Origin of the sequence: Frankia sp. Hr75.2 (assembly GCF_949319125.1) — a bacterium.
Taxonomy (GTDB): Bacteria; Actinomycetota; Actinomycetes; order Frankiales; family Frankiaceae; genus Parafrankia; species Parafrankia soli.
Map to the genome: position 1 here is coordinate 1 of NZ_CASGGV010000144.1, position 57,671 is coordinate 57,671.

34 protein-coding genes, 3 pseudogenes and 2 riboswitches (1 of these 39 running past the window's edge) are annotated in these 57,671 nt (G+C 72.8%); of the genes and pseudogenes, 23 read left to right on the forward strand and 14 right to left on the reverse strand.

Annotated elements, in window-relative coordinates:
- Positions 1-71: 71 nt before the first annotated feature.
- The 4 genes from AC559T_RS12405 to AC559T_RS12420 all read right to left on the reverse strand — a co-directional run bounded on the left by AC559T_RS12405 (position 72) and on the right by AC559T_RS12420 (position 9,162).
- Complete coding sequence (locus tag AC559T_RS12405; protein ID WP_498868794.1) at positions 72-3,086, reverse strand: protein kinase domain-containing protein; 3,015 nt, start codon at positions 3,084-3,086, stop codon at positions 72-74.
- A gap of 106 nt (positions 3,087-3,192) precedes the next feature.
- Entirely contained in the window at positions 3,193-4,023 is an 831-nt protein-coding gene (locus AC559T_RS12410; RefSeq protein ID WP_498868795.1) for a hypothetical protein, read from the reverse strand.
- A 140-nt stretch (positions 4,024-4,163) separates the two neighbouring features.
- Positions 4,164-4,808 (reverse strand): response regulator, encoded by a 645-nt coding sequence (locus tag AC559T_RS12415; RefSeq protein ID WP_071060049.1) that lies wholly within the window; start codon positions 4,806-4,808, stop codon positions 4,164-4,166.
- A gap of 139 nt (positions 4,809-4,947) precedes the next feature.
- Positions 4,948-9,162, reverse strand: coding sequence for a HAMP domain-containing protein (locus AC559T_RS12420; RefSeq protein WP_498868796.1), 4,215 nt, complete (start codon positions 9,160-9,162; stop codon positions 4,948-4,950).
- A gap of 557 nt (positions 9,163-9,719) precedes the next feature.
- On the opposite strand from AC559T_RS12420, the gene AC559T_RS12425 reads away from it, so the two are divergent.
- Both AC559T_RS12425 and AC559T_RS12430 read left to right on the forward strand, forming a co-directional pair.
- Entirely contained in the window at positions 9,720-12,116 is a 2,397-nt protein-coding gene (locus tag AC559T_RS12425; protein WP_498868797.1) for a SpoIIE family protein phosphatase, read from the forward strand.
- 265 nt (positions 12,117-12,381) lie between these two features.
- Positions 12,382-12,825, forward strand: coding sequence for an ATP-binding protein (locus AC559T_RS12430; RefSeq protein WP_498868798.1), 444 nt, complete (start codon positions 12,382-12,384; stop codon positions 12,823-12,825).
- On the opposite strand, the gene AC559T_RS12435 is transcribed toward AC559T_RS12430, so the two are convergent.
- Positions 12,822-14,249, reverse strand: a complete 1,428-nt coding sequence (locus tag AC559T_RS12435) for a type III PLP-dependent enzyme domain-containing protein (RefSeq protein ID WP_498868799.1) — start codon at positions 14,247-14,249, stop codon at positions 12,822-12,824. The genes AC559T_RS12430 and AC559T_RS12435 overlap by 4 nt on opposite strands.
- A gap of 366 nt (positions 14,250-14,615) precedes the next feature.
- Between AC559T_RS12435 and AC559T_RS12440 the strand changes: the two genes are divergently transcribed.
- Genes AC559T_RS12440 through AC559T_RS12465 form a run of 6 tightly spaced genes read left to right on the forward strand, consistent with a single transcriptional unit; the run spans position 14,616 to position 24,006 of the window.
- Positions 14,616-16,034, forward strand: a complete 1,419-nt coding sequence (locus AC559T_RS12440; RefSeq protein WP_498868800.1) for a diaminobutyrate--2-oxoglutarate transaminase family protein — start codon at positions 14,616-14,618, stop codon at positions 16,032-16,034.
- On the forward strand, positions 16,031-17,512 hold the full coding sequence (locus AC559T_RS12445; protein ID WP_498868801.1) for a pyridoxal phosphate-dependent decarboxylase family protein: 1,482 nt from the start codon (positions 16,031-16,033) through the stop codon (positions 17,510-17,512). The genes AC559T_RS12440 and AC559T_RS12445 overlap by 4 nt, the downstream gene beginning before the upstream one ends.
- Positions 17,509-19,314 carry an IucA/IucC family protein gene (locus AC559T_RS12450; protein WP_498868802.1) on the forward strand — a complete coding sequence of 602 codons (1,806 nt, stop codon included), beginning with the start codon at positions 17,509-17,511 and terminating at the stop codon, positions 19,312-19,314. Before AC559T_RS12445 ends, AC559T_RS12450 begins: the two co-directional genes overlap by 4 nt.
- The gene (locus AC559T_RS12455; protein ID WP_498868833.1) at positions 19,314-20,729 is read left to right on the forward strand and encodes a lysine N(6)-hydroxylase/L-ornithine N(5)-oxygenase family protein; all 1,416 of its coding nucleotides are present in this window, start codon (positions 19,314-19,316) and stop codon (positions 20,727-20,729) included. The genes AC559T_RS12450 and AC559T_RS12455 overlap by 1 nt, the downstream gene beginning before the upstream one ends.
- Positions 20,726-22,576, forward strand: coding sequence for an IucA/IucC family protein (locus AC559T_RS12460; RefSeq protein ID WP_498868803.1), 1,851 nt, complete (start codon positions 20,726-20,728; stop codon positions 22,574-22,576). Before AC559T_RS12455 ends, AC559T_RS12460 begins: the two co-directional genes overlap by 4 nt.
- Positions 22,573-24,006 carry a glutamine synthetase family protein gene (locus AC559T_RS12465; protein WP_498868804.1) on the forward strand — a complete coding sequence of 478 codons (1,434 nt, stop codon included), beginning with the start codon at positions 22,573-22,575 and terminating at the stop codon, positions 24,004-24,006. Before AC559T_RS12460 ends, AC559T_RS12465 begins: the two co-directional genes overlap by 4 nt.
- Here AC559T_RS12465 and AC559T_RS12470 read toward each other — a convergent pair.
- Positions 23,966-26,356 carry an MMPL family transporter gene (locus tag AC559T_RS12470; RefSeq protein ID WP_498868805.1) on the reverse strand — a complete coding sequence of 797 codons (2,391 nt, stop codon included), beginning with the start codon at positions 26,354-26,356 and terminating at the stop codon, positions 23,966-23,968. The genes AC559T_RS12465 and AC559T_RS12470 overlap by 41 nt on opposite strands.
- 117 nt (positions 26,357-26,473) lie before the next feature.
- Between AC559T_RS12470 and AC559T_RS12475 the strand changes: the two genes are divergently transcribed.
- Positions 26,474-27,238 carry a TetR/AcrR family transcriptional regulator gene (locus AC559T_RS12475; RefSeq protein ID WP_498868806.1) on the forward strand — a complete coding sequence of 255 codons (765 nt, stop codon included), beginning with the start codon at positions 26,474-26,476 and terminating at the stop codon, positions 27,236-27,238.
- Positions 27,239-27,334: 96 nt separating this feature from the next.
- Here the strand turns inward: AC559T_RS12475 and AC559T_RS12480 are convergent, their stop codons facing one another.
- Positions 27,335-28,405, reverse strand: a complete 1,071-nt coding sequence (locus AC559T_RS12480) for a glycosyltransferase family protein (RefSeq protein WP_041253654.1) — start codon at positions 28,403-28,405, stop codon at positions 27,335-27,337.
- Positions 28,406-28,862: 457 nt separating this feature from the next.
- Here AC559T_RS12480 and AC559T_RS12485 point away from each other — a divergent pair, with 457 nt between their 5' ends.
- The 4 genes from AC559T_RS12485 to AC559T_RS12500 all read left to right on the forward strand — a co-directional run bounded on the left by AC559T_RS12485 (position 28,863) and on the right by AC559T_RS12500 (position 36,598).
- Positions 28,863-29,999 (forward strand): cysteine--tRNA ligase, encoded by a 1,137-nt coding sequence (locus tag AC559T_RS12485; protein ID WP_235014169.1) that lies wholly within the window; start codon positions 28,863-28,865, stop codon positions 29,997-29,999.
- Positions 30,000-30,402: 403 nt separating this feature from the next.
- The gene (locus AC559T_RS12490; RefSeq protein WP_498868807.1) at positions 30,403-32,103 is read left to right on the forward strand and encodes a GGDEF domain-containing protein; all 1,701 of its coding nucleotides are present in this window, start codon (positions 30,403-30,405) and stop codon (positions 32,101-32,103) included.
- 445 nt (positions 32,104-32,548) lie between these two features.
- The gene (locus tag AC559T_RS12495) at positions 32,549-35,164 is read left to right on the forward strand and encodes an MMPL family transporter (RefSeq protein ID WP_498868808.1); all 2,616 of its coding nucleotides are present in this window, start codon (positions 32,549-32,551) and stop codon (positions 35,162-35,164) included.
- 165 nt (positions 35,165-35,329) lie between these two features.
- A complete protein-coding gene (locus AC559T_RS12500) occupies positions 35,330-36,598 on the forward strand; it encodes a class I SAM-dependent methyltransferase (RefSeq protein ID WP_498868809.1) in 1,269 nt (422 codons plus the stop codon).
- Between the two features lie 22 nt (positions 36,599-36,620).
- Here the strand turns inward: AC559T_RS12500 and AC559T_RS12505 are convergent, their stop codons facing one another.
- The 3 genes from AC559T_RS12505 to gcvP all read right to left on the reverse strand — a co-directional run bounded on the left by AC559T_RS12505 (position 36,621) and on the right by gcvP (position 41,413).
- Positions 36,621-37,073: a MaoC family dehydratase gene (locus tag AC559T_RS12505; RefSeq protein ID WP_498868810.1), complete on the reverse strand. Its 453-nt coding sequence runs from the start codon at positions 37,071-37,073 to the stop codon at positions 36,621-36,623.
- Between the two features lie 58 nt (positions 37,074-37,131).
- A complete protein-coding gene (locus AC559T_RS12510; RefSeq protein WP_235013541.1) occupies positions 37,132-37,875 on the reverse strand; it encodes an FkbM family methyltransferase in 744 nt (247 codons plus the stop codon).
- 295 nt (positions 37,876-38,170) lie between these two features.
- Positions 38,171-41,413, reverse strand: a complete 3,243-nt coding sequence (gene gcvP / locus AC559T_RS12515) for an aminomethyl-transferring glycine dehydrogenase (protein WP_498868811.1) — start codon at positions 41,411-41,413, stop codon at positions 38,171-38,173.
- An 86-nt stretch (positions 41,414-41,499) separates the two neighbouring features.
- A riboswitch (glycine riboswitch) is annotated at positions 41,500-41,613 on the reverse strand.
- A 3-nt stretch (positions 41,614-41,616) separates the two neighbouring features.
- A riboswitch (glycine riboswitch) is annotated at positions 41,617-41,711 on the reverse strand.
- Between the two features lie 433 nt (positions 41,712-42,144).
- On the opposite strand from gcvP, the gene AC559T_RS12520 reads away from it, so the two are divergent.
- Positions 42,145-42,552, forward strand: a complete 408-nt coding sequence (locus AC559T_RS12520) for a ChaB family protein (protein WP_071060030.1) — start codon at positions 42,145-42,147, stop codon at positions 42,550-42,552.
- 109 nt (positions 42,553-42,661) lie between these two features.
- On the opposite strand, the gene AC559T_RS12525 is transcribed toward AC559T_RS12520, so the two are convergent.
- Positions 42,662-42,937 (reverse strand): hypothetical protein, encoded by a 276-nt coding sequence (locus AC559T_RS12525; protein ID WP_112104568.1) that lies wholly within the window; start codon positions 42,935-42,937, stop codon positions 42,662-42,664.
- A 299-nt stretch (positions 42,938-43,236) separates the two neighbouring features.
- Between AC559T_RS12525 and AC559T_RS12530 the strand changes: the two genes are divergently transcribed.
- The 6 genes and pseudogenes from AC559T_RS12530 to AC559T_RS12555 all read left to right on the forward strand — a co-directional run bounded on the left by AC559T_RS12530 (position 43,237) and on the right by AC559T_RS12555 (position 52,676).
- A complete protein-coding gene (locus AC559T_RS12530) occupies positions 43,237-44,091 on the forward strand; it encodes a class I SAM-dependent methyltransferase (RefSeq protein WP_112104569.1) in 855 nt (284 codons plus the stop codon).
- The gene (locus AC559T_RS12535; RefSeq protein ID WP_498868812.1) at positions 44,088-45,158 is read left to right on the forward strand and encodes an iron-containing redox enzyme family protein; all 1,071 of its coding nucleotides are present in this window, start codon (positions 44,088-44,090) and stop codon (positions 45,156-45,158) included. Before AC559T_RS12530 ends, AC559T_RS12535 begins: the two co-directional genes overlap by 4 nt.
- 737 nt (positions 45,159-45,895) lie before the next feature.
- A complete protein-coding gene (locus AC559T_RS12540; protein ID WP_112105319.1) occupies positions 45,896-46,198 on the forward strand; it encodes a hypothetical protein in 303 nt (100 codons plus the stop codon).
- Between the two features lie 467 nt (positions 46,199-46,665).
- A pseudogene (locus AC559T_RS12545) lies at positions 46,666-47,114 on the forward strand (transposase); the annotation flags it as partial.
- A gap of 109 nt (positions 47,115-47,223) precedes the next feature.
- Positions 47,224-52,278 (forward strand): diguanylate cyclase, encoded by a 5,055-nt coding sequence (locus AC559T_RS12550; protein WP_498868813.1) that lies wholly within the window; start codon positions 47,224-47,226, stop codon positions 52,276-52,278.
- Between the two features lie 239 nt (positions 52,279-52,517).
- Positions 52,518-52,676: a hypothetical protein gene (locus AC559T_RS12555; RefSeq protein ID WP_165938789.1), complete on the forward strand. Its 159-nt coding sequence runs from the start codon at positions 52,518-52,520 to the stop codon at positions 52,674-52,676.
- 132 nt (positions 52,677-52,808) lie between these two features.
- On the opposite strand, the gene AC559T_RS12560 is transcribed toward AC559T_RS12555, so the two are convergent.
- Together AC559T_RS12560 and AC559T_RS12565 are read right to left on the reverse strand one after the other, a co-directional pair.
- Complete coding sequence (locus tag AC559T_RS12560) at positions 52,809-52,934, reverse strand: hypothetical protein (RefSeq protein ID WP_498868834.1); 126 nt, start codon at positions 52,932-52,934, stop codon at positions 52,809-52,811.
- 42 nt (positions 52,935-52,976) lie between these two features.
- Positions 52,977-53,713, reverse strand: a pseudogene (locus AC559T_RS12565) (RNA-guided endonuclease InsQ/TnpB family protein); the annotation flags it as partial.
- 18 nt (positions 53,714-53,731) lie between these two features.
- Between AC559T_RS12565 and tnpA the strand changes: the two are divergent.
- From tnpA to AC559T_RS12580, 3 genes and pseudogenes are all read left to right on the forward strand, one after another.
- A pseudogene (gene tnpA / locus AC559T_RS12570) lies at positions 53,732-54,011 on the forward strand (IS200/IS605 family transposase); the annotation flags it as partial.
- Positions 54,012-54,141: 130 nt separating this feature from the next.
- Complete coding sequence (locus AC559T_RS12575) at positions 54,142-55,725, forward strand: serine/threonine-protein kinase (RefSeq protein WP_498868814.1); 1,584 nt, start codon at positions 54,142-54,144, stop codon at positions 55,723-55,725.
- 129 nt (positions 55,726-55,854) lie between these two features.
- Positions 55,855-56,532: an enoyl-CoA hydratase-related protein gene (locus AC559T_RS12580; protein ID WP_071060024.1), complete on the forward strand. Its 678-nt coding sequence runs from the start codon at positions 55,855-55,857 to the stop codon at positions 56,530-56,532.
- 27 nt (positions 56,533-56,559) lie between these two features.
- Here the strand turns inward: AC559T_RS12580 and AC559T_RS12585 are convergent, their stop codons facing one another.
- Positions 56,560-57,671: the 3' portion of an amidohydrolase family protein gene (locus AC559T_RS12585; RefSeq protein ID WP_498868815.1), read on the reverse strand. 97 nt of this gene lie beyond the right edge of the window; 1,112 of the gene's 1,209 nt are visible here — the last part of the coding sequence; the start codon falls outside the window, past its right edge; the stop codon is at positions 56,560-56,562.

Sequence of the window (57,671 nt, forward strand, 5' to 3'; positions counted from 1 at the left end):
GGTGGGGGTCGGGCCCTGCCTGGGCCGGCCCAGGCAGGGCCGGAGGGTCGGGGCGGTGTCCCGGTCGGTGGTCAGTTCCGGAGGCAGGGCGGCGAGTAGTGGCGGTCGGGGATGTACCTGCGCCAGTCCCGCCTCGTGATCTCGGCCTGGGCCCGGCCGCAGACCTGGTCCCGCGCGGTCCGCGGGTCGAGATCCCACACGCGCGCGCCGTTCCCGTCGGCGACGGCGAGTGTCCGGACGGGGCCGTCGGCGAAGGCGAGCGCGGTCGGCGCGATGCTGACCGGTTGGGGCGTGGCCGATTCGAGCGCCGCCGGTTCGGGTGAGGCGGGCGCCGACCCGGCGATCGCGAGCGCCGCGAGGTCGGAGGGTCCGGCGGAGTCGGAGGGTCCGGCGGAGTCGGAGGGTCCGGCGGAGTCGGAGGGTCCGGCGGAGTCGGAGGGTGCCGCGGGCGTGGGCAGGATGAGCCGGGGGCGCGGCCGGGCCGGGTTCGACATGTCCCAGACGCCGACGTCGCCGCCGCCCGCCGCGGCGGCCACCGCGAGTGCCCGCCCGTCCGGTGAGAAGGCCACCATTCCCGCGCCGCTCGCGGGGGCGAAGGAGGTGAGCCGGTGCAGCCCCCGCGGGTCCCCCGGCCGGTAGATCTCCACCACGGACCGCGACTTCTCCGGCGGCGCCAGGGACGAGGCGACCGCCATCGGAACGCCGGCGGTCGCCCCGGGCTCCGTCGCGGCGTCCGGCAGGCCGGTGGTGGCTACCGCGAGCGTCCGGCCGTCCGGGGAGTAGGACGCGCCGGCGACCACGCCCTCGCCGTGCAGCAGGCCCTGCCGGCGCGGCTGACGCGGATCATGCAGCGACCACAGCGAGAGGCGGGCGGCCCCGCCGACCAGGATCTGATCCCCGCCCGGGGAGAACGCCAACGCGGTGATCGGCCCGGGTGTCCGCAGGACGGCGAGCTCGGCGGGGGCGCGTGGGTCGGCCACGTCCCACAGCCGGAGCATGCCGTCCGAGGAGCCGGTGGCGATCGCGTCGCCGGCCCGGCTCACCGCGATCTCGCCGACGGTGCCGGTGTGCCCGGCGAGCACGCCGAGCCGCTCGACCGCGCCGTCCGGCGTCACCCGCCACAGCTGGACCTTGCTCTCGCCCGCGCCTGCCGGGCCGGCCGCGGTGACGATGATCTGGCCGGCGGCGGCCGTCCGCCCGGGGGGCGACACGTAGCCCACAGCGCTGACCGCGGGCCCGTCAACGGGGAACGCGGTGATGCGACGGTTGGCGGACGGGTCGGTGAGGTTCCAGAGGCCGGCACCGGTGTCGCCCGCGGTGACGATGCTGCTGCCATCCGGGGCCACGGCGAGGTCGCGGACGTCGCCGGGCAGGTGGCCGCTCCGACGGACGGCCGCGGCGATGAGCGCCTCGCCGGCCGCCGCGGTCGGAGCGATCTCGTAGGCCGCCGCGGCGAGCTGGCCGGCGAGGTCCGGCTGACGCTCCAGCAGGGCGCGCGCCTGACCGGCGGTGGCCTTGGACGCCTGCACCGCGGCCTGGGCCCGAACAGCCCCCGTGATCTCGACCGCCATGGTCAGGACGGCGAGACTGGCGATCCCCGCCATGAACAGCCGAAACAACCAGTGCCCGTCAGGCCGTCGACGTCCGTCGGCCGGCGCAGTGGACTCCGACAGCTCCGATGGCTGGGCCGGCTCCGAAGACTGAGCCGGCGGCCTTCCGATCCCGGGCTCGGCGGCAGCGCTGGCCGCCGCCCCGGTGCCAGCCCCGGGACCGCTCTCAGGCTCGGGCCTCGCTTCGGACTTCGCCGTGGGCTCAGGTTCGAGCGAGGCCTCGGGCCCGAGTTCAAGCTTCGTCTCAGACTCCGCCGTGGGCTCGGACTCCGCCGTGGGCTCGGACTCCGCCGTGGGCTCGGACTCCGCCGTGGGCTCGGACTCGGCCGTGGCCTCGGGTTCGACCTCCGTCTCAGACTCCGCCGGGGCCGCAGACGCGGGCGCGGGCTCGGCATCGGAGTCGGGCGTCGGATCCGGAGCGACAACCGCGTCCGGCGCGCTCGCCGGCACCGGGGCGGGCTCGGCGGCCTCGGCGACTGCCACAGCGGCCGCCGGGACGACGCCAGCGGTGTCGGCAGGTGCCTCGACCGCAGACATCTCGTCAGGCGGGGCGGCGGGCGTCTCGGTGGGCGGGGCGGCGGCGCTTACGGCCGCCGCGACGGCGATCTCGAGCGGATCCAGGCCCGTGGGTGCCGGGAGGCCCCCGACGAGTCGTCCGAGCACCTCGAGCAGCTCCGCGGCGCCGGGTCGGCGGGAGGGATCCTTACGCATCGTGGCGCTGACTACGTCGCGTAGTACCGGGTCCAAACCGGTGAGGTCAGGTTCCGCATAGACCGCACGTTGCAACAGAACCTGCGGTGATCCGTTACCGAACGGCAGCCGTCCGGTCGCGGCGAAGAGGACTGCTCCACCCCACGTGAAGACGTCTGACGCCATCGTGAGCGGCTGCCCCAGGACATGCTCCGGGGTAATAAATGCGGGGGTACCCATCCCGGGCCCTGATCCGCCGCGACCCGGTAGGGCAACGGTGTTCAGAACTCGCGACAACCCGAAGTCGACGAGGCGGATTCCACCCTCGAAAAGCACCACATTCGCCGGTTTAAGGTCACCGAAGACGAGACCGGCACCATGGAGCCCCGTCAGCGCCGAACCGAGCGCCACGGCGAGCCGGCGAACGTCGGGCACCGCCAGCGGACCGCCCTGCGCGACCGTCGCTGCCAGGGTCGGAGCGTCCACGAACTCGGTGACGACATACGGCGGATGGGCGGATGTGTCGGCGTCGATGATGTCCGCCAGGCACGGAGGTGCCAGTGCGCGGACAGTCTCGAGATCGGCGCGCAGCCTGCGGCGGAAATCATGGTCGCGAGCGAACGCCGCGCTGATCACTTTGATGGCCACCTGGCCGCCCTCGGGATCCCGCCCGAGATAGACCGGCCCGGTTCCGGCCTCGAGGAGCTGACGTTCTACAGCATACGGACCGATCGAAACCGGTTGATTGCCGCGCGAACGTTCGAGGTGTCGCCGGGCAATGACCACAGATTCGACACCTCCGAAATATTTGTGAAACCCCGTAACGGGATGTCGCAGGCGCGTCGGGCGCAACCGCATGTTATCGGCGCGGTCGGGCGCCTACGCGGCCTGGTTACGCTTCGCGGTTCCCGAGGACGGCCGCGGCGGCGAGCAACGGGCCCGGGTGGCGGTGCACCGCCTCGGTCGTCAACGGGCCACCAGCGAGCGCACGGAGAACCTCCTCGCGGTGCGGGACCTGCGCACCTGGCGCCCTTACCAGCCCGGCGAGCGCGACGAGCCCGCCCAGGTGACGCTCCAGACCATCCCGATCCGGGCCGGGAACCCCACCCAGCCACGCCCGATGCTGGTCCGCGCTCATGATTTCCCACACCACCCGGTCCGTCACCCCCACAGGCCCCTTCGGACCACCCTGCGGACCACTCGGACCATTCGGCCAGTCATGAATGGCCACGATGTGCGGCACCCGAATCAGCCCCGTACCGGCGTCACCGGCGGCACCGGCACCGGCCGGGCCACGGGCACCACCGACGGCGACGACACCCGCACTGCCGGGCGGCGGGCCGGAAAGCTCCGGGCGATGGTCCGCGACGACGATCCGCACCGACAGGCCGCGGCCGGCCCGGGCATCGCGGACCCGGCCCGCGAAGCAGACCGCGAGCGCCGCGGCGGCTGTCGGCGCGTAGCGCGCGTGCACGGCGACGGCCGTCAGGTCGGCCGCCCGCACCAGGGCGGTGGCCGTGCGGGCGGCCTGGGCGGGGTCGGCCATGACGAAGTCGACCAGCGTGACGACCGAGCCCTCCGCCGGGTCGCCGGGCCGCACCCGGCAGACCGGGGAGTCGGGTAAGCGGCGGACCCGGTCGATGGTGATCAGACCGTCGGCGTAGGGCAGCCGCAGCCGGGGCAGATCCTCGGCGGCGATCGCGTGCGGGTCGCCGCCCGCCATCGACCCGCCCCCTCGCGACCACTCCCGGTACGAGGGACCTTACCGTCGGCGCACACGGCAGGGGGACGAAACGGCAACCCGCCAGTCGGCGGGCAACTACCGGCCCCGCCGCTGCCGGCGCAGGCCGGCGCCGGCAGCGGCTACTCGACCTGGCCGCCCGTCGAGCGCGCGAAGGGCCGCAGCCGCGAGACCAGGCCGCGCACTTCGGCGCTCGCGGCGGCGAGCGTCTCCTCGTTCGACGTCGCGGCGCCGTCGAGGAGCACGTCGAGCGCGATCAGGCGCTCGGCGACCTCGGTGATGAGGTCGAAGTCGCGCACCCGCTGGTGGGCGAGTTCGGCCAGCCGCTCGTTCTTCTCGAACAGCTCGACGAAGACGCTCACCTTGGCCCGCAGCAGCCAGGGATCGAACGGCTTGGCGATGTAGTCCACCGCGCCGACCGCGTAACCCCGGAAGGCGTGGTGCGGCTCGCGGTCGATCGCCGTCAGGAAGATGATCGGAGTGTCCCGCGTCCGCCCGCGCTGCTTGATCCGGTGCGCGGTCTCGAAGCCGTCCATTCCAGGCATCTGGACGTCGAGGAGGATGACCGCGAAGTCGTCGATGAGCAGGCGCTTGAGCGCCTCCTCGCCCGAGGACGCGGTCACCAGATCCTGGTCCAGGGAGGCGAGGATCGCCTCCAGCGCCATCAGGTTGTCGGGTCGGTCGTCCACCAGGAGGATCTTGCTCCGGGGCCGCTCAGTGTTCGACGCGCCCTCGGTGTCGACAGGACCGCCGGTCCGCTCGGTCACCCGCCTGCCTCCTCCTTCGCCGGTCGGCCTGGGTGTTCGTGGTGATGGCACCACTGCTCAACCATCGCCGATCGGCATGTCCGGTCCAGCACCGGCCCGTCGACACATACCCGAATGCGCACCATACGCGATCTGATCATCACAGATACGACCGCATCACTCCGAGGAGGTGATCAAGGTCTACCGGCTTGGTGATGTAGTCGCTCGCACCGGCGGAAATGCTCTTCTCCCGGTCACCGGGCATCGCCTTCGCGGTCAGCACGAGGATCGGCAGCGCCGCGAAGGCCGGCATCGCACGGATCTCCGACGTGGTCTCGTTGCCGTCCATGCCCGGGAGCATGACGTCCATCAGCACCAGGTGCACCGGCGCGTTGTCCTGCTGCAGCATCCGGATGGCGTCGTGGCCGTTGTCGGCGTAGAGCACCCGCATGCCGTGCATCTCCAGCGCGCTGGTCAGGGCGAACACGTTGCGGACGTCGTCGTCGACCACCAGGATGCTGGCGCCCACGAGCGGGTCGCCGCCGTCCAGGTTCGTCGTCGGCGGCCGCGCGGGCGCCTGTGGGTCGGTGAGGAACGGGGTGCCCTCGGCGGGCGTCCGGTCGCCGGCTGCGTCGGTGCCGCCGCGGCCCGACCACGAGGTGCGCGACAATCGGCGGGCCGCCTTGGGCTCGACGGGCCGGCCGGGCGCTCCGTAGGCCCGTTCGCCGTCACGCTGCCTGCCGGTGCCCGCCCCGTTGGACGTGCCGGCAGGAGCCGGGCCGGCGCTCTCCCGGTGCGCCGCGTCACCGGGCGACTCCGGCGCCGCCGGCCTGCGCTCCGCCGGGACGAGCGCGGCCCGCTCGACGCCGGCCAGCACCGGCCCACGACCGTCGTCCCCGCCGTCGGCCCGTGACCGCGGCTGGACGGCACCGTCCACGATCATGAGGACGCCGTCGGGCTCGCCGGGGTGGGGGCCCGCGGGTGCCTCCGGAGGCATCACCGACGGGACGAACAGGGTGAACGTGCTGCCCTGCCCGATCTGGCTGGAGACGGCGATCGACCCGCCCAGCAGGCGGGCGATCTCCTTGCTGATCGACAGCCCCAGGCCGGTACCGCCGTAGCGGCGCGAGGTCGTGCCGTCCGCCTGCTGGAAGGCCTCGAAGATCATCCTGAGTTTCTCGGCCGCGACCCCGATGCCGGTGTCGGTGACGGCGAAGGACAGCACCATCGGCGCCGAGCGCAGGCTGGGCGCGACGAACGGGGTGTCGGGCGAGGCGACGGCGACGTCCAGCCGGACGGTGCCGGCGTCGGTGAACTTGACCGCGTTCGACAGCAGGTTCTTGAGCACCTGCTGGATGCGCTGCTCGTCGGTGACGAACTCGTCCGGCACGTCCTCGGTGACGCTGATCTCGAAGGTGAGGCCCTTCTCCTCGGCGGTGGGCCCGAACACGCCCGCCACCGCGTCGCACAGCGCGGCGGTGCGCACCGGGCCGGCGTCGACGTTCATCTTGCCGGCCTCGACCTTGGAGAGGTCGAGGATGTCGTTGATCAGCCCGAGCAGCTCCGAGCCGGCGGAGTGGATCGTCTCGGCGAAGTCGATCTGCTTCTGGCTCAGGTTGTGGTCGGGGTTGTCGGCCAGCAGCTTGGCGAGGATGAGCAGGCTGTTCAGCGGGGTGCGCAGCTCGTGGCTCATGTTCGCCAGGAACTCCGACTTGTACTGCGAGGACAGCGCGAGCTGCTCGGCCTTCTCCTCGAGCCCGATCCGGGCCAGCTCGATCTCCTGGTTCTTCTCCTCCAGCAGCGCCGCCTTCTCCTCCAGCTCGTTGTTCGTGCGCTGGAGCTCGACGGACTGCGAGCGCAGCTCCTGGGTCAGCCGCTGCGACTGGGCGAGCAGCTCCTCGGTGCGGGCGTTCGCCATGATCGTGTTCAGGACGACGCCGATGGTGTCGACGAGCTGGTCGACGAGCGTGAGGTGCAGGTCGGAGAACGGGGTGAAAGAGGCCAGTTCGATCACACCGAGAACCTGGTTCTCGAAGATGACCGGAACGACGACCAGGTCGCACGGCGGCGCCTCGCCCAGGCCGCTGCGGATGTTGAGGTAGCCGGCGGGCACGTCCTCGACCCGGATGCGCTTCTTCTCCAGCGCCGCCTGGCCGATGAGGCCCTCGCCGAACAGGAACGTGCCGTCCGAGCGGCGCCGCGGCACCGAGCCGTAGCCGGCGACGTAGCGCAGCTTGTCGCCCTCGATGAAGTCGAGCAGGTAGACCGTGCCCTGCTGGGCGTTCACGGCCGGCGTCATCTCACTGATGATCATCTGGCAGACGGTGTAGAGGTCGCGCTGGCCCTGCATCTTGCTGCCGATGAGGGCCAGGTTCGACTTGAGCCAGTCCTGCTGGGCGTTGACCTCGGTGGTCTCCCGCAGCCGGGCGATCATCTGGTTGATGTTGTCCTTGAGCTCGGCGACCTCGCCCTCGGCCTCCACCGTGATGGAGCGGGTCAGGTCACCGCGGGTCACCGCGGTGGACACGTCACCGATCGCGCGGAGCTGGATCGTCAGCGTCGACGCGAGCTGGTTGACGTTGTCGGTCAGGTCCTTCCAGGTGCCCGCGACACCGGCGACCGTGGCCTGGCCGCCCAGCTTGCCCTCGACGCCCACCTCGCGGCCGACCCGGGTGATCTCGGCCGCGAAGGACGAGAGCTGGTCGACCATCGTGTTGACGGTGTCCTTCAGCTCGGCGATCTCGCCCTGCGCGGTGACGGTGATCTTCTGCGAGAGGTCACCGCGGGCCACCGCCCTGGTCACCGCGGAGATGTTGCGGACCTGGCCGGTGAGGTTGCCGGCCATCGAGTTCACCGACTCGGTGAGATCCCGCCAGACCCCGGAGACCCCCCGAACGTGCGCCTGACCACCCAGGTTGCCCTCGGTGCCGACCTCCTTGGCCACCCGGGTCACCTCGTCGGCGAACGACGAGAGCTGGTCGACCATGGTGTTCAGGGTTTCCTTGAGCTCGAGGATCTCACCCTGCGCGGTGACGGTGATCTTCTGCGAGAGGTCACCGCGGGCCACCGCCGTCGCGACCAGGGCGATGTTGCGGACCTGGCTGGTCAGGTTGCCGGCCATCGAGTTCACCGACTCGGTGAGATCCCGCCAGACCCCGGAGACCCCCCGAACGTGCGCCTGACCACCCAGGTTGCCCTCGGTACCGACCTCCCAGGCCACCCGGGTCACCTCGTCGGCGAACGACGAGAGCTGGTCGACCATCGTGTTCAGGGTGTGCGCGAGACCCGCCACCTCGCCGCGGGCGTCGACGGTGATCTGGCGGGTCAGGTCACCGCGGGCCACCGCGGCGGCGACCTCGGCGATGCTGCGCACCTGGGTGGTGAGGTTGCCGGCCATGACGTTCACCGAGTCGGTGAGATCACGCCACACCCCGGAGACACCCTTGACCTGGGCCTGGCCGCCGAGCTTGCCCTCGGTGCCGACCTCCTTCGCCATTCGGGTGACCTCGTCGGCGAACGCGGAGAGCTGGTCCACCATCGTGTTGACGGTCGACTTCAGCTCGTGGATCTCACCGCGCGCGTCGACCGTGATCTTCTGCGACAGGTCACCCTGCGCCACCGCCGCGGTCACCTGGGCGATGTTGCGGACCTGGCTGGTCAGGTTGCCGGCCATCGAGTTCACTGACTCGGTCAGGTCCCGCCAGACCCCGGAGACCCCCATGACCTTGGCCTGGCCACCGAGGTTGCCCTCGGTACCGACCTCCTTCGCCACCCGGGTCACCTCGTCGGCGAACGACGAGAGCTGGTCCACCATCGTGTTGACGGTTGTGCCGATCCGGAGGAACTCGCCACGCACCGGCTGCCCGGCGATCTCCAGCGCCATCTGCTGGGAGAGGTCACCCTCCGCCACCGCGGCGATGACCCTGGCGACCTCGTGGGTGGGCCGGGCCAGGTCGTCGATGAGCGAGTTCACCGAGAGCGTGAGCTCGTCCCAGCCGCCACTGCCACCAAGGTCGTCCATTCGCAGGGTGAGACGACCGTCACGTCGAATTACCTTGCTCACCCTGGAAACCTCGCGGGCGTGCCGCTCCTGCATCCCGGCGAGCTCGTTGAACCGGCGGGCGACGTCCCCGCCGACGCCGTCACCGATCGGCAGCCGGACGCCGAACTCGCCGTCGACGAGCCGGTCGAGCCCGGTGAGCAGGCTGGAGAGCAGGGCGTCCGTGCCACCGCCGGGCCCCGTGGCGGCGCCCGTGCCCGTGCTGTTCACCGCGGCGTTCACCGGCAGGGTGGCCGTGGCACCCGCGGGCGGGCCACCGGAATCCCCGGCACTCGCGGGGAACTGCTGGCGGTCGGGGCTCGCGTCGGCGCTCATCAGTCTCCTACCTTGCCTGTGACGGTGGAATTATCGGGGCTGCGAACCGCTTCAAAACGACTCCGGCACCGACGTCGGTGGGTTCGGTGACCACCCCGTGGGGTGCGCGACCAGGCCCGGGCCGCTGCCGGCGGAGGGCGGGCAGCTGTCGGGTCGGCGGCTGTCGGGTCGGTGTCCATGCGGCTCGCATCCGTTCGGCTGGCTCCTGGGGATCGGACGGGACTGGCCTGTGCGGGTTCGGTCGCTGGTGGTCGGGCTGCTGGTCGTCGGGTCGCTGGTGGTCCGGCTTGTGGGGCGCCGGCCCACGGGGGGCCGTCGGCAGTGTGGTCCAGATCCGGCGGCGGACGGGCGTGGGGCGGTCAGTGGTGCGGAATGCATCCGTGGAGGGGAGGTGTGATGGTGTCGTGCGGTCGATCCGGACTGTGGTTCTGCCGTGGACTTTTGTCCCCAGCTGAGCAACTTCACGCTGCACAACTTCATGACAAGAGCGCTCGGACCGAACGCACCAGCCGCCAGTATCCGCCTTACCGAGGACAACGCAGGAGAGACTGAGCCACATGAACGCCGACCCCGCGGCACAGGCCGGAGACCGGCGCACTCCACCGCGTTCGGTCGCCCTCCCGCCGACCGCCGACTCACCCCGGTCGGCGCGGCGGTTCGTGCAGGAGACGCTGCGCGGCAGGCTGGACGAGGACACGCTGGATTCGGCGCTGCTGCTGGTCACCGAGCTGGTCACCAACGTGGTCGTGCACGCCGGCACGGTCGCGACGGTCGACGTCGCCGAGGAGCACGGCAGCGTGCGGGTGGCCGTGGGCGACCGCCATCCCGTGCGCATCGGCGTCGGCCGGCGCGAGACGGCCGTGCGCCGGCCGCAGCCCACCGACCCCGACGAGGACATCGAGAGCCTGGAGAGCCTGGAAGGACTTGAAGGGTTCGAGACGATCGGCGGCGGCACGGCCGGCATCGACGGCCTGCGTGAGGACGGACGCGGGCTGGCCCTCGTAGACGCGCTCGCCAGCTCCTGGGGAACGGAGCACGTGGCCGGGGGGAAGACGGTCTGGTTCCGGCTGGAATCCCGGCGGCGGGAGGACCCGCGGCGGTCGGCCTCGCTGGACGACGTCCATTCCGCGCCGAGCATCACCCACGATCCGGTACCCCCACAGCCCACACCTTCGGGCCCTCCTCCGGGCCCGCTCGGCGCGTCGCCTGTCGACGATCTCCTGATGACCACCGCCGGCGCGGGCGCCGGTACCACCACGGTGACGGCCCGGGCGCCAACGGCGATGTCGACCCGGATGCCCCGGCTGCTGGCCCGCGACACCGCGCGGGCGCTGACCGCCGAGGGCGAGGTCTCCGAACTGCTCGCCCAGCTGCTGGACGCCGTCCCGGCCGTCGGTGGCCGGGTACAGCGCCCCTCGCAGGACGGTGTGCGCACCGAGACGGTGGCCACGCTCGGGCGTACCGGGCCGAGCGCCGACGCCCGGGTGTTCGCCCTGGACCCGACGCAGGACAGCCTCGGCGAGCTCCTGCTGTGGCCGTACCGCGCCGCGGACGACCGCCCGGCCGGCGTGCCCGGCGATCCCGGCGAGCCCGGCGCGGGCCATGAGCCTGGCAACGGCGCCCACCACGCCGCCGTCCACCACGCCGAATTCGACCGCGACCCGTTCGACATCGAGCGGATCCAGCTCGTCTCGCGGTGGATGGCGCTGGCGCTCGGCGGCGGCGACATGCGGCGCGCGGAGGAGCGCCGCATCGGGATGCTGTCCTTCCTCGCCGAGGCGTCCGACCTGCTCGCGGGCAGCCTGGATCTCACCCACTCGCTGACGCTGCTCGCCCGGCTGCCGGTCCCCCGCCTCGCGCAGTGGTGCGCGGTGTACCTCAACCGGGACGACGCCGGCCCGAAGCTCCAGGCGGTCGGGCATGCCGAGGAGTCGGAGACCGCGGCGCTGAACGAGGCCGCCGTCGACCCGGACGGCGCGCTCATGGCCGCCGTACGCGCCGCCCGTGGGGACCAGGTGCAGACCGTCACGGCGTTCGGCGGGCCGGCACTCGTCGTCGTCCTGCAGGCGCGCCGGAGGGTGCTCGGCGTGCTCGCGCTCGGCCGCTCGGCCGGGCACACCTTCCTCGCGGACGAGATCGACCTGCTCGCGGACCTGGCCCGGCGCGCCTCGTTCGCCGTGGACAACGCCCGGCTCTACAGCCGCCAGGTGGAGCTCGCCGGCACCCTGCAGGCCGGCCTGCGCCCGCCGGCGCTGCCCCGCATCCCCGGGATGGATCTCGGCTCCGCCTACGGCGCCGCGCAGTCCGCCGGCCTGGACGTCGGCGGGGACTTCTTCGACCTGATCTCCGGCCCGACCGGCTGGACGGTGGCCATCGGCGACGTCTGCGGCAAGGGCGCGGAGGCCGCCACCGTCACCGGTGTGGCCCGTGCCGTGCTCCGCCTGCTCACCGGGCGGGGCGCGGACCTCGAGGAGCTGCTGGTCGAGCTGAACCGGGCACTGCGGGACACCGCCACCTCGCACCCGAACGGGCAGGGCCGGTTCTGCACGCTGGCCGCCGCGTCGCTGCTGCCGTCCGAGACCGACGGCGCCCGGCTGCGCCTGCACCTCGCCGGCCACCCGCAGCCGGTCGTCCTGCACAAGGACGGCACGGCCTCGCTCGTCGGCCGGACAGGCACGCTGCTGGGCGTGCTCGACGACGACGAGACGTCCTTCCCCGGCCTGGACCTGCACCTGCACGCCGGGGAGTCCCTGGTGCTGTACACCGACGGGGTGGTGGAGGCGCGCCGCGGGCGTGAGCTGTTCGGCGACCAACGGCTGGTCGACGCGGTCGCCGGCTGTGCGGGCCTGTCCGCGCAGGGGGTGGCCGACCGGGTGCTCACAGCCGCCGAGCGCTTCGCCGGCGGCAACCTGCGCGACGACGTCGCGATCCTGGTCACCCGGGTCGCGGACTGACCCCGGTCCCGGCCGGCCCTCGCCGGCCGCTCGCGGGCCGGCCGCTCGCCGGCCCGTCGCGGACCGGTCGCTCACCGCCCGGCGACGCCCCGGAGTGAAGGCGGTTCGCCGGTGTGGTGAACTGGTTGGAGCACCGATGACACAACACCCGCCAATGGCCCCAACGCCATTGCCGGACGTTCGTCACACAACACCGCGTAGGAGATTGCTCAGGCGATCCGATGGGTAGGCGGTCCGGGATGTCCCCGTTCAGACATGGTGATCGATGAGTCCTACGTCGGTTCCGGTGAACGTGGTGCGGCAGGCGAGCTCGTGTCGCCCACCGGCCACGCACATCCTCGCCGAGCTGCCCTACCTGCCGTCCGCCGTCCCGCAGGCGCGGCGGGTCCTCCGTGAGTGCCTGGTTCTGACCGGCCTGCCCGACGACACGCGGTGCACCGCCGAGCTGCTGGTCAGCGAGCTCGTCACCAACGCGGTCAAGTACGGGCGGCCACCGGTGTGGCTGCTGGTCGAGCTGCGGCCGGGCCTCGTCCACGCCTCGGTCTCGGACACGTCGACCACCCTGCCGCAGCGCCGCGAGGCCGACCCGGACGCCGAGGGCGGCCGCGGCCTGCTCGTCCTGGACGCCCTGGCCGGCAGCTGGGGCGCGGTGTCGGTGGAGTCCGGCAAGTACCTCTGGTTCGACCTCCCGGTCATCCGGATGCCCTAGGTACCGCGCCGACCGGGAACCCCGGAGTTGAGTCCCGTACCCGGCTGGTCCACGACGACGCGGTGGGCGCGCGGGTGGCCGAGGAACTCGTGCATCGCGAACTCGTAGCCGTAGGCGCCGGCCATCGGGAAGACGACGACATCCCCGGCGCGCAGCCGGTCGACGGTCACGTCGCGGGCGAGGGTGTCCTCGGGGGTGCACAGCTCCCCCACCACGGTCACCGGGCCCGCAGCCACCTCCGGCCGGGGCCAGCCGGGCAGCCAGTCGTCCCGCGGGACGACGGCGAAGTTGTGGACGATCTCCCAGGACGTCGGCAGCTGGAAGTGGTGGATGCCGCCGCGCAGGACCGCGAAGGCGCCGCCGTGGACCAGCTTGACGTCGGTCACCTCGGCCGCGTACCAGCCGCAGTCGGCCACCAGGGCCCGGCCGGGCTCGAAGACCACCCGGACCCCGGTCGGGGGACGCAACTGGTCCAGGCCGGCGCCGAAGACGTCCAGGTCGAAGGGCCGCTCGCCGAGCCGGTCGGGCTCGAAGGGCACCCCGAGGCCGCCACCGACATCCACCACCCGCAGGTCGACATCGCCCAGGCGGGCCTGACGGACGGCGAAGTCCAGGCACCACCGCACATAGTCCAGGTGGGCGGTGGCATCGAGGTTCCCCGACACCGCGTGGACGTGGAAGCCGACCAGGTCGATCCACTGCAGCGAGCGGGCCAGCTCGACCGCCGCGGGCACGTCCCGCTCCTGGATTCCGAAAGCGGTCGGGCGCCCGCCCATCCGCAGCGAGCCGGAGAGGCCGACGCGGGCCGGGTTCACCCGCAGCGCGACGGCGGCCCGCCGCCCCGTCTCCGCCGCCACGGCGTCGATCCGCCGCAGCTCCAGCGGGCTCTCGGCGTTGACGACGTCGACCGCCGGCACCGCGCCCCCCGCCGGCACCGCGCCAAGGAGCGCACGCAGCAGGCTCACCGACTTGCCCGGCCCGGACGCCACCAGCCGCGCCCCGCCGGACGGGTGTTGCCCGGCCGCCCGCACCGCGCCCCGCTGCCGGGCACGCTCCACGGCCGCGGCGGCCAGGGCGAGCTCGTGCGCCGACGAGACCTCGAACCCATCGATGCCGGCACCGGCACGAGCGCCGCTCCCGGCACCCGCGGCGGTCCCGGCGTCGGTGTTCGCGGTTCCGGCGAGCAGGGCGTCGAGGATCGGGGGGAAGGCGTTCGCCTTGACCGCGAAGAGCAGCTCCGCCCAGTCGGGCAGGTGTCGGCGCAGCTCGGCGGCCCGTGCCGCGGCCACCGCCGGCGAGTAGAGGTAGCCGCCGATCTCTCCGCGCCGCGCGGGCCACTCCCGCAGGCACGCGAGCACCGCCGCCGGCAGCCGATCGGGGCCGAGCGCGCGCAGCGGCGCGGCGGAGATGGGGAGATCCAGCACGGCGCACCCTTCCGGCGCCCGTGCGCCCGTGACCAGGACCGCACCCGCTCGGCCCGGTTCCCGCGCGACGTCCGACGTCCCGACATGTGACGATGACGGGGTTGATGCGCAACGCGCAAGCCCGGCGACGTTACGAGCAGCTGCCACGGGCCGCCGAGGGTGACGTACGACCAACCGGAGGTCACCGGAAACGACCGTTTCCAGCCCTGGGCGATCGTAACCTTACGAAGGGCAACATTTTCGTACGGGTAACCGCGACCACGAGGGCAGCCGCGAGAGGAAGACCTCTGCTCGTTCACAGGCCGGGGATCAGGAATGAATTAAGTTAGCCTTCCTTGACCCGGCCCGTTCGAAGGGGAATCGCCCGTGACGACGATCTCGCCAGCCGATGTCGGCGTCGGCCCCGACGGCGCGGATCCCGCCGTGGCGCCGGCGATCCTGGCCCGGCAGGAGGCCCGCGAATCGGCCGCCCGCACCTACGCCCGCTCCCTGCCGATCGTGCCGGTCGAGGCGGCGGGCTGTTGGATCGTGGGTGCCGACGGACGACGCTACCTGGACTTCCTCGCCGGTGCCGGCACCCTGGCCGTCGGCCACAACCACCCGGTGGTCGTCGAGGAGATCGAGCGGGTCCTGCGCTCGGGTGCCCCGCTGCACGCCCTCGACATCGCCACCCCGGAGAAGGACGCGTTCGCCGAGGAGCTGGTGGGCGACCTGCCGCCCGGGCTGCGGGAGGACCCGAAACTGCTGTTCTGCGGGCCGACCGGCGCGGACGCCGTCGAGGCGGCGCTGAAGCTGGCGCAGACGGTCACCGGGCACCACAACGTGCTCGCCTTCACCGGCGCCTACCACGGGATGACGTCCGGAGCCCTCGCCGTGACCGGCAAGGTCGCCGCGAAGGAGCCGCTGCCGGTCGCCGGGGCGGTCGTCCGGCTGCCGTTTCCCTACCCCTACCGCTGCCCGTTCGGGGTCGGCGGCGCGGCGAGCGCGGAGATCTCGGCCAGCTACGTCGAGCGGCTGCTCGACGACTCGTGCGGCGGGATCACCAGCCCGGCGGCGATGATCCTCGAGCCGGTGCAGGGCGAGGGCGGCGTGATCCCGGCGCCGGACACCTGGCTGCGCGCGATGCGCGAGCTCACCACTCGCCGCGGCATCCCGCTCATCCTGGACGAGGTGCAGACCGGGGTCGGGCGCACCGGCACGTTCTGGGCCTGTGAGCGCGCCGGGGTGGTGCCCGACATGCTCGTCATGTCCAAGGCGATCGGTGGCGGCCTGCCGCTGGCGGTCGTCGCCTACCGCGCCGAGCTGGACACCTGGGCTCCGGGCGCGCACGCCGGCACGTTCCGCGGCAACCAGCTCGCCATGGCCGCCGGGCGCGCCACACTCGAGCTCGTGCGGACGCAGGCCCTGGCCGAGCGCGCGGCCGCGGCCGGCGAGCGGCTGCTGACCGGCCTGGAGAGCATCGCCCGGGGCAAGCCGTTCATCGGCGACGTGCGCGGACGGGGCCTGATGCTCGGGCTGGAGGTCGTCTCGGCCGAGGCGGCGCCGGACGAGATCGGCGCGCGCCCGGCGGACCCCCGCCTCGCCGCGGCGATCCGGTCCGAGTGCCTCGCCCGTGGTCTGATCATCGAGCTCGGCGGCCGGGACGACGCCGTCCTGCGGCTGCTGCCGCCGCTGACCGTCACCGACGAGGAGGCCGACCTCGCGTTGGAGATCCTCGCGGAGTCCGTTTCCGCGGCGACTGTCACCGCAGCGACTGCAACCGCGGCGACCGAGCAGGCGGGATGACCAGGCCGGGTCACCGCCCGGCCGACGAGTTGCGGGACCTGCTCGGCGTCGCCCTGGGCGCGCTCGACGCGGGCCGCCGCGACCGGGTCGGCCCGCTGCCGGCCGGCGGGCCGGTGGCCGTCCGGCGGGTGGCGCTGGCCGCGCTCGGCGGGGGGCGGCTGCTCACCGCGGCGGGCAGCGGCGAGGCCGCGGCTCTCGACGCCCTCACCCGCATGCTCTCGGCGGGCTCAGCCGACCCCGCCGACCCGTTCTGCGCGGCGCACCTGCACTGCCCGCCGCTGCCCGTCGCCGTAGCCGCCGATCTCGCGGTCAGCGCGCTCAACCCGTCGCTGGACTCCTGGGACCAGGCCCCGGCCGCGACGACGGTCGAGACGGAGGTCGTCGCCGCGCTGGCCGAGCTGGCCGGCCTGGACCCGGCGCGCGCGGTGGGCACGGTGACCACCGGCGGCACCGAGTCCAACCTGATGGGGCTGCTGATCGGCGCCCAGGGTCCCGGTGGCGGTGGTGGTAGCGGCGGCGGGCCGCGGGTCGCCGTCCTCTGCTCGGCGGCCGGCCACCATTCGGTGCACCGCGGCGCCGAGCTGCTGGGGCTCGGCGAGGTGGTCACCGTCCCGGTCGACGGCGCGCACCGGATGGACGTCGGCGCGCTGCGGGCGGCGCTGGCCGGCCACGGCGGGCCCGCCCTCGTCGTCGCGACGGCGGGCACGACGGACGCGGGCGCCATCGACCCGCTGGGCGAGATCGCCGCGGCGGTGCGTGCGCACCCTGCACCCGGCTGGCTGCACGTGGACGCGGCCCACGGCGGCGGCGCCCTGTTCTCCCACCGGCTGTCCGGGCTGCTCGCCGGACTGGCCGAGGCCGACTCCATCGCCCTCGACCTGCACAAGCTGGGATGGCAACCGACCCCCGCGGGGATCTTCCTCACCCCGTCCGGCCGCGGGTGGGAGCGGCTGGAGACCGAGGCCGCCTACCTCAACCCCGCCGACGAGACCGCCGCCGGCTACCCGAGCCTGCTGGGCCGGTCGCTTCGCACCACCCGCCGGCCGGACGCGTTCAAGATCGCCGTGACCCTGCGCGCGCTGGGCCGGGACAGGCTCGGCGCCCTGGTGGACGCCTGCCACCGCCTCGCCCGGCACGCCGCGGCCGTCATCGAGGCGGACCAGCGGCTCGCGCTCTCGGCACCGGTGACCCTCAGCACCGTGCTCTTCCGCTACGTCCACGACGTCCACGACGTCCACGACGTCCACGACCGGGAGACGGGAAGCCAGGAGGCGCTGGACCGGCTGAACGCGGCGATCCGGCTCCGGCTGCTCGCCGAGGGCGCGGCGGTCGTCGGGCGGACCACGGCCGGGGTGGACGGCGCCGTCCACCTCAAGCTGACGCTGCTGAACCCGGCCGCGACGCCGGCCGACGTCACCGCCCTGCTCGCCCTCGTCGCCGCGACCGGCGACCGGCTGGCCGCCGAGCCGGCGGCGTGACCGGCCCGAGCGGTCCCGCCGAGACGTCCGAGACGTCCGAGACGTCCGCGACGTCCGCGACGTCCGCGACGGCTCCGGCAGGCATGAGGACTCCGGCAGGCACGTGGGCTCCGGCGGACGCTGCGGACGAGGTCGTGACCGAGGTGCTGCTGCGCTGCTGGACCCGGGAGTTCGGGCCGCCGCCGGTCCCCGGTGGTGGGGAGCTGCGGCTGGCGCTGCCGTCCACCGGGCTCACTGTCGACGTCGCGCTGACCTACCGCTCCGCCACCGGCTGGCACCGTTTCGGCCGGCCGCGGCTGGGCGGCGCCCCGCTCGACGCCAGCCTGCTCGCCGCGCTCCTGATCCGCGAGGCCGCAGCCGCGACCGGAGCTGGAGCCGGGGGCGGGTCGCCGGCCGCGGCCACGCGGACGGCGCTGGCGCGCGTCCTCGACTCGGCCGAGTGGATCGCGCGCATCATCGCGTTCCCCCGCCGCGCGCCCGCCGAGCCCTTCCTCGCCGCGGAACGCGCCCTCGTCACCGGGCACCCGTTCCACCCCGCCGCCAAGAACCGGGGGGAGGCGCCCGAGGCCGAGTGCGCCCGGTACTCACCCGAGCTGGACGGCTCCTTCCCGCTGCACTGGTTCGCCGCGCATCCCGACATCGTCCGGCACGGCGGCCCGGACCCGTCCGCGCTGCTCGCGTCGCTGCGCGGCGGCGGCGGCAGCCCGGCGCTACCGCCGGGGTACCGGGCGCTGCCGGCCCATCCCTGGCAGGCGCGGGCCGTCCCCGCCCGCCCGGAGGTCGCCAGCCTGCTCGCGGACGGCCGGCTGGTGGACCTCGGCCCGACCGGCCCGCCCTGGTTCCCGACGGCGTCCCTGCGCACCGTCTGGCGGCCGGACGCGCCGGTCATGCTCAAGCTCTCGCTGGGCATGCGGATCACCAACTCGCGGCGCGAGCTGCACCGCGACGAGCTCGATCTGGGCGCCGAGATGGCCAGGTACGCCCGGCTGGCCCTCGACGGGTGGCTGCGGGCCCGCCACCCGGCCTTCCGGCTCGTCCCGGAGCCGTCCTGGGCCGGGGTGCGGGCCGAGGGCCTGGAGTGCACTCTGCGGACGAACCCGTTCAGCGCGGGTGACCGCGTCGCGTGCGCCGCGGCGCTGGTGGCCGACCGGCCGGATCTGGAGCCGGGAGCTCCCGGGCGCTCTCGGCGGTCGATGCTCGCCGGGCTGATCAGCCGTCTGGCCGGATCAGCGCCCACCGGGCCGGTGGCCCGCGAGTGGTTCGCCCGCTACCTGCGGGTGCTCGTCATCCCGGTGCTCGACCTCTACCTGCGCCGCGGCGTCGGCCTGGAGGCCCACCTGCAGAACACCCTCGTCTCGCTGGACGAGCGGGGCTGGCCGATCGCCGGGTGGTACCGCGACAGCCAGGGCTACTACCTGGCCGCCTCGCACGCCGACGCCGCGCGGCGCGAGGTCCCCGGCCTCGGCGACGGCCTGCCCGCGGTGTTCGACGACGAGTTGGTCGAGCAGCGGGTCGTCTACTACGCCGTCGTGAACAACGCCCTCGCTGTCATCGGGGCGCTGGGCGCGGCGGGGATCGCCGACGAGCCCGACCTGCTGCGCGGCCTGCGGGACGCGCTCCTCGCGCTGCGCTCGGAGCTGCCCCGTCACGGCCTGCTTGACCAGCTGCTGGACGCGCCCACCCTGCCCTGCAAGGCCAACCTGCGGATGTGCGTGGACGGCCGGGACGAGTTGGTGGGGCCGGTGGCGAGCCAGTCCGTCTACGTGGAGATTCCCAATCCGCTCGTGGAGGTCCGCCCGTGATGTCACCCTCCCCCGCCGCCGGGCCTGAGGCGTCCGCCGGCGCGCCCTACGACCTGCTCGGCGTGGGGCTGGGCCCGTTCAACCTGTCGCTGGCGGCGCTCGCCGACGGCGTGCCGGGGCTGCGAACGGCCTTCTTCGAGCGGCAGGACGCGTTCCGCTGGCATCCCGGGCTGCTGCTGGAGGGCACGTCGCTGCAGGTGCCGTTCCTGGCCGACCTGGTCACGCTGATCGACCCGACCAGCCGCTGGTCGTTCCTGTCCTACCTGCGCGAGCACGACCGGCTGTTCCGGTTCTACCTCTACGAACGCTTCCACCTGCCGCGCCGCGAGTACGACGACTACTGCCGCTGGGTGGCGCACGCCCTGGGGTCGGCGCGGTTCGGCTCCCGGGTCGACGCGGTGCGCTGGCATCCCGACGCCGCCCTGTTCCGGGTGACGGTCAGCCACGCCGGCGAGCCGGCCCCGGTGACCGTGACAGCGCGCAACCTGGTGCTCGGCGTGGGCACCGAGCCGGCCGTCCCGGAGGCCTTCGCCACCGTGGCCGACCCCCGGGTGTTCCACTCGGCCGACTACCTGGGACGTCGCGACCAGCTCGACGGCGCCCGGCACGTCACCGTCGTCGGCTCCGGGCAGTCCGGCGCCGAGGTGTTCCTCGACCTGCTCCGCTCGCAGCCCGGGACGGGGCACTCGCTGGCCTGGATCACCCGGACCAGGGCCTTCGCCCCCATGGAGTACTCCAAGCTGGGCCTGGAACAGTTCACTCCTGACCACGTCCGCTACTTTCACGGACTCGACCAGGAGACGAAGGACGCCGTCGTCCCCGGCCAGTGGCAGCTGTACAAGGGCGTCGACGCGCAGACCATCGCCGAGATCTACGACCTGCTCTACGAACGCAGCATCGGCGGCGCCGACGCGGACGCCCTGCTGCTGCCGAACGTGTCGGTGAAAGGGGTGACCCACGGCGGCGGAGAGCTCAGCTACCGCCTGCGCTGCCGGCACCGGGACCAGCACCGGGAGTTCGTCGTCGACACCGACGCGGTCGTGCTGGCCACCGGCTACGCGGCCCGCCGGCCGGCGCTGCTCGACCCGGTGGCCGGGCTGCTCGACCTCGACGCCGGCGGCCGGTTCAAGGTCGACGAGCGGTACCGGGTCGCGACCGAGCCGGAGGTGAGCGGGCGGATCTACGTCCAGAACGCCGAGCTGCACACGCACGGTGTGGGCGCGCCCGACCTCGGGCTGGGGGCCTGGCGGGCGGCGGTCATCCTCGACGATCTCACCGGTGGCCGGGCGCACCGCCTGCCCCGCCCGGCCGCGTTCACCACCTTCGGCGCCCCGGCCCGGCCCCAGTCGCCCGGCGGGCCCGCCGCGGGCACCGCCCCGGCCCGGCCCGTCGAGGTCGGCGGAGCGGGCCGTTGACCACCGGGCTTCCCACAGCCGCCGCGGGGCGGTGGCGCGCTGCCGGGCTGGCGCTGCTCACCCGACTGATCGCGGAGCTCGCCTACGAGGAGCTGCTCGTCCCGCGGGCCGAGCCGGCGTCCCCGCCGCGCACCCCGCCGCCGGTCGGGCGCGGCGCGCCGGCGCCGTACCGGATCGAGTGCGGCCCCGTCACGTACACGTTCACCGCCCGGCGCGGCACGTTCGGCACCTGGTGGCCCGACCCGGCGACGCTGCGCCGCGACGGCGAGCCGGCCTGGGACCCGGCCCGGTTCCTGCTCGACACCCGGCAGGACCTGGGCTGGTCCGGGGACGTCCTGACCGATGTCGTGCGCGAGGTGACGGCCACCCAGCGCGCCGACGCCGAGATCCTGCGGACGGCCCTGCCGGCCCGCGCGCTCGCCGACCTCTCCCACCTTGAGCTGGAGGGGCACCAGACCGGTCATCCCTGCATGATCGCGAACAAGGGGCGGCTCGGGTTCGACGCGGCCGACGCGGCGCGGTACGCCCCGGAGTCGCGCCGCCCGTTCCGGCTGCGCTGGGTGGCCGCCCACGCCGAGCTGGCGCGGCTCGTCACCGGCCCCGGGCTGGGCGCCACCGGGCTGCGTGAGGCCGAGCTCTCCGCCGCCACCAGAGCCGAGTTCGGCGCGGTCCTGCGCGCCGCGCTCGAGCCCACCGCCGGGGCGGACGCCGCCGCGTTGGCCGAGCGGTACGTGTGGCTACCGGTGCACCCGTGGCAGTGGGAGAACGTGGTCGCGCCGATGTTCGCCGGCCCGCTCGCCACCGGGCAGCTGGTCGACCTCGGCGAGGCGCCCGACCGCTACCTGCCGTTGCAGTCCGTGCGCACGGTGGCGAACATCGACACCCCGGGCCGGCGCGACGTCAAGCTCGCGCTGATGATCCGGAACACGCTGGTGTGGCGCGGGATGTCCGCCGCGGACGCCACCGCCGGACCGGCCGTCTCGGCGTGGCTGGTGTCACTCGCCCACGGTGATCCGGTGCTGCGGGCCACCGGCGTCGTCGTGCTGCCCGAGATCGCCGGAGCCACCGTCGCGCATCCCGCCTTCGACGCGGTGCCGGACGCCCCCTACCGGCTGCACGAGCTGCTCGGGGTGCTCTGGCGGGAGCCGGTCGCGTCCTTCCTGGCCCCCGACGAGCGGGCCCGGACGATGGCCTGCCTGCTCACCGTCGGCGCGGACGGCGAGTCGCTGGCCGCCGAGCTCGTCCGCCGCTCCGGGCTCGAGCCGGCGCGGTGGCTCGCCGCGCTGCTGGACGCGCTGCTCCCGCCGCTGCTGCACTACCTGTACGTGTACGGGGTGGCGTTCACCCCGCACGGCGAGAACGTGATCTGCGTGTTCGACGCCGGTGGGATCCCGCGGCGGATCGCGGTGAAGGACTTCGGCGCGGACATCGACCTCGTCGAGGGAGAGTTCCCCGAGCGGGCGGCGACGGACGGCGGCGCCGGCGCGCTGTGCCGCCACTGGCCGGGCCGGATGCTCGCCCACTCGGTGCTCTCGGCGGTGTTCGCCGGCCACTTCCGCTACTTCTCGGTGATCGCCGCCGACCATCTCGGCGTACCCGAGGAGGAGTTCTGGTCGCTCGTCCGCGGCGCCGTGGAGGACTACCAGGAGGCCCACCCGGAGTACGCCGAGCGGTTCGCCGCGGTCGACCTGCTGGCCCCGTCCTTCGAGCGGGTCTGCCTCAACCGGGAGCAGTTCGCCGGGGCGGGTTTCCACGACCGCTCCGGGCGGGACGCCCAGTTCGACGTCCTGCACGGCACGGTGGCGAACCCGCTGGTGCTCGCCCCACCGCGGCGGAGCCACGGGTGACCCCCGAACCGGACCACACCCGGGCCGGCGGCACGCGGGCGGACCACACGGCGGCGGACCACACGGCGGAGCACCCGGGCCTGGCGACGCTGCTCGGTGACGTGGACGAGGTGATCGTCGCCGTGCCCGACCTGCAGGGCCGGCTGGTGGGGACCGGGCTGTCACCGGAGTACTTCCGCGAGGAGGTGCTGGGCGGCGACGGCCTGGGGGCGTGCGCGTACCTGCACGCCGTCGACGTGGAGATGGAGACCGGCCCCGGCTACGCCTACGACCCGTGGGAGGGCGGCTTCGGGGATCTGCGGCTCGTCCCGGACCTGTCGACGCTGGGGCACGCGCCGTGGCACCCGGAGTCCGCGATCGTGATCGCGGACGCGGTCTGGCCCGACGGGACGCCGGTGGACGTGGCGCCGCGGACCGTCCTGCGCCGGCAGCTGGACCGGCTGGCGGCGCTGGGGCTGCGCGCGCTGGCCGGCACCGAGCTGGAGTTCCTCGTGTTCGAGGAGGCCTACCGCAAGGCCGCCCGGCGCGACTACGCCCGGCTCACCCCGGCCAGCTCCTACAACGTCGACTACGCGCTCGCCGGCACCGAACGGATGGACGATCTCGTCCGGTCGATCCGCCGGGCGATGGCCGCGGCGGGCGCACCGGTCGAGTCGGCGCGGGCCGAGGTCCACCCGGGCCAGTACGAGATCGTCTTCCGGTACGACGAGGCGCTGCGCACCTGCGACCGGCACGCGCTCTACAAGACGACCGCGAAGAAGATCGCGGGCGCGGCCGGGCGTGCCCTGACCTTCATGGCCAAGTACGACCAGGGTGAGGGCAACTCCTGCCACGTCCACCTCTCACTGCGCGCCGCCGACGACGGCTTCGTCCTCGCCGCCGGCGCGCCCGCTGACGGCGCCGGCCCGGACGCCGGGATGTCGGAGCTGATGCGGTGGTTCGTGGCCGGGCAGCTCGCCTGCATGGCCGAGCTCACCCTGCTCTACGCGCCCACCGTGAACTCCTACAAGCGGCTGGCGCCAGGCGGCTTCGCGCCGACCGGGATCTCCTGGGGCCTGGACAACCGCACCTGCGCGATCCGGGTCGTCGGGCGCGGCCGGTCGCTGCGCATCGAGCACCGGGTGCCCGGCGGCGACGCCAACCCCTACCTGGCGATCGCGGGCATGCTCGCCGCCGGGCTGCACGGCATCGAGAACCGGCTGCCGCTGCCGCCGCCGCGTGCCGGGAACGTCTTCGCCGCGCCGGACGTGCCGCGGCTGCCCGCCTCGCTACGCGACGCGGCCCGGGCGTGGCGGGAGAGCGCCACGGCCCGGACCGCGTTCGGCGAGCGGGTCGTCGACCATCTGGCGCACGCCGCCGACGTCGAGCTGGCCGGCTACGAGCGGACGGTCACCGACTGGGAGCGCCGGCGGGGCTTCGAACGCTACTGACTCCCTCGGTGGTGGGCCCCGCGCCGGGGCCCTCGCCGGAGCCCTCACTGAGGCCGATCCGGGCGTGCAGCGCCCGCAGCGGCTTCGGCGCCCACCAGTTGGCCTGCCCGGCCACCCGCATGAACGCCGGCACCAGCACCCCGCGGATCAGCGAGGCGTCCAGCAGGATCGCCAGCGCCGTGCCCAGGCCGAACATCTGCATGAACCGCACCGAGGACGTCCCGAAGGCGAGGAAGGTGACCGCGAGCAGCGCCGCGGCGGTCGTCACGAGGCGACCGGTGCGGGCGAGGCCGGTGGCGACCGCCTCGGTGTTCGACGCGCCCGCGTCGTGCTCCTCCTTGATCCGGGAGAGCAGGAAGACCTCGTAGTCCATGCTCAGGCCGAACGCGATGCAGAACAGCAGCACCGGCATGGACGTGTCCAGCGGGCCCGGGGTGAAGCCGAGCGCCCCGGAGAGATGACCGTCCTGGAAGATCCAGACAGCCACACCGAAGACGGCGGTCAGCGTCAGCCCGTTCATCACGATCGCCTTCAGCGGCAGCAGCACGCTGCCGGTGAACAGGAACAGCAGGACGAACGTGGCCAGCGCGATCAGGCCGATGGCCAGCGGGAGCCGGTCGCCGATGGTCGCCTTGCCGTCGACGAGCACCGCCGGCGGACCGCCGACCAGCGCCTGGGTGCCCGCCGGGGTGGCGGTGTGCCGGATCACGCCGACCAGCGCCTGGGCCTCGTCGGAGTGCGGCTCCACCGAGGACACCACCCGCAGGTAGGCGGCGTTCTCGGCCGCGTACCGCTCGGTGGTCGGGCCCGGTGGCACGACGACCCGCCCGTCGAGCACGATGCCCGCGGAGCTGTCGACCCGGGCCACGCCGTCGAGCCCGGACAGCTCCGTGGCGTAGTCGGCGATGCCCGTCGCACCGAGCCGCTCGGTCGGGCCGGTGAGGACGACGACGATCGCCCCGGCGTCGTTGGAGGAGAAGTCGTCGCGCAGGACGTCCCCGACGGCCCGGCTGGAGGCGTCCTCGCGCAGGACCCGGTCGTCCGGGGTGCCGAACTCGACGTGCAGGAACGGCGCGCCGAGCGCGAGGAGCAGGGCGACGACGGGCAGCCCGGTCAGCAGCGGGCGGCGCATGACGGTGGTGGCCACCCGCCGCCAGAACGGCGACTCGACGGCCTCCCGCGGCACCTCCCGCTCCGCCCCGGGCGCTCCCCCGCCCGCCGCGGCGCTCGTGGCGGTCGGGACTCCCGCAACGGCCGAGGACTCGCCCCGGCGGCGGCGCAGCCGCCCGATCAGGCCGCCGACGCGCAGCGCGTTCACCTGCGGGCCGAGCAGCATGAGCACGGCGGGCAGCGCCGTCACGGCGGTGATCACGGCGACCGCGGTGACGGCGATGCCCGCGTACGCCATCGACTTCAGGAAGTACGGCGGGAAGACCAGCATCACCGCGAGCGCGACGATCACCGTCGCGCCGCTGAACAGAATCGTGCGGCCGGCCGTGCGCACCGTGGTCGACACCGCCGTGGCCCGGTCGTGGCCCGCGGCGAGCTCCTCCCGGAACCGGCTGACCATGAGCAGCGCGTAGTCGATACCGAGGCCGAGACCGAGTGCCGTGGTCAGGTTCACGGCGAAGATCGACACGTCGGTCAGGCCGCCGACGACCGACAGGAACGCGAAGCCGCCCAGGATGCCGACCAGCCCGATCCCCAGCGGCAGCAGCGCGGCGAGCAGGCCGCCGAAGGCGATCACCAGCAGCACCATCGTGATCGGTATCGCGATGGACTCGGCCACGGCCAGGTCCGCGCCCACCTGGCCGTTGATGTCCTCTCCGACGGTCGCCGCGCCGCCGGGGCGGACGGTGACCGGGGAGTCGGCGTCGGGCCCGCCGGGCCGGCCGGCCTCGAAGAGGTCCTCGTACTTCGCGACGAGGTCGGACTCGTGGTCGTCGTCCACGCTGGCCAGGACCAGCGCGGCCCGGCCGTCGTCGGAGACCAGCGGCGAGGCCCCGGTCCAGTAGGACGACACGTTGGTCACCCCGGGCTGGGCGGCCAGCTCGGTGGCGAGGCGACGGCCGGCGTCGGCCACCGCGGGGGTGTCGACGGCCGGGGGGTCCGTGCCCGGGGCCCCGGCGCGGGCCGTGACGAGCAGGACGAGGTTCGGCTCCCCACCGAACTTCGTGTCGACGAGGTCGGCGGCCCGGCTGGAGTCGGAGGCGGGGTCGTCGAACCCCGCCGACTCGAGCTTGCCGAACGCGCCCATTCCCAGCACCCCGGCGCCCAGGAGCGCGGCAAGGGTTACCAGAAGCACAAGTCGTGGCCGGCGGGTGACTAGCTTGGCTACTGCCGTGAACACGGAACCCTCCCGAGAGAACCGATCGCTTGAGAGAACAGTGTTCGCAAACACCGGTCGCCGTCAAGACCCCTGTTCTCGAAAGTTGACACCGCTCACCACTGAGCCCAGCATGGCGCTGTGACAAGCACAGCCCCACGACGCGAACGAGTCCGCCAGGCGACGATCGAGGAGATCAAGGCGGCCGCCCACGCCCAGCTCGCCGAGCACGGCACCGCCGCACTCTCGCTGCGAGCCGTCGCCCGCGCGATGGGGATGACCCCGTCGGCGCTCTACCGGTACTTCGACAGCCGCGCCGCGCTGATCTCCGTGCTCGCCCAGGACGCGTACGCCTCGCTCGCCGACGCGCTCGAAGCCGCCTTCGCCACGGCGCCCGCTGACGACCAGGCGGTGCGCTGGCTCCTCGTCGCCCGGGCCCACCGCCAGTGGGCGAAGGACAGCCCCACCGAGTACACGCTGATCTTCGGCCCGCAGCCGACCGACCTCACCGACCACAGCGAGGCGCTCATCAACGAGCTCGAGCGGTCCGTCGCGGTGATGTTCCGGTGCATGGCGGAGGCGATCGCGGCCGGCGACATCGACCCGTCCGTGCTGGAGGTCGAGCTGTCGCCCGGCCTGCGCGAGCAGTTGCTGGCCTGGGACTGCGCCGATCTCTCCCCGGCCGGGACGGCGGCCTGCATGTCGGTGTGGACCCAGTTGCACGGGCTGATCGCGCTGGAGCTGTTCGGGCACATGCCGGAACCGCTGGCTGGCAGCCAGGAGCTCTTCGACCAGCAGATGCTCGGCGCGCTGGACCGGGCCGGCCACCGGGCCCCGATCGACCACCACGCCGTGATCGCCCGCGCGGACGGTGCCACCGGGCCGGCCACCCCGGTGCGGGCCTGACCGCCGGGAGGCGACCAGGCCGGCACCGAGGCCGGCGTACTCAGGCCAGCCCGCTCAGGCCCGCGGGTTCACGCGGGCGCGCTCAGGCTGGAGGGGTCAGGCGGAGGCCCGCATCCGCCTGCTCAGCGTGTCCAGTGCGACACGGCGAGCACTCTTGATCTCGGGCAGCCGGGCCTGGTAGGCCGACGACGTCGCGAGCGGCTGGTAGAAGCCCAGCCGCGGGACGAAGTCGATGTCGTCGTAACCCGGCGGTCGGTGCAGGGCGTACGTACGCCCCGGGAATAGGAGGTCGTAGTTGTCGGCAATCTGCCAGATGGCGACGTGCGGATCGACCCGGCGGCGTTGGAAGTACGCCTCGAGAACGTCGATTGTGAAACTGATCTCATGGAACTGCTTGACCAGGTTGTGGTAGTGCTGACCAACCTGATACTTGATCGGCAGCTCAACCTGGAGACAGTCCGAGTAGTCGAGAAGGTCGAGAGCCAGAACCTTCAGCGAGGTCTCCACCCCGTAGCCGCGGGAGAACGCGAGCGCCGCAAAGACGTCGGCGTCGATGACGAACTCCCCGATCAACGGCTGGATTGCCCGCGTGATGGACGGCACATAGCGCGCGAGTTGTTTCGAGAGCAGCGAGCGCAGCATCTCGGTCGTACGTCCGCCGGGTTGACCGTCCCCGGTGACCCTGCGCGAGCTTCCGTTCACGAAAAGCGGGGCGTTGCCAGCCGTCGCGGCGGCGGCGAGAACACCTACGGTGGCGGGATCGTAGCTTTCGAGGTCCGCGTCATGAAATATGAGGCGATTTCCGAACGCAAGGTAGGCGAGACTACGCATCGCACCCGCCTTGCCTCCGGTCGTGGCCGCCTCCCGCCCCGCGTGGAGCTCCAGGACGGACTGGCCGCGCACGACCCAGCTCGCGCCCGCCTCGGTCGCGATCCGGACGAGATCGTGCTCGTCTCCGTCCGAGGAGGGGTCCACTATGACCCCGATCTCGTCGAGGACACTGCGTTCCTGCATCCAGCGTTGCCGGTTGAGCGCGACGATGGTTCCCAGCGTCCGCGCCGCCTCAGGCCCGCGAGCGGGTATCAGCAGACTGAGCGTGACGCCTTTGTTGAGCTTGTCCACCTCGATCGCGTCGAGGTCGAGGGTGGTGGGTTCGAGCGTTCGCACGGACGCCCCTCTCTCGAGGCCTTTCTTGGTTACGACCAACCCCCCAGGCCGGTCACGCCCGCGCAGACGTGAGCGGCGGAACACATGGTGGTTCCCATACAGCACGAACCACCTGGGCGAAGCTTTCCGGGCAGACGTCCCCGGGTCAACAGGGCGTCCTTCCGGGCCCTGGGTCGTTACGACTTTCCTCGGCCGCCCACCGCGGGATCGACCGGCCCCCAGACCAACCGAACGGCGAGCCCCAAAGTATGGATGTTGCGCGACGAATCGTCACTCCCCCGGACGAGTCCCCTTGGTCATCCTCGTCACGCTCCTGCGGGTTGGCCCGTGTTCCCGCCATCCACGGGGGGTACGGAACGCCGGCCGGGTCCGCCCAGGGCGGATACCGACAGGTCTACCCGGGGGCGGTCCGGACGACGCCTGTGTCCGCCCGGCACCGCGGTGGCATGCTGAGGCGATGGATGTCGCACTGAACCCGATGCGCCCCGTGCTGCGGCTCGGCGGGGCGCCGCTGCCGGTGGTGGGCCGAGCCCGGGTCTACGTGTGCGGCATCACCCCGTACGCCGTCACCCACCTCGGCCACGCGGCCACCTATCTGTGGACGGACCTGGCGATCCGGGTGTGGCGCAACGTCGGGGTCCCGGTCGAGCTGGCCCGCAACATCACTGACGTCGACGACGCGATGTTCGACGAGGCCCGCCGGACCGGCCTGCCCTTCGACCAGATCGCGTCGCTGCAGCGGTTCGCCTTCGACCGCACGATGACCTCACTCGGCATCCGCCCACCCGACCACGAGCCGACCGCGCGCGCGGCCGTGACCCGGGTGATCGAGCTGGCGACGGCGCTGCTGCGCGCCGGCCACGCCTACGAGCGCGGCGGCAGCGTCTACGCCCGGACAGCCGAGGCCGCCGAACGCGCCGGCCTCGACCGGGCGGCCGCGATCGCCCTCGCCGCCGAGTACAACGACGACCCGCACGACCCCGAACGGGACGACCCACTCGACGTCGCCGTCTGGCGCGCCGCCCGGCCGGACGGCGGGTACCCGAGCTGGCCCAGCCCGTGGGGCCCCGGCCGGCCCGGCTGGCACGCCGAGTGCGCGGCGATGGTCCTGTCGACCTTCGGCTCCAGCGTGGACCTGCACGCCGGCGGCGCCGACCTGCGCTACCCCCACCACGCCGTGGAGGCGCTGCTCGCCGAGCGCGCCACCGGCGTGCAACCGTTCGCGCGGGCCTGGCTGCGGCCGGGGACCGTCCGTTCGGGCGGGGTCAAAATGTCCAAGTCGCTGGGCAACCTGACCTTCGTCGACGACCTGCTGACCAGGCACAGCCCGGCCGCGGTGCGGCTGCTCTGCCTGGTGCGCCCCCGGGACGACGACTGGGACTTCGACGAGGCGGCGTTCGACGAGGCCGAGGCCGGCCTGGACCTCCTCTACTCCGCAGCCAGCCGCCCCGGTGCCGTCCGGGACGCCTCCGCCACGGACGAGGTCGACGCCGCACTGCTCGACGATCTCGACACCGTCCGGGCCCGGGCCATCGCTCTGGACTCCGGCGGTGCCGCGGCCCGGCGGTTCATCTCCGTCCTCGGGCTCGCCTGAGGGGAGCCGGGCCTACCAGGCCCGGCCGGAAACGAACTCACAGGAACAAGAATCAGACAAAAGCTCACACCGCCCGTCAAACGAGCGTGTACGAAGAGCTACCATTCGATACGGTTCCGAAACGGGTCACGGATCCGGACCCGCCAAGTCGAACCTCCCTGCCGGCTGACCCGACACGCGGAGCGACGGCGCGGCGCGCGTCCGCATCGCCATCGACGGGAGAAGCCCGCCCCCCGACCCGGGCCGGCACCCCGCGCACCCGCCACGCACGGACCCCGCACCCGCGGGCTCGGCGCCCCTGGAAACCGGCGCCCCGCACAGATCCGGCATTCGTATCGGAGACGCTGAACATGGCCCGGTCACTCCCGTCCGGCGCGCGGTGGCCGGCGACACCAGGTTCTCGGTGACGGCGGCCCGACCCACGGCGGGTGCGCCGGCCGACCGTGGCTGGGTCTGGTACCTGGCCGGCGGGCTGGTCCTCGTGGCCGCCTCGTGCGCGCTCCCGGCCGCCGGCGGGACGTCCGGGCCGCGCGTGGCGCTCTACCTGCTGGTCAGCGGCTCGGCGGTGGTGGCGGTCGCCGTGGGCAGGCGGCGCCACGGGCCGGCGGGCAGCCTGCCCTGGTGGTTGTTCGCCGCCGCCCAGGCGATCTCCGTGCTCGGCGACGCGATCCTCGCCGGCTCCCGCGACGGACCCGGCGCCGACGGCTTCCCCGGCATCGGGGACGCCTGCCACCTGGCCCGCTATCCCCTGCTGATGGCCGGCCTGATGATCCTCGCCCGGCGGCGGGGACGGCCGGGCGGCGTGGCCGGCGTCCTGGACAGCCTGATGATGGCCGTCGCCGGAGCGCTGGTCTCCTGGGTCTACCTGGTCGCCCCGCGACTGGCGCTTGATCAGTCCCCGCTGGTCAGCCTGGCCTCGGTGGCCTACCCGGTGGGCGATCTCGCCCTCTTCGCGGCGAGCCTGCGCCTGTTCTTCGACGGCGGCCGACGCCCACCGGCCTTCTACCTGCTCGCCGCCCACCTCGCCGCGGTCCTCGCCACCGACGCCCGCTATGTGCCGCGCCAGCTCGACGGCGACTACCGGGTCGGCGGTGAGCTGGACGTCCTCTGGTTGGCCACCGCACTGTTCCTCGGCGCGGCCGCGCTACACCCGAGCATGAGCCGCCTCGAGGTGGGTGGCACCCGCCCCGGCTCGGTGCTCTCCGTCCCCCGCCTGCTCGCGCTGACCGCCGCGGCGCTGGTGGCCCCGGTCGTGCTCGCGGTGCAGTGCGTGCGCGGGGAGACCAGCGGGCTGGTCGTCGTGGCGGTGGCCAGCGCGGCGATGTTCATTCTGATCATCTTCCGGATGGCGGGTCTGGTAGCCGACCAGCATCGAGCCGCGATCACCGACGTCCTGACCGGGCTGCACACCCGCCGGCACCTGGAAGGCGAGCTGTCCGCGGCGGTGGACCGCGCACTGCGCGACGGCACCCGGCTCGGCCTGTTCCTGGTCGACGTCGACCACTTCAAGGCGATCAACGACCGGTACGGTCATCTCGTCGGGGACGGCGTGCTCGTCGAGGTCGCCCACCGGCTACAGGCGGCGACCCGGCCCGGTGACGTCCTGGGTCGCTACGGCGGCGAGGAGTTCGCCGTGCTGGTCACGAACCTGCGCGAGACCGACCTCGCCACCGTCGGGGAGCGCCTGCGCCGCCAGGTCGGCAGCGAGCCGATCCGAATCAGCACCCGCACCGCCACAGACCATCCCACGCCGCCGGACGGCGGTCCGCCGAGCAGTGTGTCTACGGGCAGCGGCGGGCTGGAAGGCGGCGGGCTGGCCGGGTCGGCCCGGAGCGGGCCGACCGGTGGCGGGAACGCCGACGGTGTGGACACGGACGAGTCCGAGGTACGCGGGGAGCAGGTGATCGCGGTGACCGTCTCGGTCGGCGCGGCCGCCGTGCCCACCCACGCCGCCGACCCGTTCCACCTGTTCGGCGCCGCCGACGACGCGCTGTACACGGCGAAGAGCGCCGGGCGCGACCGGGTGGCCGTCAGCGGCCGTGCCCTCCCCCCGGCCGGCGGCGACGACCAGTTGGCGGTGAGCGGAGCCTCCGAAGCACTGTGACCCGACTCGGGCCACGGTCGATCCCGGGGTTCCGCGGAACCGCAGAGCGCCTACCGGGTGGCGGCAGAAGCCGCCGCACCGCAAGAGGCCGGGAGGCACTGGCGGGCGTCGTGTTCATGACATCGCGAGCGCGCGACGTGCCCGCATGCGTCCCGCCTCCCAGCGGGCGAGCCGATGTGGGCGATTCGCCCGATTACGGCGCATTCGGCGACATAGTGTTCGCGCAGGGTTCCTGCCCACCGTGCCATGGAAACCCCGCCTATCTTCCCACTGGTGCACGCGACCGCCGTGCACCACCCCCCTCATCTATCACCATCTCGGCCATCGCCCACCCCGGCCGTCGCGTATCCCGGCCGGCGGAGACCTGGCGACTCGGCGGAGACGACGGCCCAGCAGGGGCGACGGCCGAGCGGAGACGACGGCCCAGCGGAGTCGAGGAGGACGGATGTCCCGGTTGCTGTACCGGATCGGCGCGGCCGCGGCCACCCGGCCGTGGCGGGTTGTCGGGATATGGCTTGCCGTGCTGGTGGCGGCCCTGGGGCTGGCCGCGGGCTCGGGGGGTCAGCCGCGCGACGACTACGACGCCCCGGGTACCGCCTCGCAGGTCGGCACCGACCTGCTGCGCCAGAGCTTCCCGACCCTGGCCGGCGCCGACGCGCGCGTCGTGCTGCACGGCACGAACAAGGCCCAGCTCGACCCGGCCATCCTGGCCAGCGTCGGTGCCCGGCTCGGCAAGGTGCCGTCCGCCATTGTCGCGAGCCCGCCGGAACTGTCCCGTGATGGTGACACCGCGCTGTTCACGGTGCACTATTCGAAGCCGGTCACCCAGCTCGGCGGGCGCGATGCCCTGGACGCCGTCTACGCGGCGGCCGCCCCGGCGAGTGACGCCGGGTTGCAGGTCGAGATCGGCGGCCAGATCTCGGAGAACCTCCAGTCGGTCGACGGCCGGGCCGAGGCGATCGGCGTGGGGGTCGCGCTGCTCATTCTCCTGATCGCCTTCGGCTCGGTGATCGCCGCCGGGGTGCCGATCGCGGTGGCGATGATCGGGCTGGGGGTCGGGGCCTCCGGCATCACCCTGATCGCGGCGACGACGACCGTCAGCACGATCGCCCCGACCCTCGCGTCGATGGTGGGGATCGGCGTCGGCATCGACTATGCGTTGCTCCTGGTCACCCGGCATGTCGAGGGGCTGCGGTCCGGCCTGTCGGTGGCGGAGGCAGCGGGGCGGGCGAACGCGACGGCCGGTATGTCGGTCGTCTTCGCCGGCCTCACCGTGATCGTCTCGCTGACGGGCCTGCGGCTGGTGGGTCTCAACACATACGTAACGACAGCCTTCACGACGGCGTCCGTTGTCATCGCGGTCGTCGCGGTCGCGGTCACCCTTGTTCCGGCATTGTGCGGTCTCGCGGACCTGCGGGTGCTGCGCCGCCGGGCGCACGCCGAGTTGTTCGTCGCCCGTTCCACGAGGCCGGCGGGCACCGGCTCGGCCCCCGGCGCTGACTCCGGCACCGGCTCGGACGCGACGCCGGCGAAGCCGAAGCGGACCCTGACCGCGCGGTGGGCCGCGAGCATCGGCGCTCGTCCCCGCCCGTGGGCGCTCGCCGCACTGATCTTCCTGCTGGCCCTCGGCGCACCCGTCCTGACCATGCGCACCTGGCCCCAGGACGCCGGCAGCGCGCCGACCGACGTCACCCAGCGGCGCGCCTACGACCTGATCTCCGCCGAGTACGGACCAGGCGAGAACGGCCCGCTGCTGCTGGCCGTCGACCTGCGGCAGCTGCCGGCGCCGGAGCTGCCGGGCCTGGTCGCGAAGGTCGCCGCGGTCCCGGGCGTCACGGCCGTCGAGCCGCCGGTGATCGCCCCGTCCGGGGAGGCCGCGGTGATCAGCGTGGTCCCGACGACCGGCCCGAGCGACAAGGCCGCGTCCGATCTGGTCGCCCGACTTCGCGCGGACGTGCTGCCGCCCGGCGTGTCCATCACCGGGACTACGGCGATCTTCGCCGATCTCTCCAGGCTGCTCTCGGAGCGGCTGTGGTGGGTGGTCGGCTTCGTCGTCGGGATGTCGGTGCTGCTGCTTACCGTCGTCTTCCGCTCGCCGGTCGTGGCGATCAAGGCGGCGGTGATGAACCTGCTCTCCATCGCGGCCGCCTACGGCGTTGTGACGGCGGTGTTCCAGTGGGGTTGGGGAACGGACCTGCTCGGCCTGCCGCACAGCGTCCCGATGTCGAGCTGGCTGCCGGTGCTGATGTTCACTGTCCTGTTCGGCCTGAGCATGGACTATGAGGTCTTCCTGCTCTCCCGGATCCGGGAGGACTGGGTCGCCACCGGCGACCCGCACGGCAGCATCGTCCGCGGGCTCGCCTCGACCGGCCGGGTGATCACCAGCGCCGCCCTCATCATGATCGCCGTCTTCTCGGGCTTCGCCCTGGACCCGGACGTGACCGTGAAGATGGTCGGCGTCGGGATGGCGGTCGCCGTCCTGGTCGACGCGACAGTGATCCGGATGGTGCTGGTCCCGGCCACGATGGCGCTGCTGGGCCGGGCGAACTGGTGGCTGCCCAGATGGGTCGACGTCCTGCTGCCGCGGGTGGACATCCACGGTGAGCGGTTCGCGAGCGCGACCACCGGCCTCGGCGGCGCGTCCGGGTCCGGGTCCGGGTCGACTGGGCCGTCCAGGTCGGGCGGGCCGAACGGGTCGGGCGGGTCCGGTGGGTCGGGCGGGTCCGGTGGGTCGGGGAACTCGGGTGGGCCAGGTGGCCGGCCCGGGAGGTCCGCGAAGTCCGACAAGCTCGCCGCGGGGGGCGGGTCCACGGCCCTCGACACGGCGGTTACGCCCAGTAAGTCCGAATCGTCCCGAAAGGCGGGGCCGGCCCGGGAGCGCGCGACCGCCCGGGAGACCGCCACCGACGGCAGCGACGACGGCGACGGGCCCACCGATCCCGGGACGACCGACCACCTCCAGGGCTCTTCAGGCAGCGCGATGGCCGGTTCAGGCATCCCCGCACAGGTCTCGTCCGAACCGGTGGACCCGGGGGTGAAGGGCCGCGAACTTCAGCGGTGAAATTACATTTCTGCAGGTCAGAGCGGTTGACAACGCCCCACCGCGGGGCTTCGGACGCTCCGCCGGCGGCCATCTGGGTGACGGAATGTGTCGTTCTGTCCTGGTTAGCTGAGACGCCAGAGACAGAACGCCGCCCAGGCGGCATGGCGGAAGAGGGCACGCGGCGTGGACGGGCTCACCATGGACGGGCTCACCGTGGACGGGGTCGCGATGTCGGCGATCACGATGGGTGGCTTCACCATCGAGGAAATCACTGTGGAGCGGATCCTGCCGCGTGGGCACCGGGGCCGGGACAACGCCCCGATAGAGATCCTGATCAGGGATGGCGGGGTCGAGATCTACCCGCCCTCCGCGGAGAACACCTACTTCGCCCCGCGGACGGAGCGCGACCGGCCGGCTGTACCCGCGGCACGCGAGTCGACAGAATACGAGACGGCGTACTACGAGCCGGCCCGTTTCGAGCCGGCAGAGCACCAGCTGACACAGCTCGAGCTGGCGGAGCACGAACCGGCGGACTATGCGCCGGTGGAACACGGATCGGCGGGTCCCGAGGTGGCGGAGTACGAACCGGCGGACGAGACGGACGAGGCGGGCGAGGCGGGCGACCCGGCCGAGCAGGCCCACCCGGCCACGGTGTTCGACCGTGCGGCGTACGACTACGACGCCGACGTCCACGGTGTGCCGTTCTTCCGTCCGCTGGGCAAGACCCTGGTGGCCGCGGCCGGCATCTCCCCCGGGGAGAACGTGATCGACCTTGCCTGCGGGCGCGGCGCCGTGCTGTTCCCGGCCGCCGAGGCGACCGGGCCGGCCGGCTCCGTCCGGGCGTTCGACCTGGCGCCGACCATGGTCGAGCTGACCGCGGCCGACGTCGCGGCCCGTCAGCTGCCGTGGGTCGACGTCACGATCGCCGACGCGATGGACCCGCCCGTCGAGCCGGGCTCGGTCGATGTCGTCCTCTGTGGGATGGGCCTGTTCCTGCTGCCCGACCCGGTGGCGGCGCTCGCCCGGTGGCGCGGCGTCCTGCGGCCCGGCGGGCGGCTGGCCGTGACCGTCTTCGGGCCGGCGGACCCGCTGTGGGACCGTCCCGACTACCCGCTGCGGCTGGCGACCTCGGTCGGTGCGGCCGAGCGCCGGCCGGGGCACGCCATCCTGGCGGAGGGCGCGCTCGCCGACGCGCTCACCGCGACCGGTTTCACCCTCACCCGGGACGAGCTGGTCGCCACCGATCTCGTGTTCCGCGATGTGGCCCACTGGTGGCGCTGGGCCTGGGGGACGGCGCTGCGGTCCATGCTGGAGAAGGTCTCCGACGCCGAGGGCCCGGCGATGATCGAGGAGTTGACCCGGTGGCACGCCCCGTCCACCGACGCGGGCGGCCTGCACTGGCGCCCGACGATCCGCGTCGTCACCGCGGTCGTGACCGACCCGTCCGCCTGAGCCCGACGCTGACGGGCAGCCGTCAGGCCAGGTAGCGGGCGACGAACTCGGCGACACAGGCCGGCTTGGCCGCGCCCTCCAGCTCGATGGTGAGCTGGTTGACCGCCTGGGCGCCGCCGGGGATCTCCTCGACCGAGATGTTGCGGAGCGTCCCGCGGACCCGGGAGCCGACCGGGACCGGCTGTGGGAAGCGAACCTTGTTCAGGCCGTAGTTCAGCGCCATGGTGATGCCGGTGACCTGCGCGATCTCCGCGACCATCACCGGCAGCAGCGACAGGGTGAGATAGCCGTGCGCGATCGTCGTCTTGAACGGCCCGTTTTTGGCCTTCTCGACGTCGGTGTGGATCCACTGCCAGTCGCCCGTCGCCGCGGCGAAGGTGTTGATCTGATCCTGGGTCACCGTGAGCCAGGAGCTGGTTCCCAGCTCCTGGCCCTGGACCCGCTTCAGCTCGTCGATGCCGTCGATCGTCGCCACCCGGCGAGTATCCCGGAGCGGGCGCCGACGCGCTCGGCTTCGCCCCGCGACCGCCCGATCAGGCGTGCGCGACGAAGTTGAAGCGGTTGCCGTTGTCGAACGTCTTGCGGAACGTGCCAAGGGTGTAGGGGCCGGTGCCGTCCATGTCGAAGATGCGCAGGCCGAGATCGCCGTCCACGAGGCGGTACATGTCCTCGGCGGTGGTCCCGTACTTCCGCGCGGCGGCGCCGAACTCGAAGATCACATAGGGGCGGTTCGCGGAGAGCAGCTTCTCGCCGCCCTTGAGCACGCCGTACTCCGCACCCTCGACGTCGATCTTGATCAGGTCGAGCCGGTGGTCGGGGGGGAGCGTCTCGTCGAGCACCTCGACGACGACCTCGATCTGCTCGACCTCCTCGGCGCCGTCCGGCGTCCGTTGGAGCAGGCCGCTGTACGCGGGCCGGCTGCGGACGTAGGCGAACGGGCTCACCCCGGCCTTCTCTGCGAGCGCGGCCTGCTTGAGCGTGACGGTCGGGAACTCCAGGCACAGGTACTCGAACAGGTGCGGCAGCGGCTCGTAGCCGATGTGCTCGCCGCGCGGGGCGTGCAGCACGATCGACTTGAGCACGTCACCGCGGTGGGCGCCGACGTCGATGCAGTTCGAGTCCTCCTGCAGGACGAAGGACAGCAGGAGCGCGAGGTGGCGGTCGTCGACCGCGTTGCGCCGGGCGCTGGGGAGCACGGTGCGGCGGACCAGCTTCAGCGCCGGACCCAGGCCCAGCTCGACCGCGGTCTGGCGCAGCTGGCCGAGTTGCTTGTTCATCTGCTCCTGCATCGCGGAAAGTCCCCTTCGCGAGCCTTCGGTCCGGGTACCGGCCGACCGCCAGCTCCGCTGGCCGTGGGGCCCCGCCCGTCCGGCTGGTTGTCCAGGAGTGCGGCGTCCGTGGTGCAACACCACGCCGGCCGCACTTTGGTGCCGTCGGGCTGATTGTGCCAAGGACGCACGACACGTCCATCGCCGACCCCTCGGGAGACACAACCGAGATACGACAGAAGGCCGCTCCGTTACCTGACGAACCTGGTAATGGAGCGGCTCTCCGCATCCGGCGGTGCAGGCGTCAGGCCGGCGTCGCCGCAGGTAGGGGGACCCGCACCGGCTCGGCCGTCGCGTCGAACGCCTCCACCGGCGGGCAGGTGCAGACCAGGTTGCGGTCGCCGTAGGCGCCGTCGATGCGCCGCACCGGCGGCCAGTACTTCGCCGCGCGCAGCGACGCCACCGGGTACGCCGCGACGGACCGCGGGTACGGGTGCGCCCACTCGTCCCCGGTGACCATCTCCGCGGTGTGCGGGGCGTTGCGCAGCGGGTTGTCGTCGCGGGGCCACTCCCCCGCGCCGACCTTCGCCGCCTCGGCCCGGATCGCGATCATCGCGTCGCAGAACCGGTCGATCTCGCCGAGGTCCTCGCTCTCGGTCGGCTCCACCATGAGCGTCCCCGCCACCGGGAACGACATGGTCGGGGCGTGGAAGCCGTAGTCGATCAGCCGCTTGGCGACGTCGTCGACGGTCACGCCCGTCTCCTTCGTCAACGGCCGCAGGTCGAGGATGCACTCGTGCGCGACCAGGCCGTTACGTCCCGTGTAGAGGACAGGGTAGTGCGGCGCGAGCCGGCGGGCGACGTAGTTGGCGTTGAGCACCGCCACCGAGGTCGCCTCGCGCAGCCCCTCCGCCCCCATCAGCCGGATGTAGGCCCACGGGATCATCAGGATGCCGGCCGACCCCCACGGTGACCCCGAGATCGGCCCGACCCCGGTCTCCGGGCCCGCCTCCGGGCGCAGCGGGTGGTTGGGCAGGTAGGGCAGCAGCTTCGCGCCGACCGCCACCGGCCCGACCCCCGGACCGCCGCCACCGTGCGGGATGCAGAAGGTCTTGTGCAGGTTCAGGTGGCTCACGTCCGCCCCGAACCGGCCCGGCTTCGACAGCCCGACCAGCGCGTTCAGGTTCGCCCCGTCGACGTAGACCAGCCCGCCGGCGTCGTGCACCACCGCGCACGCCCGCGCGATGCCCTCCTCGTACACCCCGTGGGTGGACGGGTAGGTGACCATCAGCGCCGCGAGCGCCGGGGCGTGCGCGGCCGCCTTGGCGGTGAGGTCGTCCAGGTCGACGTTGCCCTCCGCGTCGCACGCGACGACGACCACGCGCATGCCGGCCATCGCCGCGCTCGCCGCGTTCGTCCCGTGCGCCGACGACGGGATCAGGCAGACGTCGCGCACCGGGTTCCCGGCCGCGGCGTGGTCGCGGTGGTAGGCCCGGATCGCCAGCAGGCCGGCGAGCTCACCCTGGCTGCCCGCGTTCGGCTGCACCGAGACGCCGGCGTACCCGGTGATCCGGGCCAGCCACTCCTCCAGATCCCGGATCATCGACACGTAGCCGGCGGCCTGGTCCAGTGGGGCGAACGGGTGGATGTCGGCGAAGTCCGGCCAGGTGACCGCGGCCATCTCGGTCGTCGCGTTGAGCTTCATCGTGCAGGAGCCGAGCGGGATCATGCCGCGGTCCAGCGCGAAGTCGACGTCGGCGAGCCGGCGCAGGTAGCGCAGCATCGCCGTCTCGGACCGGTGCGTGTGGAACACCGGATGCGCCAGGTACGGCTCCTCCCCGGTGCGGATCAGCGCCGCCGGGAGGGCCGGGCCCGCCGCCGGACCGACGGCCGCGGCCGGCCCGTCCGCGCCACCCACACCGAAGGCGGACCAGACAGCCCGCAGGTCGGCCGCCACGGTCGTCTCGTTGCAGGAGACGCCGACATGGTCGCCGTCGACGAGACGCAGGTTCACCCCGTGCGCGAGCGCGTCGGCGACCACCTGGGCCGCACGCCCCGGCACCCGGGCGAGCACCGTGTCGAAGAACCCGTCGTGGACGATCTCCACCCCGCCGGCGCGCAGCCCGGCGGCGAGGCTCACGGCGTGCCCGTGCACCCGGGCCGCGATCCCGGCCAGCCCCTCGGGCCCGTGGTAGACGGCGTACATCGACGCCAGCACCGCCGGGAGCACCTGCGCCGTGCAGATGTTGCTCGTCGCCTTCTCCCGCCGGATGTGCTGCTCACGGGTCTGCAGCGTGAGCCGGTAGGCGGGGTTGCCGGCCGCGTCCACCGAGACCCCGACGAGCCGGCCGGGCAGCGTCCGCTCCAGACCCGACCGGACGGCGAGATAGCCGGCGTGCGGCCCGCCGAAGGACAGCGGAAGCCCGAACCGCTGGGTGCTCCCGACCGCGATGTCCGCGCCGAGCGCGCCCGGCGAGCGCACCAGGGTGAGCGCGAGCAGGTCCGCGGCGACCGTCACCACGATGTCGCGCTCCCGGGCCTGCGCGATCACCCCGCGCAGGTCCCGCACCTCCCCACCGGCCCCCGGGTACGACAGCAGCACACCGAAGGCGTCCCCGAGCACGTCGGACGGCACTACCGAAGGCACCTCGGACGGTGCCGACGGCGCGGCGGACTGCGCGGGAGCGGCCGGTCCGGCGGCCGGCCGCTCGCCCGGGGCCGGCGACGGACGTCCGGTGAGCCCGTCGCGGAGGTCGACGACGAGCACGGTGATGCCGAGCGCCTCCGCCCGGGTCCGGACCACCGCGATGGTCTGCGGCAGCGTGTCGGCGTCGATCACGAAGGTCGAGCGGCGGCCCCGGGCGGCCCGGTGGGCGATCTGCATGGCCTCCGCCGCCGCCGTCGGCTCGTCCAGCAGCGAGGCGCCGGCCACGGCGAGGCCGGTCAGATCCGTGATCACCGTCTGGAAGTTCAGCAGGGCCTCGAGTCGCCCCTGGGAGATCTCCGGCTGGTACGGCGTGTACGCCGTGTACCAGGCCGGGTTCTCCAGGACGTTGCGCTGGATCACCCCGGGCATGACCGCCGGGTGGAAGCCCAGACCGATCATGGAGGTGACCCGCCGGTTGTACCCGGCCAGCCCGCGCAGCTCCGCGAGCACCTCGGTCTCGTCGACGGCCGGGGGCAGGTCCAGCTCGGTGTCCCGGATGGCCGCCGGCACCGCCGCGTCGGTCAGCCCCGTCAGCGAGCCCAGCCCCAGCAGGTCGAGCATCGCCCGGCGGTCGGCCTGGTCCGGGCCGACGTGCCGGTCGGTGAACCTCGGGACGAACCCGGCCGGCAGCCCCGGCCCGGCGGTGTCCGGTCGCGCGGATCCGGTGGACTCCAGTCGCGCGGACCCGGTGGACTCCGGTCGCGGCGGGGCCTGGCGGGCCTGCGTGTCGCCGCCGTTCCCGGACGCCGCCTCGGCGGCAATCCCCCTGGCCGCGTCCGTCGCCACGGCGGGTGCCGCGGTGTCGGAAATCGGTGTCTGTGTGGTGGTCTCGATGGTCATCGCGCGCTCCGGAGGTCGAGCAACGCCGGAGGCACCCCCGCGATCGGTGGTCACGGCGGCGCTCCCGCGTCGCGGCGGGCCTCCCCCTCTGTCATGGGCCTGAGAGCTTCGCCGGCCTGCCATGCCACCCGGAGCCTCCCGAGAGACGCGGCGGCCGGCTTGCACCGTCGGCGGGACGCTTGCGCGTCCGCTTTTCAGAGTCGCCTGACCCGGCGGTCTTGGGCCTGAGAGTTTGCGGGGAGTTCTTGCTCCTTCGGCGCCCCGGGCCACGGCCCGGAGCTCTCCCGCACGGGTGTGAGCGGCGCGATGTGAAGTTGTCAGCCCGCGGCGAGCGGGCCGTCCTGAGGCCAGGCTAATCGGCCTCGGTCCCGGCGGCCAACGATCCCGGCGATCTCGAAACAGGCACGAAACACGATGTCGACCAGGCTGAGAACTGCCTCACACCCGGGGCGTCGGTGCCTCGCGGCGGCGGTTCCCGTGCCTCGCGGCCACCGCCGTACCGCCGTACCGCCGTGCGGTTCACGCGCCGTGACCGGGGAAGTGTCCTCGAGGCGGCATCCAGGGCCGCGGGCGGCCGGAAGCCATGGCCGCGACAGGGCCCGAGGACGGTCGGGCAAAGGGGCCGGCGGGGCGGCCGGCCGGCGAAGGAGGGAAACGGGATGGCCCGAGGGACCAAGTCCAGGAAGTCCTCCAGGAACGGCGGGAGCGCGAAGCGGGCGAAGACGGCGCGTATGCGCACGGACGTCCCCTCCACCGTCGCCCGTTCCGACGACAAGGCCGTGCGTACCTGGAAGGAGACCCACGACTCGGCGGTCGAGAGCTACGGCGAGGGTGAGCGTGCGCACCGCACGGCGTTCGCAGCGCTCAAGCACACGCACGAGAAGGTCGGGGACAACTGGGCCCCCAAGGAGGGCGGCCGCCGCGGGCCCTCCGACGAGCAGGCCGCGCGCCCCACCGACAAGGCACTTTCCGACCCGCTTCCCACCGCCGAAGGCGTGGACGAGAAGGCGTCCGTGAAGCACCTGCGGGAAATCGCCCGGCAGCTCGACATACCGGGCCGCTCGACGATGAACAAGGCCGACCTGATCGAAGCCGTCAGGAAGGCGAACCGGCGGGCCACCGCGGCCGCCCGCGGCTGACTCCCGGCCCCCGGCGGAAAACACCGCCGGGGGCCGCCTGCCGGGCCGCCACCTGCCGGTCAGTACCTCCGGCGGCGGTCACTCCGGGGCTCCGGCGGGGCTCCGGCGGTCACTCCGGCTGTTTCGCGTCGCGGAACTTCGCCGCCTCGACGTCGCTGCGCGCGCCACCGCGCTCCCCCTCGAAGAACGACTCGGCAAGGCGGTCGTGTGAGGTCTGGTCCGTCACCTGGCGGGCCATCTCCTCGTCGGAGAGCCCCTGGCCGGCCGGCGCGGTGTGAGTGGCGGTGTAGGTGGCGGCACGGGCACGCGGCCGGGCCTCGCGGGCCGAGGGCCGTACCGGCTGTCCCGTCCTGGTCTTCGTGTCGTTCCTGGCCTGTTGCCCCATGCTCGCCCTCCCACCATCCGTCCGGCGGCACCGGCCTGCCGGCATTCGCCCGTTCCGGTGGCTGATCCCTGCCGGCATTCGCCCGTTCCGATGGCTGATCACCGCGGCCGCGACGAGCCGGCCGCGATCCGCCACTGTCGACATGCCCGGACCGCGCCCTCATCACCCCCGCCTGTCCCGCGGCGCCGAGAGGTTTTTCCGGGGCCCGGACGGACATGTAGCCCGCGCCGGCCTCGGGACGCGACGAGGTCGTATCCCGAGCGCGCTCTGGCGACGGGCCGCGCGACGAGAGGCGAGCCATGTCCTTCTACGACAAGGTCGAGTCGACGTTCTACGGCTGGTGTGTGGAACGTCTGCTGACCACCGCGGAGCACGGCGGATGCCTGGCCGGCGGGATCCTGGAGATCGGCTCGGGGACGGCCGTGCCGGTGGTGCGGGCCCTGCTGCGCTCCGGCTCCGACACGCGGGTGCACGGATTCGAGCGCGACCCGCGGGCGGCGGCGACGGCGCGGCGCGCGATCGGGCTGACCCCGCTGCGCAACTACGTCGTCGACGAGGGCGACTTCTTCACCGCGGTGCCGACGGCCGCCCAGCGCTGCGTGATCGGGAACCCGCCGTACCTCCCGGCCGAGCCGGGCACGTCCTGCGCGCCGGACCTCTGGGGCGGCCCCCGCGGCGCCGAGGTCACCCAGGACGTCCTGGACTGCGGGCTCGACCTGGCGATGCTGATCGTCTCCTCGATCGCCGACCCGCTGGGAGTGCTCCGGTTCGCCCGTGATCGGGGCTACTCCGTCACCGACTGGATGGTCACGCCGATCCGCTTCGGGAGGTTCTGCCGGGACGCCGGGGTCCGCGCCCGCATCGGCGATCTCGCCGGCCGCGAGCAGGCGTTCTTCGCCCCCCACTCGTACCTGATCGCCGGGGTCACCTTCGTGCGCGACGCCGGCACCCGGGACCAGAGCGCCGTGCTGGGGGACGTCCTGCGCGCCGCCGGCCGGGCGTCGGAAGTCGCCGATCCGCAACCCCGGGCGGGCGGGGCCGTGGTGGGGGCTCCGGCCGGGACAGAACGGGTTGTGGCGGGAGCGCAGGCCGGAGCCGCGAAGCGGGCCGGGACAGCGGCGCGGGCCGGGACAGCGCAGCCGGTCGGGCGATGAGGACGGGGCGGCCCCCGGACCACTCCGCGGGATACGGGACCGTGTTCACCCCGGCGGTGCTCGAGGCGCCGCCGCTCCCGGTTCCCCGTGGCCCCCTCTCCGAGTACCTCGTCGAGCTGCTCGGCGGCGACGTCCAGCCCGCCGCCGGGTGGCCGAAGCCGGCGGACGACGCGCTGTTCGGCGAGGACGGGGCCCTCGCGCTGCACTGCCTGTACGAGCTTCACTACCGGGGATTCCGCGGGGTCGACGACCGGTTCGAGTGGGAGCCCTCGCTGCTCGCGTTGCGGGCGGAGCTCGAGGGCGACCTGGAGCGCCGCCTGATCGACCTGGCCGGCCCGGACCCGTCCCCCGCGGGGGACATCACCGCGGAGCTGCGCCGGGTGATCTCCCAGCCGGGAGGCCGTTCCCTGTCCGGCCGCCTCGCCGAGCGGGGCAGCCTCGATCAGTTCCGCGAGTACGCGACGCACCGCTCGCTCCTCCAGCTGAAGGAGGCCGACCCGCACACCTGGGCCGTTCCCCGCCTCACCGGCGCCGCCAAGGCCGCACTCGTGGAGATCCAGGCGGACGAGTACGGCGGTGGCACCGAGCGGGACATGCACCAGAACCTCTTCGGCCTGACCATGCTCGAGCTGGGCCTGGACCCCTCGTACGGCGCCTACGTCGACCGCCTGCCCGGAGGCACCCTGGCCACCGCCAACGTCCCGAGCTTCTTCGGCCTGCACCGGCGGTGGCGGGGCGCGCTCGTGGGGCACCTGGCGGTCTTCGAGATGACATCGGTCGAGCCGATGGGCGCCTACGCCGCGGCCCTGCGGCGGCTGGGCCTGCCCTGGAGCGCCCGGCACTTCTTCGAGGTCCACGTCGTCGCCGACGCCCACCACCAGAATCTCGCGGCGGAGTCACTCGCGGGTGGCCTTGTCCGCGCCGAGCCGGCGCTCGCCGGCGACGTCCTGTTCGGTGCCCGGGCAACCATGGCCGTCGAGGGCTACTGCACGGAGAACATCCTCGCCGCCTGGGACCGCGGGGAAACGGCCCTGCTCCCGTGTCGGGGAGAACCGAGCGCCCGCTAAGTGGGTCGTCGGTCGGCCCGCGAGGGCTACCTCGGTGAGGCGCCGCGGTGTCAGCCTCGGTGTCAGCCTCGGTGTGGCACGCCGGGATCATCGATGCGAGGCGCGCCATCCACGCGTAGCCCACGAAAGTGCAGGTAGAGGCACATGTAGAGCAATGGTTCGTGTCGGCCGGGGTAGTTGAACCCCACGCCCCAAATGAGCGCCGTAGCGTCCGCTCCCCACCCGGTGGGCCGGTCGGCCGATCGCTACCCCGCGGTCACCACTCTGATCGCCACCGTCGTCGCGCTGAGCTTCCTGTTCGGGACCGGCAGCGTCGGGGCACTGGGCATTGGGGGCATTGGGCATCAGACTCTCCAGACCGTCAGCGCCGGCCATGCCCTGGTCCAGAACATCCGCCGCGGCCACTACGAACTCGGAACCAACACCGACCTCCACCGGATCGGAGGCTGCGCAAACGGTTCCGGGAGCGCGACTGAGGGCTGTCCCTGGCCCCCTCGGGGGTCGATCGGACGCCGGTACGTCCCCGCCGGGCTCGAGCCTTGTCCGGGGTGCGGGTGGGTGACGGTGCTGTGGTCGGGGTGCACCGTGTGCGATCCGAGGTCGGCGGTGCCGGCCCTGCCGACGCTGCGAGGGTAATCCCCGGCCTGAACAGCCCTACGGCCTGGGTACCAATGGATGGTAAGCCGGCCCGCCGGCCGGTCGACTCGACATCTGTACCCGCGTCACAGGAGGCAGCAATGGCGGAGCATTTCGTATGGATGACGACGCGAAGGATCCGACCGGACACGTTGGCGGACTTCGAGCGAAGCTGGCGGCCCGATCCGTACCCGGACGGTCTGCGCCACGCCTACGCATACTGGTCCGAGGACGGCACCGAGGTAGTCGGCGTCTCGTTCTGGGACTCCAAGGAAGCATGCGACGCCTGGCGCACCTCGGCCGCCGAGGCGCACCGTCGGGCAGCGATGGCGCCCTACGTGGTGGAGGAACACGAGGCGTTCTACCGAGGCCGCGAGTTGGCGGTGCCCGCGCACCACCGGTAGCCCTTACCGTGCCAGTACGGGTCTGGCCGTAGTCCTCGGCGAAGGTGACGTCGCGGACCAGTGGAGACGGTTCTCGATGGTGTGGGGCTCCAGAACCCCGATTTGGCGTTGACCTGCTCGTTTGTCTGCGGGACAGAGCCCGCCTCGAGCAGGCTGGACGTCGTGGTGTGGTCCCGGCTCTACACCCTGACACGCGACGCTCTCGGACTGATGCTGCTCCGAGTCCGCGGGGACACCGCAAAGGACGTAGAGCTCCTCGTCCTGCGACATCAGGTGGCGGTGTTGCGACGGCAGGTGAACCGCCCGGCGCTGGAACCGGCGGATCGCGTGATCCTCGCAGCCCTGTCCCGGCTGCTGCCCCGAGCCCGCTGGGATTCACCGGGCCTGCATGGCGGTGTGGCGGTCACGGACGTGAAGCGGCCACCGGGTGATCCTCGGGGGTTGTGTGGACCATCGAAGATTGACCAGTGGCCGCGGGCCACAGCATGAATAGCGGCCGTTGGCGGGCTGAGTTCGACTCGCTCGTCGACCGGGTGGCGGGCCGGTTCGCCCGGGTGGAGGTCCGCCGCAGGGTGGGGCCGTTCCTGCTCGGGCTGACGGCGGGCCTGGGCCGGACGAACTGCTGGACCGTCTCTGAACACGCGGTCGAGGCGTCGCCGCACGGGATGCAGTGGCTGCTGTCGCGGGCGGTGTGGGACGCCGACGCCGTCCGGGACGACCGGCGCGGCTACGTCGTCGAACGGCTCGGCGACAGCGGCGCGGTGCTGGTCATCGACGAAACGGACGACCTCAAAAAGGCGAACGGACGGTCAGGGTCCAGCGGCAGCACACCGGCACCGGCGGAAGGATCGAAAACGCCCGGGTCGCGGTCTACCTGGCCTACGCCGCCGACAGGGGGCACGCGTTCGTCGGGCGGCCACAGGCCCTTCTCGGGCTGAGTCCTCGCCCGGTCGCCCTGTTGCGTCGTCGTGATCGGGGGAAGGCTTGGGATGTGAGCTGCTTGTAACACGACGTGAGGTTGGCAGATGGCATTCCAGCGAACGGCACCGGGCCGGGATCCGCCGCTGGCGGGGCGGGTGGAGCTGCTTCACGAGTCGGAGCGGACCCGGGTCGCTCGGCTGGTGTTCCCGTCTGGGAGTGTGATCCGGAAGGAGCTGCTGGGGCTTGGCGCTGCGCGACGGTTGCGGCATGAGGTGGAGATTCTCGAACGGCTGTCGGGAGTCGAGGGGGCTGTGCAACTGGCCCGTGGAGTGGCGCCGCAACTGGCCGCTGGGGTGGCGTCGTCGGCTGACTCGATCTTGCTGGTCGATGTCGCCGGTAGGGCTCTGTCCGAGCGGGCCAGGCCACTGGATCCGGCTGGGTTGGTTGATCTGGCCGGATCGCTCGCGCGTGCCGTGGCGGGGATGCATCACCGGGGTGTGGTCCATCGAAACATCAACCCGGCGAACCTCGTGGTGAGTGGGGACGAAGGCGCGCTGTTTCTGATCGACTTCGCGTTGGCTACGACCTTCGCGACCGTCCAGCAGGGGTTCGTGCATCACAGCGAGATCGTCGGGACGTTGCCGTATCTGGCGCCGGAGCAGACCGGTCGGACTGGTCGCCGGGTCGATCAGCGGGCTGATCTGTACGCGGTTGGGGCGACTTTGTACGAACTGGCGACCGGCGCGCCGCCGTTCGGCGTGGGGGATCCGTTGCGGATCATTCATGACCATCTTGCGCGGGTGCCGGTGCCGCCGTCGGTGGTGAATCCGGTGGTGCCGGCCGGCCTGTCGGCGATCATCATGCATCTGTTGGAGAAGGAGCCGGACGATCGCTATCAGAGCGCGGACGGGCTGGTGCATGATCTCGCCCTGGTGCGCCGCGGCGCATTGATGCGCCCCGGTGAGCATGATTTTCCGGCACGGGCTTTGGCGCCGTCCCGGCTGGTCGGGCGGGAGCAGGAGATCGGCGAGCTGGGCGCGGCGTTTGTCGAGGCGATGGAGGGCCGCTGCCGTGGAATCCTCGTCAGCGGCGCACCGGGGGTGGGCAAGACCTCGCTCGTCAACGAGCTGCGGCCGGTCGTGGCCGGTAGCGATGGCTGGTTCGTGGCGGGCAAGTTCGACCAGTATCGCCGTGACCAGGAGTTTGACGCGGTTTGGCAGGCGTTTCGGGCGCTGGGCCGGCTGTTGTTGGCCGAGCCGGAGGACCACCTGGTCGAGCTGCGGGAGCGGATGCTGCGGGCTGTGGGGCCCAACGCCGGACTGGCGGCCACCGTCCTCCCGGAGTGGGCGACGTTGCTGAGGGTGCCCCCGGAGCCGGGGGATCCGATGACAGCGCAGGCGCGAGCACAGCGCACTGCGGTGGAGATCCTGCGTGCGGTTGCCTCTCGGAAACGGCCGTTGGTGTTGTTCGTCGACGACCTGCAGTGGGCCGGGCGAACACCGCTGGGTTTCGTCGACCTTCTCTTCGGTGGCGAGGAGGAGGTCGAGGGGCTGCTGCTGGTCGGCGCGTACCGGGAGAGCGAGGTGGATGCCGTTCATCCGCTGGCGCCGATGCTGGCCCGTTGGCGTCGCCAGCCGGCCGGTCCGTCCCACGTGCGGTTGGGGAACCTGGCGCCGGACGGTCAGGCGGGTATGGCGGCGGACCTGTTGCGCCTGGCTCCAGAGCCCGCCGCCGAGCTGGCGCGGATGATCGCGCCTGCGACCGGGGGCAATCCGTACGACACGGTGGAACTGCTCAACTCCTTGCACCACGACGGTGTCCTGGTCTTTGGCGACGGCGGTTGGCGATGGGACCGGTCCACGCTGCGTGGCCGACTGGAGCGCGTGGACGTGGCCGGACTGCTGGCCGCGCATCTGGCGACGTTGCCGCCGGTCACCGGCGATGTGCTGGCGATGATGGCCTGCCTGGCCGGCAGGGTGGAGCTGGACCTCCTGAAGGCCGCGACCGGGCTACCGGCGGAGGAGGTGGAGCGGCGGCTCGGCCCCGCCTTCGCCAACGGCCTGCTGGTGCTGGAGCCCGACGGCCGGCCCGCCGTGCGGTTCCACCACGACCGAACGCAGGAGTCCGTCCTGCGCGGACTTGCTCCGCACGCGCAGCACGACACACGGCTGTGTCTGGCCCGCCGCCTGGCCGGCCGAGGCGAGTTCTTCGCCGTCGCGGCGGAGCAGTACCTGCTTGTGGCCGACGCAGTGCATTCCCTGCAGGAGCGGCAGCTGATGGGAAGGCTCTTCCGGCGCGCCGCCGACCAGGCGCGCCCGCTGAGCAATTACATGCTGGTGGAGCGGTTCCTGACCGCGGCGGTGGCGCTCATCGACCCGACCGATACCGACGAATTGATCGCGGTCCACACCGGCCGGCACGAAGCCCTGTACTGCCTCGGCCGGTTGGAGGAGGCCGACGAGGTTTACCAGACCATCTGCCGGCTGTGCACCCACCCGGCCGGGCGCACGGGCGCCACCGTGGTACAGGTCAGGAGTTTCACCAACCGAGGCCGCGCTGGCGAGGCGATGCGGCTCGGCCTCGACCAGCTACGCCAGCTCGGCCTTGCCGTCCCTGATCAGGACCACCTCGCCGCGGAGATCGACCGCGGACTGGATGCGGCCTATCGGTGGATCGACCAGACGAGCGAATCCGACGATCTGCGCTGGCCGGGGATCATCGACCACTCCCAGATCGACGCTTTCAAGATCGTCAACTCTGTCATGCCCGCGGCGTACTTCTCCGACCACGCGATGATGGCCTGGCTGACCCTGCAGGCGCTGGACGTGTGGGCACGGCACGGCCCGGATCCCGCCCTGCTCGGCCCGGCCGCCCACGCCGCGTTCGTGGCCATCGCCCGCAGGCAGGACTACCGCACCGGGTACCGCATCATGCGGCGGATCCTCGCGGTCGCTCGGGCGCGCGGCTTCGAGCCCGACATGTGGCAGGCGCAGTTCCTGTATGTACTCAGTACCGGCCATTGGTTCGACCCACTCGAGGACAACCTGTCCGCCGCGCGTGGCGCGTTGGAGCGTCTTCTCCAGAATGGCAGCCTGCAGAACGCGTGCTGGACCCACAGCGTTCTGCTGTCCAACCTGCTGGACTGCGCACCATCGCTGGACGTCTTGGCAGCCGAGGCCGACGAAGCGATGGCGTTCGCCAGACGTACCGGCAACGCACACGCTGAGGAGGCGTTCCAGACTTGCCGCCGGATGGTACGGGTGCTGCGCGGCGAGGCCCTTGAACCGGCGGCCGACGATGCGGCCCAACTGAGCATGCTGGCCGCCAACCCGCTCGCGGCCACCCACCTGCACCTCAACCGCGCCCTCGCCGCGGCTGTCTTCGATCACCCGGCTGAGCTGGCCCGGCACACCGCCGCCGCGATGCGATTGCTGCCGAGCGCCGAAGCAACCTATCTGACAGCGACGGCGCGCCTGCTGCGGGCCGTGGCGTTGGCGGGACAGGCCCGCACCGCCACCGAGACAGGCCGGCGCAGCGCGTTCCTGGCCGAGCTGGGCGAGCTGGGCGGATGGCTGGCCGGGCGCGCCGCCGACGCACCGGCCAACTTCCTGCATCTGCTGCGCCTGGTGGAGGCGGAGCGGGCCTGGGCCGCCGGCGACTTCCACGAGGCGGCGTACGCGTTCGACGCGGCACAGTGCGAGGCCTCGGTGCGGACGCGTCCCTGGCACCGGGCGCTGATTCTGGAACGCGCCGCCCGGTTCTACCTCGCTCACGGCATGGCAGCGGCTGGCAGTGCGTTGCTCGCCTCCGCCCGCCGCCAGTATCTGGACTGGGGAGCGACCGCGAAGGTCAGACAGCTCGACTGGGCCCACCCGACGCTACGGGCCGAACCCGCCGGTGCCCAGCCGACCGCGCAGCCACCGGCGGAGCCGACCTCCCGCCGCCCCAGAGTCACCGCCGGTAACCTCGACCTGCTCGGCGTCGTCGCTGCTTCGCAGGCGCTCAGCTCGGAGACCAGCATCGAGAGCCTGCAGGCCAGGGTCGTGGGAGTCCTGTCGGCAATGACCGGCGCCACCAGCATCCACCTGCTGTTGCGCGATGAGGAGCAGCGGGACTGGTTGGTGCCGGCCGGCGACGCCGGCACGATCACGCTTGCCGAGGCGGGCCGCCGGCGGCGGCTGCCACCGTCGGTCGTTCTGTATGCCGAACGCACCGGCGAGCCCGTCGTCGTCGCCGATGCCACCGGCGACGACCGATTCCGCCGCGACCCCTACGTGGCCGACCTGGACCGTTGCTCCCTGCTCGCCATACCCATCGTGATCCGCGGCGAGCGCCGGGCGATGCTGCTGCTGGAGAACCGGATGATCCGCGGCGCGTTCACCACCGAACGCCTCGAAGGGATCATGCTCATCGCCGGACAGCTCGCGGTCTCCCTCGACAACGCCCAGGTCTACGCCTCCCTGGAACACAAGGTCGCCGAACGCACCCAGCAACTCGCCACCGCCAACCAGCGGCTCGAACAGCTGTCGGTCACCGACGAGCTGACCGGACTGGCCAACCGGCGACGCCTCGACGAGGCTCTCGACGCCGAATGGCACCGGGCGACACGCCAGAAGGCACCCCTGGCCTTCGCCATGATCGACATCGACCACTTCAAGCTTTACAACGACCACTACGGCCACACCGCCGGCGACCGCTGCCTCCAACAGGTCGCCACCTGCCTGGCCGTCAACACCCGCGCCGTCGACCTCGCCGCCCGCTACGGCGGCGAGGAGTTCGCCATCGTGATGCCGGGCGCCGACCTCGACGCCGCAACCCGGCTGGCCCGGCGCCTGTGCGCCGCCGTCGCGGAACTCGCCCAGCCACACCCGCTGGTCGCCGACAACATCGTCACGGTCAGCATCGGCGTCATCGCGATCACCCCCACCCCCCACGACGACCCGGCAGCCTTCGTCGAACTCGCCGACGCGGCCCTGTATCAGGCCAAAAACGGCGGACGCAACCGCGTGGCAGCAACCAGCACGTCGAACGGGGTCGAGTCGATCTGCCTCAGCTCACCCGGCGCGGCGACCGTTACCGCGGAGAACGACCGCCGGGACGCACGGCCAGCGACCGGCGGGCGCGCCGAACCGGTGACGTGGCGGCCGTGCGCGAGCTGAAGAACCGCGAGTCGGTGACGCGGGGGTGCGGCTGCGCACGGCCCAGCGGTGGCTGCCCGGTACCAGGCCGGTAGGCCGGGCGGGCTCGCCCGGTCCGCGCGCGGGACAGGGCACGCGGCGACTGCCCGACGAACTGCGGCTGCTGATCGAGGGTCTGGCGCTTCACCCGCCGGAGCCGTCCGCGGCGCACGCGCGCGGTCATCCGGGAAATACAGCGCCGGAATACGGCTGGAAGCCGCATGGTGATCTTCGGTGGGGTGTTACTCGTCGGTGATGAGGTGGTCGAGGGTGCGGGTCTTGTCGTCTTCGGCGGGTTGGGTGTAGATCCGGACGGTTTCGAGTCGGGGAACCGTAGCGATACGACCGCGCCAGGGGAATCGATGGGCGGTACGGCGTGATGTGCGCCGTATCACTCGGTTTGACATCCTCTCCGCCCTGAAGGGCGGCGATTCCCGCCTGCTACGCCGCTGTGGGCGTGAGCTTCGGGTGGGTTCCCGTTTCGCCGCGCGGTGCCGGCAGGGGTGCCGGTCTTACCTGCGCTCCACGGGCTGACACCGCCCGTACCGTGCGGCCTTGTACTCCAGCATGCTCACGAACGCCGACCATCCGGCGTCGTGCACGGACTTGGCCAGGCGTGTGCGGGCGAGCCCCTTCACCGCCAGGTCCTCCACGGCGACCGCTTGGTTCTCGCGGATCAGTTTCGTGGAGAGCTGGTGGTGAAACTCGCGCCGCGCGTCGGCCACCCGCGCATGCGCGCGGGCAACCCGAAGCCGGGCCCTGCCACGGTTCTCGAGCCCTTCTCCTTGCGGGAGAGGGCTCGCTGCGCCTTCTTCAGCCGCTTCTCCGCACGGCGAAGGAACCGAGGAGAGCCGATCTTCGTGCCGTCCGAGAGGACCGCGAAGTGCGTCAACCCGAGGTCGACACCGATCTCGGTGGGCGCATCCGGAAGAGCCTTCTGCGGGCCGGTGTCGACGACGAAGCTCGCGAAGTACCGGCCCGCGCTGTCCTTGACCACTGTCACCGTGGACGGGGTGGAAGGCAGGCGGCGGGACCATCGCACCTCGACGTCGCCGATCTTCGGCAGTCGAAGCTTCCCGCCGGGGGTGAGCGCCCAGCGGGCGTTCGCGGTGAACCGCACCGCCTGCCGGCTGTCCCGCTTCGACTTGTACCGGGGCGCGCCCATACGCGGGCGCTTCCCGTTCAGCCCCTCGAAGAAGTTCCGGTAGGCGGTGTCGAGATCCCGCAGGGACTGCTGAAGGACCACGGCGGACACCTCACCGAGCCACGCCCTCTCCGGCGTCTTCTTCGCCTCGGTGATCAGCAGCCTGGACAGCTCCCCCGCCTTCGGGAACGGCAGCCCCCGCGCACGCGCGGTCTCCCGGGCGCGGAGCGCGTCGTTGTAGACCACCCGCGCGCACCCGAACGCCCGCGCCAACGCGACCCGCTGACCAGCGCCCGGGTACAGGTCGACTTCGAGACCGACCTCGTCGAGTTCAACGCCCGAGCACGACCACGTCCACCTGCTGGTGAACTTCCCACCGAAGGTCGCCCTGCCGAAGCTGGTCAACAGCCTCAAGGGAGTGTCGTCCCGGCGGATGCGGCAGGAGTTCCCCGACCTGGCCCGGCACTACTGGCGGGCGAACCGGCTGTGGTCGGGCTCCTACTTCGCCGGGTCCGTCGGTGGTGCGCCGCTGACCGTGCTCCATCAGTACATCGAGCAGCAGACCCGTCCGGTTCAGAGCACGCCCGGGCCTGGCGGCCCTCCCGCTCGGGCCCTCACCCCCGACCTGAAGACCGGAGCACTGGCCCGCGGCTTGGTAGCGTGATCGATGTTGGCTCACGTCCCGGTGGAGGACATCCGCGATGATCAGTGGATATCGGTTCCTCCACGACATCGGCCACGGTGGGTTCAGCACCGTCCACCTCGCCGAACAGGAGATCTTCGACCGGCGGGTCGCGGTCAAGATCATGCATGCCGACCTGCGCGATCCGGACGCGGAGCGGCGATTCGTGCGGGAATGCCGGGCGACCGGGCGGCTCACCGGGAACCGACACATCATCACGGTGTTCGACGCCGGCACGACGTCCGATCACCGGCCCTACATCGCCATGGAGTACTTTCCCGGCGGAACGCTCAGTCAGCGGCTGGGAGAATCGGGACCGCTGCCCGTCCGGGAGGCGGTCGCCCTGATGATCCCGATCACGCGGGCGCTCGGCGCCGCCCACCTCCACGGCATCCTGCACCGCGACCTGAAACCCGCGAACATCCTGCTGCGCGGGCCCGGCGATCCGGTGCTCAGCGACTTCGGCATCGCCAGTATCAACGAGGGTGCCGAGGCGGCCACGATCTCGGCCGCCTTCACCGCCGGGTACGCGGCGCCGGAGGTGATACTGGGCGAGCCTCCGGAGATCGCCTCGGACGTCTTCGCGCTCGGCGCCACGCTGTTCGCCCTGCTGACCGCCTCCACCCCGTTCCCGGGGCGGACGGTCGTGCAGATCCTGACGCGCATCCAGGATGGCGACATGCAGCCGGTCGCCCGGGATGACGTCCCGCCGGAGCTGATGGACCTGCTGCACCGGATGCTCACGGCGGAGCCCGGGCAGCGGCCGGGCACCGAACAGATCGCCGCGGAGCTCGACGCCACCCTGGCCTCCCTGAGCACACCCGCCAGGCGGGCAGGCGGGCAGGCGGGCGGACCGCCGGCCGGGCAGGCGGGCGGGCTGGCAGGCGGAAGCGCCCGGGGTCCTTCCGCCGGGCCGCCCCCGGCTACCACCGACCAGTTCCCCGGACAGCCGCGCCGGCCGCGCCCGACGACGCCGCGGCGACGGTTCCCGCGGCGGGGGATGGTCATCGCCGGGCCGGTGGCGCTGCTCGCGCTGGCGGCGGTGCTGCTCGTCCTGCTCACCGGCGGCGGCGAGGACGCGGCCGACGGCACGCCCCCGCCGGTCGATCCCGGGGCCACGGAGGTGAGCACGCCCCCGGAAACCGGCTCGGCGACCGGGCTGACGCCGCCCCCCGGTCCGTCGTCGGCGCCCGTCGGGACCACCGAGGGTGCTCCCCCGGGCCCGACGGGCTCCTGCGGATACCAGGCGGCGACGGTGGCCGACTACCGCGACCGGCGGTTCACGGAACGGTTCATGTGCTCGACCAGCGTGAACTCCCCCGTGTACGCGAACGTCGCCGCCGGCGCGGGCGAGCCGCTCGATGACTCCGGGCTCATGCGCGCGTCCGCCACGGTCTGGGTGATCTGCCAGCTCGAGGGACGGGCGAACCCCGTTCTCGACGGAAAGACGAGCACCTGGTGGCTCTACACCCAGGGGGACCTCTCCCGCCCGAACGCCTTCGGGTACACCGGGAGCTGGGGCTACCTGCCCGCGACCGCGGTGCGTGACGGCGTCCAGGGCGAGCCCGTTCCCGGCGTCCCCGTCTGTGCCGGCCCGCTCTGAGAATCCGGGCGTCGCCGAATCCGCCCCGTCGTTCGCCACGCGGGATGCGTCGGACCCGGCCGATCGACGATAGTCAGCACGGGAGACCGCCCGGCGCCCGGCCGGGGCGACTACGCGAGGAGCGCGCACGTGGCAGGACTCGACCGCGATGGTGACGTGTTCGTCCTGGACCTGGGCGACGGGGAGAACCGGCTGAACCCGGCCGCGGTCGCCGCCATCAACGCCCGCCTCGACGAGGTGACCGCCGCGGCCGGGCCGAAAGCGCTGGTAACGACCGCCGAGGGCAAGTTCTGGAGCAACGGGTTCGACCTCGCGTGGATGACCGCGAACCCCGGTGAGATCGGGCCGTTCATCCAGTCGGTGCGGGTGCTGTTCGCGCGGATGGTGACGCTGGCGCTGCCGACCGTCGCCGCGGTCGGCGGGCACGCCTTCGGCGCCGGGGCCGTTCTCGCGCTGACCCACGACCAACAGGTCATGCGGGTCGACCGGGGCTACTTCTGTCTGCCCGAGGTCGACGTCGACATCCCCTTCAGCATCGGGATCACCGAGCTGATCCGGGCGCGCATGCCGGTGCGCACGGCGCACGAGGCGATGACGACCGGCCGCAGGTACGGCGGCGACGACGCGCTCGCGGCCGGCATCATCGACGGCGTCGCCGACCAGGAGAAGGTCCTGGCGACGGCGATCGCGATGGCCCGCCCACTCACCGGCAAGGCGTCACGGACGCTGGGGACCATCAAGTCGAGGCTGTACGCGACCGCGGTCGCGGGCCTCGTGTCGGGCGAGGCCGTCGAGGTCCCGGTCTGACGCCCGTCGACCGGGTGATCCGCTGGCCTACGGGGTGATCGCCGGCCAGTCGCCGCCCTGCGGGAGCGGGTGCCGGAACAGCCTCGCGGCGTTGCCACCGGCGATCATCACGGCCTCGTGCCGCGGGATGTCGGCGAAACGCTTGCGCAGCAGGTCCTGCGAGCCCGGCCAGGTCGAGTCGGCGTGCGGGAAGTCCGTCTCGAACAGGATGTGGTCGATCCCGATCATGTGACGCTGGTCGAGCGTGCCGGGGTCGTCCAGCATGCAGAAGTAGAAGTTCCGGCGCAGCGCCTCGCTCGGCGTCACGTCGTACGTCCACGGCGTGCCGCCGCTGCCGGAGTGCTCGAGCACGTAGTCGAGGCGGTTGATCGCCATCGGCACCCAGCCGATGCCACCCTCGCTCAGCGCGATCCTGAGGTTCGGGTAGAGCGCCGGGATGCCCGCCCACACCCAGTCCACGGCCGCACAGAACGCGCCCGCCGGGAAGAGCGACGTCTGCACGTTCAGGCCGCCGCCCGGCGAGCCCTGCAGGACGAAGCCGCTCGCGCCGCAGTGCAGCGAAATGACCGTGTCGGTCTCCTCGCACGCCTTGAAGAACGGCTCCCAGTGCCTGTGGTTGGTGATCGGCGGAAGCTTGAGCAGATGCGGCGACTCGAGGAACGACACCGAGGTGAAGCCGAGCTCGGCGTTGCGGCGGATCTCCTCGGCGGCGACCTCGGGGTCCTTGAACCAGGGCAGCTGCATCGGGATGAAGCGCTCCGGGTACGCCCCGTGCCACTCCTCGATCATCCAGCTGTTCCAGGCACGGACCGCGGCGAACCCGACCTCCTGGTCGTTGTTCATCGACAGCACGCGGCCGGTGAAGCCCCACGCCCCGGAGGGGAAGCACAGTGACGCCCAGATGCCGTCGAGGTCCATGTCCTTCACACGGGCATGGACGTCCCACGCGGACCGGCGCATCTCGCTGAAGTTCAGCGGGTCGAGGTTCCACTCGGACTGCGGGCGCCCGGCGACGACACTCATTCCGTTGTCACGGTAGAGCCGGTCGCGGTAGACCCAGGCCTCCGAACCGTCCGGCGTCGTGATCACCTGAGGTGCCTTGTCCCGAAGGTTCGCCGGGAACCGCTTGACGAAGATGT

What these genes read in the sequence shown, in the direction of transcription:
- AC559T_RS12410 (WP_498868795.1), bottom strand. Translation starts at nt 4,023, where the DNA reads ATGGCGGGCGGCGACCCGCACGCGATCGCCGCCGAGGATCTGCCCCGG.
- AC559T_RS12420 (WP_498868796.1), bottom strand. Translation starts at nt 9,162, where the DNA reads ATGAGCGCCGACGCGAGCCCCGACCGCCAGCAGTTCCCCGCGAGTGCC.
- AC559T_RS12425 (WP_498868797.1), top strand. Translation starts at nt 9,720, where the DNA reads ATGAACGCCGACCCCGCGGCACAGGCCGGAGACCGGCGCACTCCACCG.
- AC559T_RS12430 (WP_498868798.1), top strand. Translation starts at nt 12,382, where the DNA reads ATGAGTCCTACGTCGGTTCCGGTGAACGTGGTGCGGCAGGCGAGCTCG.
- AC559T_RS12445 (WP_498868801.1), top strand. Translation starts at nt 16,031, where the DNA reads ATGACCAGGCCGGGTCACCGCCCGGCCGACGAGTTGCGGGACCTGCTC.
- AC559T_RS12455 (WP_498868833.1), top strand. Translation starts at nt 19,314, where the DNA reads ATGTCACCCTCCCCCGCCGCCGGGCCTGAGGCGTCCGCCGGCGCGCCC.
- AC559T_RS12485 (WP_235014169.1), top strand. Translation starts at nt 28,863, where the DNA reads ATGGATGTCGCACTGAACCCGATGCGCCCCGTGCTGCGGCTCGGCGGG.
- AC559T_RS12495 (WP_498868808.1), top strand. Translation starts at nt 32,549, where the DNA reads ATGTCCCGGTTGCTGTACCGGATCGGCGCGGCCGCGGCCACCCGGCCG.
- AC559T_RS12510 (WP_235013541.1), bottom strand. Translation starts at nt 37,875, where the DNA reads ATGAACAAGCAACTCGGCCAGCTGCGCCAGACCGCGGTCGAGCTGGGC.
- gcvP (WP_498868811.1), bottom strand. Translation starts at nt 41,413, where the DNA reads ATGACCATCGAGACCACCACACAGACACCGATTTCCGACACCGCGGCA.
- AC559T_RS12520 (WP_071060030.1), top strand. Translation starts at nt 42,145, where the DNA reads ATGCGCACGGACGTCCCCTCCACCGTCGCCCGTTCCGACGACAAGGCC.
- AC559T_RS12525 (WP_112104568.1), bottom strand. Translation starts at nt 42,937, where the DNA reads ATGGGGCAACAGGCCAGGAACGACACGAAGACCAGGACGGGACAGCCG.
- AC559T_RS12530 (WP_112104569.1), top strand. Translation starts at nt 43,237, where the DNA reads ATGTCCTTCTACGACAAGGTCGAGTCGACGTTCTACGGCTGGTGTGTG.
- AC559T_RS12535 (WP_498868812.1), top strand. Translation starts at nt 44,088, where the DNA reads ATGAGGACGGGGCGGCCCCCGGACCACTCCGCGGGATACGGGACCGTG.
- AC559T_RS12540 (WP_112105319.1), top strand. Translation starts at nt 45,896, where the DNA reads ATGGCGGAGCATTTCGTATGGATGACGACGCGAAGGATCCGACCGGAC.
- AC559T_RS12550 (WP_498868813.1), top strand. Translation starts at nt 47,224, where the DNA reads ATGGCATTCCAGCGAACGGCACCGGGCCGGGATCCGCCGCTGGCGGGG.
- AC559T_RS12555 (WP_165938789.1), top strand. Translation starts at nt 52,518, where the DNA reads ATGGTGATCTTCGGTGGGGTGTTACTCGTCGGTGATGAGGTGGTCGAG.
- AC559T_RS12575 (WP_498868814.1), top strand. Translation starts at nt 54,142, where the DNA reads ATGATCAGTGGATATCGGTTCCTCCACGACATCGGCCACGGTGGGTTC.